Origin of the sequence: Larkinella soli (assembly GCF_003703975.1) — a bacterium.
Lineage (GTDB): Bacteria > Bacteroidota > Bacteroidia > Cytophagales > Spirosomataceae > Larkinella > Larkinella soli.
On sequence record NZ_QTJY01000001.1, the window covers coordinates 403700 to 461370 of the forward strand.

At 56.2% G+C, this 57671-nt stretch carries 54 protein-coding genes (2 of these 54 running past the window's edge); 31 read left to right on the forward strand and 23 right to left on the reverse strand.

Annotation, left to right across the window (positions count from 1 at the left end; all coding sequences use genetic code 11):
• The 3 genes from DX909_RS03575 to DX909_RS03585 all read left to right on the forward strand — a co-directional run.
• A protein-coding gene (locus tag DX909_RS03575) for an NYN domain-containing protein (protein WP_128543672.1) crosses the window boundary here: on the forward strand, positions 1-826 show its 3' portion. It extends 137 nt beyond the left edge of the window; only the last 826 of its 963 coding nucleotides appear in the window; its start codon lies off the left edge, out of view; the stop codon is at positions 824-826.
• Between the two features lie 4 nt (positions 827-830).
• Positions 831-2150 (forward strand): anthranilate synthase component I family protein, encoded by a 1320-nt coding sequence (locus tag DX909_RS03580; RefSeq protein WP_128543673.1) that lies wholly within the window; start codon positions 831-833, stop codon positions 2148-2150.
• A gap of 409 nt (positions 2151-2559) precedes the next feature.
• On the forward strand, positions 2560-4419 hold the full coding sequence (locus DX909_RS03585) for a DEAD/DEAH box helicase (protein WP_128543674.1): 1860 nt from the start codon (positions 2560-2562) through the stop codon (positions 4417-4419).
• 62 nt (positions 4420-4481) lie between these two features.
• On the opposite strand, the gene DX909_RS03590 is transcribed toward DX909_RS03585, so the two are convergent.
• The 3 genes from DX909_RS03590 to apaG form a co-directional block, all read right to left on the reverse strand.
• Positions 4482-5867 (reverse strand): monooxygenase, encoded by a 1386-nt coding sequence (locus DX909_RS03590; RefSeq protein WP_229310933.1) that lies wholly within the window; start codon positions 5865-5867, stop codon positions 4482-4484.
• Positions 5868-5962: 95 nt separating this feature from the next.
• Positions 5963-6736 (reverse strand): O-methyltransferase, encoded by a 774-nt coding sequence (locus tag DX909_RS03595; RefSeq protein ID WP_128543675.1) that lies wholly within the window; start codon positions 6734-6736, stop codon positions 5963-5965.
• A 24-nt stretch (positions 6737-6760) separates the two neighbouring features.
• Positions 6761-7147: a Co2+/Mg2+ efflux facilitator ApaG/CorD gene (gene apaG / locus DX909_RS03600; protein WP_128543676.1), complete on the reverse strand. Its 387-nt coding sequence runs from the start codon at positions 7145-7147 to the stop codon at positions 6761-6763.
• A 130-nt stretch (positions 7148-7277) separates the two neighbouring features.
• Between apaG and ung the strand changes: the two genes are divergently transcribed.
• Complete coding sequence (gene ung, locus DX909_RS03605; protein ID WP_128543677.1) at positions 7278-7943, forward strand: uracil-DNA glycosylase; 666 nt, start codon at positions 7278-7280, stop codon at positions 7941-7943.
• 59 nt (positions 7944-8002) lie between these two features.
• Here ung and lepB read toward each other — a convergent pair whose 3' ends face one another.
• From lepB to DX909_RS03635, 6 genes are all read right to left on the reverse strand, one after another.
• Positions 8003-9136: a signal peptidase I gene (gene lepB, locus DX909_RS03610; RefSeq protein WP_128543678.1), complete on the reverse strand. Its 1134-nt coding sequence runs from the start codon at positions 9134-9136 to the stop codon at positions 8003-8005.
• Positions 9137-9154: 18 nt separating this feature from the next.
• Positions 9155-9916: a 4-hydroxy-tetrahydrodipicolinate reductase gene (gene dapB, locus DX909_RS03615; protein WP_128543679.1), complete on the reverse strand. Its 762-nt coding sequence runs from the start codon at positions 9914-9916 to the stop codon at positions 9155-9157.
• Positions 9917-9938: 22 nt separating this feature from the next.
• Entirely contained in the window at positions 9939-10592 is a 654-nt protein-coding gene (locus DX909_RS03620; protein WP_128543680.1) for a DUF5683 domain-containing protein, read from the reverse strand.
• A 60-nt stretch (positions 10593-10652) separates the two neighbouring features.
• On the reverse strand, positions 10653-11573 hold the full coding sequence (locus tag DX909_RS03625; RefSeq protein WP_128543681.1) for a ParB/RepB/Spo0J family partition protein: 921 nt from the start codon (positions 11571-11573) through the stop codon (positions 10653-10655).
• 23 nt (positions 11574-11596) lie between these two features.
• Entirely contained in the window at positions 11597-12385 is a 789-nt protein-coding gene (locus DX909_RS03630; protein WP_128543682.1) for a ParA family protein, read from the reverse strand.
• A gap of 237 nt (positions 12386-12622) precedes the next feature.
• Positions 12623-13645 (reverse strand): SPASM domain-containing protein, encoded by a 1023-nt coding sequence (locus tag DX909_RS03635; protein WP_128543683.1) that lies wholly within the window; start codon positions 13643-13645, stop codon positions 12623-12625.
• Between the two features lie 167 nt (positions 13646-13812).
• Here DX909_RS03635 and DX909_RS03640 point away from each other — a divergent pair, with 167 nt between their 5' ends.
• From DX909_RS03640 to DX909_RS03650, 3 genes are all read left to right on the forward strand, one after another.
• Positions 13813-14166 (forward strand): hypothetical protein, encoded by a 354-nt coding sequence (locus DX909_RS03640; protein ID WP_229310934.1) that lies wholly within the window; start codon positions 13813-13815, stop codon positions 14164-14166.
• 204 nt (positions 14167-14370) lie between these two features.
• Positions 14371-14904 (forward strand): ferritin, encoded by a 534-nt coding sequence (locus tag DX909_RS03645; protein ID WP_128543684.1) that lies wholly within the window; start codon positions 14371-14373, stop codon positions 14902-14904.
• Positions 14905-14997: 93 nt separating this feature from the next.
• A complete protein-coding gene (locus DX909_RS03650; RefSeq protein ID WP_128543685.1) occupies positions 14998-16161 on the forward strand; it encodes an NAD(P)/FAD-dependent oxidoreductase in 1164 nt (387 codons plus the stop codon).
• Positions 16162-16165: 4 nt separating this feature from the next.
• On the opposite strand, the gene DX909_RS03655 is transcribed toward DX909_RS03650, so the two are convergent.
• Positions 16166-16627, reverse strand: a complete 462-nt coding sequence (locus tag DX909_RS03655; protein ID WP_128543686.1) for an Lrp/AsnC family transcriptional regulator — start codon at positions 16625-16627, stop codon at positions 16166-16168.
• 178 nt (positions 16628-16805) lie between these two features.
• Here DX909_RS03655 and ald point away from each other — a divergent pair, with 178 nt between their 5' ends.
• Positions 16806-17942: an alanine dehydrogenase gene (gene ald / locus DX909_RS03660; protein WP_128543687.1), complete on the forward strand. Its 1137-nt coding sequence runs from the start codon at positions 16806-16808 to the stop codon at positions 17940-17942.
• 144 nt (positions 17943-18086) lie between these two features.
• On the opposite strand, the gene DX909_RS03665 is transcribed toward ald, so the two are convergent.
• Positions 18087-18836, reverse strand: coding sequence for a LytR/AlgR family response regulator transcription factor (locus DX909_RS03665; RefSeq protein WP_128543688.1), 750 nt, complete (start codon positions 18834-18836; stop codon positions 18087-18089).
• 154 nt (positions 18837-18990) lie between these two features.
• On the opposite strand from DX909_RS03665, the gene DX909_RS03670 reads away from it, so the two are divergent.
• Positions 18991-19677, forward strand: coding sequence for a hypothetical protein (locus DX909_RS03670; protein ID WP_128543689.1), 687 nt, complete (start codon positions 18991-18993; stop codon positions 19675-19677).
• On the opposite strand, the gene DX909_RS03675 is transcribed toward DX909_RS03670, so the two are convergent.
• From DX909_RS03675 to DX909_RS03685, 3 genes are read right to left on the reverse strand one after another with little or no spacing between them, the layout of a single operon-like run.
• Positions 19587-19880, reverse strand: coding sequence for a hypothetical protein (locus tag DX909_RS03675; protein WP_128543690.1), 294 nt, complete (start codon positions 19878-19880; stop codon positions 19587-19589). The two genes, DX909_RS03670 and DX909_RS03675, sit on opposite strands and share 91 nt — an antisense overlap.
• A 21-nt stretch (positions 19881-19901) precedes the next feature.
• Positions 19902-21323, reverse strand: coding sequence for an ATP-dependent DNA helicase (locus tag DX909_RS03680; RefSeq protein ID WP_128543691.1), 1422 nt, complete (start codon positions 21321-21323; stop codon positions 19902-19904).
• A gap of 44 nt (positions 21324-21367) precedes the next feature.
• Positions 21368-21778: a hypothetical protein gene (locus DX909_RS03685; RefSeq protein ID WP_128543692.1), complete on the reverse strand. Its 411-nt coding sequence runs from the start codon at positions 21776-21778 to the stop codon at positions 21368-21370.
• Positions 21779-21982: 204 nt separating this feature from the next.
• Between DX909_RS03685 and DX909_RS03690 the strand changes: the two genes are divergently transcribed.
• From DX909_RS03690 to coaD, 4 genes are all read left to right on the forward strand, one after another.
• Positions 21983-22420 carry a CBS domain-containing protein gene (locus DX909_RS03690; protein WP_128543693.1) on the forward strand — a complete coding sequence of 146 codons (438 nt, stop codon included), beginning with the start codon at positions 21983-21985 and terminating at the stop codon, positions 22418-22420.
• A 134-nt stretch (positions 22421-22554) separates the two neighbouring features.
• Positions 22555-23043, forward strand: a complete 489-nt coding sequence (locus tag DX909_RS03695) for an NUDIX domain-containing protein (RefSeq protein WP_128543694.1) — start codon at positions 22555-22557, stop codon at positions 23041-23043.
• Between the two features lie 123 nt (positions 23044-23166).
• On the forward strand, positions 23167-24042 hold the full coding sequence (locus tag DX909_RS03700; RefSeq protein WP_229310935.1) for a DUF3822 family protein: 876 nt from the start codon (positions 23167-23169) through the stop codon (positions 24040-24042).
• Between the two features lie 142 nt (positions 24043-24184).
• Entirely contained in the window at positions 24185-24649 is a 465-nt protein-coding gene (coaD, locus tag DX909_RS03705) for a pantetheine-phosphate adenylyltransferase (RefSeq protein ID WP_128543695.1), read from the forward strand.
• 67 nt (positions 24650-24716) lie between these two features.
• Here coaD and DX909_RS03710 read toward each other — a convergent pair whose 3' ends face one another.
• Positions 24717-25418 (reverse strand): NUDIX hydrolase, encoded by a 702-nt coding sequence (locus DX909_RS03710; protein WP_128543696.1) that lies wholly within the window; start codon positions 25416-25418, stop codon positions 24717-24719.
• Between the two features lie 155 nt (positions 25419-25573).
• Here DX909_RS03710 and DX909_RS03715 point away from each other — a divergent pair, with 155 nt between their 5' ends.
• From DX909_RS03715 to DX909_RS03725, 3 genes are all read left to right on the forward strand, one after another.
• Positions 25574-26857: a hemolysin family protein gene (locus tag DX909_RS03715; protein WP_128543697.1), complete on the forward strand. Its 1284-nt coding sequence runs from the start codon at positions 25574-25576 to the stop codon at positions 26855-26857.
• Positions 26858-26880: 23 nt separating this feature from the next.
• Positions 26881-27507 carry an orotate phosphoribosyltransferase gene (pyrE, locus tag DX909_RS03720; protein ID WP_128543698.1) on the forward strand — a complete coding sequence of 209 codons (627 nt, stop codon included), beginning with the start codon at positions 26881-26883 and terminating at the stop codon, positions 27505-27507.
• Positions 27508-27598: 91 nt separating this feature from the next.
• Positions 27599-29164, forward strand: a complete 1566-nt coding sequence (locus DX909_RS03725; RefSeq protein WP_128543699.1) for a DUF4394 domain-containing protein — start codon at positions 27599-27601, stop codon at positions 29162-29164.
• Positions 29165-29222: 58 nt separating this feature from the next.
• On the opposite strand, the gene dprA is transcribed toward DX909_RS03725, so the two are convergent.
• Positions 29223-30329, reverse strand: coding sequence for a DNA-processing protein DprA (dprA, locus tag DX909_RS03730; RefSeq protein ID WP_229310936.1), 1107 nt, complete (start codon positions 30327-30329; stop codon positions 29223-29225).
• Between the two features lie 113 nt (positions 30330-30442).
• On the opposite strand from dprA, the gene DX909_RS03735 reads away from it, so the two are divergent.
• Positions 30443-31930, forward strand: coding sequence for a PhoX family protein (locus tag DX909_RS03735; RefSeq protein WP_128543700.1), 1488 nt, complete (start codon positions 30443-30445; stop codon positions 31928-31930).
• Positions 31931-31932: 2 nt separating this feature from the next.
• Positions 31933-33732, forward strand: coding sequence for a cytochrome-c peroxidase (locus DX909_RS03740; RefSeq protein ID WP_128543701.1), 1800 nt, complete (start codon positions 31933-31935; stop codon positions 33730-33732).
• A 225-nt stretch (positions 33733-33957) separates the two neighbouring features.
• Here DX909_RS03740 and DX909_RS03745 read toward each other — a convergent pair whose 3' ends face one another.
• Positions 33958-34293 carry a MerR family transcriptional regulator gene (locus tag DX909_RS03745; RefSeq protein ID WP_128543702.1) on the reverse strand — a complete coding sequence of 112 codons (336 nt, stop codon included), beginning with the start codon at positions 34291-34293 and terminating at the stop codon, positions 33958-33960.
• Between the two features lie 78 nt (positions 34294-34371).
• Between DX909_RS03745 and alaS the strand changes: the two genes are divergently transcribed.
• A complete protein-coding gene (gene alaS / locus DX909_RS03750; RefSeq protein WP_128543703.1) occupies positions 34372-37026 on the forward strand; it encodes an alanine--tRNA ligase in 2655 nt (884 codons plus the stop codon).
• Between the two features lie 207 nt (positions 37027-37233).
• Positions 37234-38103, forward strand: a complete 870-nt coding sequence (locus tag DX909_RS03755) for a DUF4595 domain-containing protein (RefSeq protein ID WP_128543704.1) — start codon at positions 37234-37236, stop codon at positions 38101-38103.
• Between the two features lie 63 nt (positions 38104-38166).
• Here the strand turns inward: DX909_RS03755 and DX909_RS03760 are convergent, their stop codons facing one another.
• Entirely contained in the window at positions 38167-38427 is a 261-nt protein-coding gene (locus tag DX909_RS03760; protein ID WP_128543705.1) for a hypothetical protein, read from the reverse strand.
• A gap of 154 nt (positions 38428-38581) precedes the next feature.
• Here DX909_RS03760 and DX909_RS03765 point away from each other — a divergent pair, with 154 nt between their 5' ends.
• A complete protein-coding gene (locus DX909_RS03765) occupies positions 38582-40270 on the forward strand; it encodes a tetratricopeptide repeat protein (RefSeq protein WP_128543706.1) in 1689 nt (562 codons plus the stop codon).
• 28 nt (positions 40271-40298) lie between these two features.
• On the opposite strand, the gene DX909_RS03770 is transcribed toward DX909_RS03765, so the two are convergent.
• The gene (locus tag DX909_RS03770) at positions 40299-41753 is read right to left on the reverse strand and encodes a sulfatase family protein (RefSeq protein WP_128544269.1); all 1455 of its coding nucleotides are present in this window, start codon (positions 41751-41753) and stop codon (positions 40299-40301) included.
• 255 nt (positions 41754-42008) lie between these two features.
• Here DX909_RS03770 and DX909_RS03775 point away from each other — a divergent pair, with 255 nt between their 5' ends.
• From DX909_RS03775 to DX909_RS03805, 7 genes are all read left to right on the forward strand, one after another.
• Positions 42009-42476 (forward strand): nuclear transport factor 2 family protein, encoded by a 468-nt coding sequence (locus DX909_RS03775; RefSeq protein WP_128543707.1) that lies wholly within the window; start codon positions 42009-42011, stop codon positions 42474-42476.
• 555 nt (positions 42477-43031) lie between these two features.
• The gene (locus DX909_RS03780; RefSeq protein WP_310589823.1) at positions 43032-46238 is read left to right on the forward strand and encodes a SusC/RagA family TonB-linked outer membrane protein; all 3207 of its coding nucleotides are present in this window, start codon (positions 43032-43034) and stop codon (positions 46236-46238) included.
• Between the two features lie 13 nt (positions 46239-46251).
• The gene (locus tag DX909_RS03785; protein ID WP_128543710.1) at positions 46252-47898 is read left to right on the forward strand and encodes a RagB/SusD family nutrient uptake outer membrane protein; all 1647 of its coding nucleotides are present in this window, start codon (positions 46252-46254) and stop codon (positions 47896-47898) included.
• Positions 47899-48315: 417 nt separating this feature from the next.
• Positions 48316-49155: a hypothetical protein gene (locus tag DX909_RS03790; RefSeq protein ID WP_128543712.1), complete on the forward strand. Its 840-nt coding sequence runs from the start codon at positions 48316-48318 to the stop codon at positions 49153-49155.
• 21 nt (positions 49156-49176) lie between these two features.
• Entirely contained in the window at positions 49177-49566 is a 390-nt protein-coding gene (locus tag DX909_RS03795; protein ID WP_128543714.1) for an iron chaperone, read from the forward strand.
• A 112-nt stretch (positions 49567-49678) separates the two neighbouring features.
• Positions 49679-50344, forward strand: coding sequence for a glycoside hydrolase family 19 protein (locus DX909_RS03800; RefSeq protein ID WP_128543716.1), 666 nt, complete (start codon positions 49679-49681; stop codon positions 50342-50344).
• A gap of 50 nt (positions 50345-50394) precedes the next feature.
• Positions 50395-51903: an ATP-binding cassette domain-containing protein gene (locus DX909_RS03805; RefSeq protein ID WP_128543718.1), complete on the forward strand. Its 1509-nt coding sequence runs from the start codon at positions 50395-50397 to the stop codon at positions 51901-51903.
• Here the strand turns inward: DX909_RS03805 and DX909_RS03810 are convergent.
• A complete protein-coding gene (locus tag DX909_RS03810) occupies positions 51890-52624 on the reverse strand; it encodes an SDR family oxidoreductase (RefSeq protein WP_128543720.1) in 735 nt (244 codons plus the stop codon). The genes DX909_RS03805 and DX909_RS03810 overlap by 14 nt on opposite strands.
• Positions 52625-52899: 275 nt before the next feature.
• On the opposite strand from DX909_RS03810, the gene DX909_RS03815 reads away from it, so the two are divergent.
• Entirely contained in the window at positions 52900-53610 is a 711-nt protein-coding gene (locus DX909_RS03815; RefSeq protein ID WP_128543722.1) for a head GIN domain-containing protein, read from the forward strand.
• A 91-nt stretch (positions 53611-53701) separates the two neighbouring features.
• On the opposite strand, the gene DX909_RS03820 is transcribed toward DX909_RS03815, so the two are convergent.
• Positions 53702-54136, reverse strand: coding sequence for a DoxX family protein (locus DX909_RS03820; RefSeq protein ID WP_128543724.1), 435 nt, complete (start codon positions 54134-54136; stop codon positions 53702-53704).
• Between the two features lie 117 nt (positions 54137-54253).
• On the opposite strand from DX909_RS03820, the gene DX909_RS03825 reads away from it, so the two are divergent.
• Both DX909_RS03825 and DX909_RS03830 read left to right on the forward strand, forming a co-directional pair.
• The gene (locus tag DX909_RS03825) at positions 54254-54619 is read left to right on the forward strand and encodes a winged helix-turn-helix transcriptional regulator (RefSeq protein WP_128543726.1); all 366 of its coding nucleotides are present in this window, start codon (positions 54254-54256) and stop codon (positions 54617-54619) included.
• 113 nt (positions 54620-54732) lie between these two features.
• Positions 54733-56364: an ABC-F family ATP-binding cassette domain-containing protein gene (locus DX909_RS03830; RefSeq protein ID WP_128543728.1), complete on the forward strand. Its 1632-nt coding sequence runs from the start codon at positions 54733-54735 to the stop codon at positions 56362-56364.
• Positions 56365-56426: 62 nt separating this feature from the next.
• Here DX909_RS03830 and DX909_RS03835 read toward each other — a convergent pair whose 3' ends face one another.
• Both DX909_RS03835 and DX909_RS03840 read right to left on the reverse strand, forming a co-directional pair.
• On the reverse strand, positions 56427-57251 hold the full coding sequence (locus DX909_RS03835; protein ID WP_128543730.1) for a sterol desaturase family protein: 825 nt from the start codon (positions 57249-57251) through the stop codon (positions 56427-56429).
• Positions 57252-57554: 303 nt separating this feature from the next.
• A protein-coding gene (locus DX909_RS03840) for a zinc-dependent alcohol dehydrogenase (RefSeq protein WP_128543732.1) crosses the window boundary here: on the reverse strand, positions 57555-57671 show its 3' end. 1053 nt of this gene lie beyond the right edge of the window; the window shows 117 of its 1170 coding nt (coding positions 1054-1170); the start codon falls outside the window, past its right edge; the stop codon is at positions 57555-57557.

A 57671-nucleotide genomic window follows, 5' to 3' on the forward strand; every position in this document is an offset into this window, starting at 1 on the left:
CATACGGTCTCAGGTCGCCGAGGAGGAAGAAACCGACTTCCGTCTGTGCCAGATCGTGGATGCTCATTATTTCAGGGGGCGGCTGAACGCCCATGAAGCCAGCCAGCGCGGTAATCAATTGTTTTACGATCGTTTGTTCGACGACATCCTGATGTCGGAAGGCGTAGTGACCCATTATCTGCCGGTCAAGAATTTTCAGGGTTCGCGACAGGAAAAGGGAATCGACGTCTGGCTGGCCCTGGAAACGTTTGAACTCTGCATTCTGAAACAGTTCGACGTGGTAGTACTCATTACGGCCGACGGCGACTATGTGCCGCTGATTCGCAAACTCAACACCCTCGGCACCCGGGTGATGGTTTTGAGCTGGGATTTCGAATACTACAACGACGAAGGCGAGAAAATGGTAACCCGCACCTCTCAGGATCTGCTGGCCGAGGTTTCCTATCCGGTTGCCATGCACGAAATGATCGATACCAAGCTCAAGAAAAATGAGACGCTGGTCCTTAACCTTTTCGTGAAACAATCGGCCCGGGTTCTGAACGGCAACGGCGCCTTCGCTACCACCACCGGAGCCAACTTCAACCGGTTTCCGGCGGGGGAGGAAGAAGAAATCGATTCGGATGATTACAAGATCAGCACGATCCGCAGCCTGAAAAACGGATACGGCTTCATCAATTATCCGCCGAACAACTTATTCTTTCATTATACAAGCCTCAACGACGTCGATTTCAACGAGTTACAGGTCGATGACGAGGTCAAGTTCCGCATCGGAAAAAACGCCGAGGGAAAGGATATCGCCGTCGACGTGCATTTGCTGAGCAATTGATCCAATGATTTTGGACAGGGTTCGTCAGGAGGAAATATTTTCCGTCGAAATTTCCGGTTTCACTGGAGAGGAACTGCGCCGAAAGGCGCTGGAATGGGCGGAAAACCGGTTTGGATTCCTCACCTTTTTTAACGGAAACCACGCCCGTCTGGCGAACCCTTTCTATCCTTATGGTCCCTTCCCTACCCGCCTTGCCGCCGGCAAAATGCGGGAAGTGCCGGATGGGCCGGACGATCCGTTCGATACCCTGTTCCGGTACCATCAGGCTCATCCGGACTTTTGGATCGGCTTCTTCGGCTATGATCTGAAAAACCGGATCGAGTCCCTGAGCAGTCGCCACCCGAACCGCACCGGCTTTCCCGATTTATTCTTTTACCAGCCGGTCCATCTCATCGATTTTGATGACGAATCGGTAACGGTTCGATCCTGGGAAAATCCCGAACAGGTCTGGGAGGAAATCCTGAAGACCCGCCTGCCCGAACCGGTAACGGAAGGCGCAGCCGGCGGTTTTACCTGCCGCGTCAGCCGGGACGACTACCTGAAGACCGTTGAAAAAATCCGGCAGCACATCCTCGACGGGGACGTTTATGAACTAAATTACTGCATTGAATTTTTCCGGGAAAATGCCCGGATTCGGCCGGCGGACGTTTACCGGCATCTAAACGAACGGTCTCCCATGCCCTTCTCGGTTTACCAGAAAACCGGCAACCGGTACCTGATCGGGGCCTCACCGGAACGGTTTCTCCGGAAGGAACGTGACCGGCTTATTTCGCAGCCCATCAAGGGGACCATCCGGCGCGGCCGCAACCCGGAGGAAGACCAGGCCCTGAAAGAACAGCTCCGGAACAGCCGGAAAGAACAGGCAGAAAACCTGATGATCGTCGATCTGGTGCGGAATGATCTGGCCCGCAGTTCGGAAACCGGCACGGTCCAGGTCGGGGAGCTGTTTGGTATCTACGGCTTTCCCCAGGTATATCAGATGGTTTCCACCGTAACCGGTTCCCTGAAAAAAGCACTTCCGTTTACCGAGGCCGTTCGAAATGCCTTTCCGATGGGCAGTATGACCGGGGCACCCAAAGTTCGGGCGATGGAACTCATTGACCTGTATGAAGCAAGCCGGCGGGGATTGTATTCCGGGGCCGCAGGCTTTATCACGCCGGACGGAGATTTCGATTTCAACGTCGTCATCCGGAGTATTCTTTACAATGCCGGCAGCGGCTATCTGTCATTTTCCGTCGGGAGTGCCATCACCTACGATGCTGAGCCTCAGCAGGAATATGAGGAGTGTCTTCTGAAGGCGCAGGCCATCCTTTCGGTTCTCTAATGGCCGTATTCCAGAAAAAATACAATTAATAATCTAATAATCTTGGATCATTCAGAAAATATCCTTACTTTTGTAACAGTTTTTCAAGCGGACATCCGTCCGACCTCTGTAGTGGATACTCTTCCATTGGGTTTTCTTCAATTTTAACAGAGCTGCACGGATGTCGACCGGTAAAAGGGTGATCATTCGTTGGGCAACCGCAGCATCGGGCCAAAAATACTGGTTCGATTCCTTGGCGTAATCGCAAAAGTGGGCTAAAAATTCGTTGGGCTTGGCTGGGCAAATTTGGGTTCCTTCACGACTGTATCTCGATTTATTCATACTTTTTCTTTCGCAGATTCGCTTTCAGTAGCGACCCTCCTGCCGATCGACGCTTGTATACGTTTCATTCCAAAACTTACTACAAGTCATGACTCCTGAAGTACAAGAACAGGAAATTAACAAACCGGCAAGTCCGCAGCTGACTTTCGCCGATCTGAATGTTTCAGAAGAAATTTTGCAGGCCGTTACCGAAATGGGCTTCGAGCATCCCTCACCCATTCAGGCCGAGGCTATTCCTCCGATCATGGACGGCCGCGACGTGATCGGGCAGGCCCAGACCGGAACCGGTAAAACCGCAGCTTTCGGTATTCCGGCCATCGAAATGATCGACGTAGCCGACCGCCACCCTCAGGTGCTGGTCCTCTGCCCGACCCGTGAGCTGGCCCTCCAGGTAGCTGATGAGATCCGGAAACTGTCGAAATTCAAGCGGGGGGTCCGGGTGGAAGCCATCTATGGCGGAGACTCCATCGAACGGCAGATCAAATCCCTGAAAAGCGGTGTTCACATCGTCATCGGAACGCCCGGCCGTGTCATGGACCACATGGAACGGCGGACGCTCAAACTCGATAACATCCGGATGATGACCCTGGATGAAGCCGACGAAATGCTCGACATGGGTTTCCGTGAAGACATCGAAAGCATCCTGGAAGATATGCCGGAAGAGCGCCAGACGATCCTGTTTTCGGCCACCATGTCGAAACCGATCATGGCCATTACCCAGCGGTTCCAGAAAGATCCCGTGCTGGTGAAGGTCGTGAAGAACGAGCTGACCAACCAGAACATCGAACAGGTGTATTTCGAGGTAAAACCGAAAGCCAAAGTAGAGGTGATGTGTCGTCTGATCGATATGTATAGCCTCAAACTGCTGCTGGTTTTCTGTAACCAGAAAAAACGGGTGGATGAAATCGTCGAAGACCTTCAGGTCCGGGGCTATCAGGCCGAGGGGCTGCACGGCGACCTGCGCCAGGCCCAGCGGAACAACGTCATGTCGAAGTTCCGGTCCGGGGTTACCAACATTCTGGTGGCTACCGACGTGGCCGCCCGCGGAATCGACGTCGATAATGTGGATGCCGTCATCAACTACGACATTCCGCTCGACGAAGAATATTACGTCCACCGCATCGGTCGGACGGGCCGCGCCGGGAAGTCCGGCAAAGCGTTCTCGCTGGTCGGCAAGGATGAAAAATACCGGTTCCGGGAAATCCAGAACTACACCAAGGTGAAAGTGGAAAAAGGCGTGATTCCTACGTTTGAGGACATCGTCGGCATCCGGAAGGCCCGTTTCATCGATCAGGTCAGACAGACCATCGAAAGCAGCGAGGACCTCAACCTGTATAATGATCTGCTCACCGCCCTCCAGCATTCCGGCTTTTCCACCGAACAGGTGGTGTCGGCTCTGGTAAAACGGGGAATGGGTCTTGAGAAAAACGAATTCTCCGACCAGAACCTCGGCCATGACGAAGACCGTCGGGAGCGTCGGGGCGGTGAACGTGACTCGCGCTTCGGTCGGGATCGCTTCGACCGTGGCGGCCGCTTCGACGACCGCCGGGGAGGCCGGGCCGGAGACCGGGAAGAACGCCCGCGTCGGGATGGCCGCTTCGGGGATCGCGACGATCGTCGTGGGGATGAACGTCGCAGTGACGACCGCCGGGGCGATAGCCGCCGGGGGTCCTTCGATCGCGACGAAAACCGCGCACCCCGCGAACGGGAAGCGAATATGACCCGGCTTTTCGTAAGCATCGGCCGCCGGGATTTCGTTCGGCCGGGTGACATCGTCGGTGCCATCGCCGGGGAAGCCAACATCCCGGGCAGCAGCATCGGTCACATCGACATTTTCGATAAGCATACGCTGGTCGACGTGCCCCGTGACATGGTCAACCGCGTACTGGATGCCATGGAAGGGAATACGATCAAGGGGAAACGGGTACAGATTGAAGTCTCCCGATAACCTATGCCCTACAAAGCCAAAAAGCCCGTCACAGGACGGGCTTTTTTTATGCGGTATTCCTTCTAATTCTCCTCGTAAAAATAACCGAAGATGATATCCATTTCGTCGTCGCTTTTCAGTCCGAACGTGACGGTTTTATCGGTCGTATTATTGTAGGTAACTTCCGAAGTAAGACCCTCACCGGGATTCAGCAGCAGGGGCGTTTTCAGGGTCAGAATCTCCGGGTGTTCCCAGTCGGTACCCGTATAGACCACCTCCCCGTCCCGGGCGCCCCCGGCAATCCTTATCACGAACTTTTCGCCGAGTTTATGCGTGTGGGAGGTGAGAATCAACACCTTAACCCGCTTTTTCATCGCAAAAGTTTTGGTAACTACGGTCCGGGTTTTGGGCGGAAGTGTAAGCTTGTCGTTGATGAGATACAGCGGCTTTACCTCGTATTTCACCTGGGCAGGATCGATCGTGAACAGGTTGAAATAGACCTCCCCTTTGATCGGCTTATCGGTCTTGTTGACGTAATGAGAATTCAGGTCGAGGGTGGTGTTGGCCGGAAACTTCATCGCCGTGCCTTCGGGGAACGAATAATCGTTGGTCGAAGTCTGGCTGGCCGCCATGAAAATGTGGTTCTGCATCTGGAGGTAGGTGGCGATATTGTCCGTTCCGTCCGGATTGCGCAGATCCCGGACCTTTTCCATCTCGGGCAGGTTATTGTTATTCACAAAACCATAGGCCACGAAATGGTGACTTTTTTCGCGCATCTTCACCTGAAACCGCTTTACATACACATCGGTCTTGTTGCCGACCGCCTTCCGGATGAACAGTTCCCGCTCAAAATTCGGGACCACGTCGAAGGCCGGAATGGTCATCTGGAAACCCGCTCCGGCAGCCGGAGCGGCTAAAGCCTCAAACTGGTCGGGCCGGGAACTCGGCGTTTTGTCGTCAAGCAGGGTGGCATCGACGACACTCCCCTTTTCGGGAGCGCCGGCCTCGATCCAACGGCGGACAAACTCGATTTGCCCGACAGTCAGAAGGTCTTTACCCAGCGGCATGGGGTTACCGTAGTCCGCCCCGCTGTGATGGCTGGCCGCGGTATTCAGCTTATGATACAGGAGGCTTTCCAGGGCGTTGAAGGCTTTGACTCGCTGCAGACCGTTATTTTTCGCGGCCGTATTGGTGGGCGAGACGCCCACCAGATTTTTATGGGCCTTCCCGGCGGCCAGAACCAGTTTATGCTGGTTGAAGGTGGGGTCGTTTTCGGAGGAATGGCAGCCGGAAAGGGCGCAGCTGGTGGTCAGGATGCGGTCCTGAAGCAGATCAAACGTCGCTTTTTCAACGGGCTGCGGTTCTTCTTTGGGCTCCTCCGAGGAGGTCTTGCAGGAATAGGAAAGGACTGAAAGACCCAGGGCTACGGCCATACCCAATCGCGCGGAGCGGTACATTTGCTTGTTCATAAATCTTACAGGTTGGCAAGACAGTCGTGAAATACGATGAGTGGGATTTGAAGTCGCAACATACCGATTTATTTCTTTTTCAGACAAGACATCGTTTAAAATCTGAGAACAAAATCCTGTTTGGGTTGCTGTTTCCGAAAAAAGACTAACCCGATGTAAAACAGATCAATTGTAACAGTTACATCCGGATGCGCTTTGATCGCGGCCCAGGCCGCTTCCATTTCTCCGGACCAGTGGATATCGTCGAAAACAAAACAGCTTTCGTTGTGCGCTTTCCCGAGGCAGGTCTCAAAATACCGGACAGTCGGTTCCAGCCGATGATTGGCGTCGAAAAAGGCGAAATCGATCCGATCCGTCCGGCCGATTTCCCTCACCAGGGTTTCATCCAGATTTCCAACGATGATCCGGATATTTTCGCACCTTAAGTTACGAAAATTCTTCCCGGCTTCGGCGGCCGTTTGCGGGCAGCCTTCAAAGGTGATGATCCGGCTTTTCGGGGCCGCTACGGCTTCATATAATGTGGTGACTCCCAGGGACGTACCCAGATCGAAAATTATTTCGGACCCGAAATGCCGGATCAGCCGCGCCATCAGCCTCCCGAAACGGGCCGGCTTCTCGGAGTTCCGGGCGATGTCGCGAATGCTTCGATCCCGGGCGGTGTTGACGCGGGAACCCGCTCCAAAATCCGTGATCCGGATCCGTCGGGTTTCTTTCAACAGTTCTTTCCGTAATGTTCGGATGGGTTCAAAAGCCGGTTCTCCGGGATTGTCCCGGCGGATGACCTGGGTATACAGGTCAAAAACGAAAGGCGAATGCAGGGAATGCTCGTTTCGGGCTTTAAGCAGGTACTGTAAATAGGCGCGGATCAATAAACTATAGACTTGAGACTACTCTTAATTTAAACGGTAGGGAACGACCATCGTAAATTCCGGGATATTGACCCGAAACTGACGCCCGTCGAAAACACGCTCCATCAGATACGTACCGGTCATCTTCCCCATGCTCGACCGCAGATTGCACCCGGAAACATATTCATGCACTTCGCCGGGCTCCAGAACGGGCTGCTGTCCGACGACGCCTTCCCCTTCCACTTCGCGGGCGGTGCCGTTGGCATCGTAAATGATCCAGTGCCGTCGCAGCAGCTGAACCGTCGAACTGCTGCCGTTCTCGATGGTAATCCGATACGTAAACACGAAATGCGCCTGCAACGGGCTGGAATATTCAGGCTGGTATTCAGTCATTACACTGACCTTCACGCCATCGGTTACGGCCGATATCATATTCATATCTGTTGTTGAACAACCTTAGAACGAAAATTAGATTCCAGAGTTTATAAATCCAATACGGGTCCGAATATTTTCGGTAAAAATATTTTCCGTTTTTTGTCGCCAAATCGCAAACCCATTTCCAATGAAGGTTGTCATCGAACCCTCCTGGCAGCAGCGGCTGCAGGATGAATTTGAAAAGCCCTACTTCCCTAATTTAGTCGAATTTGTCCGCCAGGAGTATTCTACCCAACGCTGCTACCCGCCCGGCAAACTCATTTTCAACGCCTTCGACAAATGCCCGTTCGACCAGACCAAGGTCGTAATTCTCGGACAAGACCCGTACCATGGCGAAGGACAGGCCAACGGACTGGCCTTTTCGGTCAACGATGGTGTCACCAAACCGCCTTCGCTGGTAAACATTTTTAAGGAAATACTGGATGACCTCGGCAAGCCGATTCCGAAATCCGGGAACCTCGAACGGTGGGCGGTTCAGGGCGTTCTCCTCCTCAATGCCACCCTCACCGTCCGGGCCGGTCAGGCCGGTTCGCACCAGGGTAAGGGATGGGAAACCTTCACGGATGCCGCCATCAGACACCTTTCTGATGAAAAGGAAAATCTGGTGTTCCTTCTCTGGGGTGCCTATGCCCAGAAAAAAGGCTCGATCATCGACACGAAACGCCACCACGTCCTGAAAGCCAAACACCCCTCCCCCATGGCGGCCCAGTGGGGCGGCTGGTTCGGCAACAAACATTTCAGTCAGGCCAACGACTTCCTCCGGGGGAAGGGTCTGCCGGAAATCGACTGGTAATACTCAAAAGCCCCTTCCGAACCGCATTCGGAAGGGGCTTTTGGGGTCCGGAGATCGCTTTACTCGATGATGCGGAACAGGCGGTTCCAGCGAATCTTTTTCAGGACGCTTTCCGGGTTGGGGTCGATGGACATCCAGATGAAAACCGCCTTCCCTACGATGTGATCTTCCGGAACGAAGCCCCAGAACCGGGAATCGGCCGAGTTGTGCCGGTTGTCGCCCATCATGAAATAATAATTCTGTTGAAAGGTATACGAAGTCACCGGCTTACCGTCGATCTTGACGGAGTTTTCGGTCAGTTCCACCTTGTCGTTCCCTTCGTATTTCTGGATGACGGTGCCGTAGAGGGCGATGTTTTTTTGATCCAGCGGAATGGTAACCCCTTCCTTCGGGACGGTAATCGGCCCGTAATTGTCTTTGTTCCAGTTGAATAAGGAAGAAGACGGGTAAATCATCGGGTCATGGTAGCCTTTCGGGTCGGTAATCGTTTCGAGGCCCTGCACAAAATCCTGCTGTTTCAGCAGTTCGGCGGTTTCCGGCGTGGTATGGATGTAATAGCCGGATGCGTCGTTGGCCGGAATGGTGTCGCCGTAGGTTTCGGTGGCCTGCTCATAATCCGTAATGTCATATCGCTTGAACACCTTCGCGCTGATCACTGAACCGGTTTTCAGAAAATACTGCGTCTCGGATCGGGGCGGGTTCGCAAACACCTGGTTGTTGACGTACACCTGCCGGTCGCGCACCTCTACCACGTCGCCCGGAATCCCGATGCAGCGTTTGATGTAGTTGGTCCGGAGGTCGGTCGGGTACTGGTCTTCCGGCGGGTAGTTGAATACCACCACGTCGCCCTGCTTCACGGAGGAAAACCCGGGAAGGCGGTATTGCGGCAGCTGAATCCAGTCGAGGTAGGAAGGAATTTCGGTTCCCCAGATTTTCTGGTGCGTCAGCGGCACCTGGAGGGGCGTTTTCGGGGTGCGTGTTCCGTAATGGAGTTTGCTCACAAAGAGAAAATCCCCCACCAGGAGGCTTTTTTCCATGGAAGGTGTCGGAATGGTGAAGGCTTCCATAAACAGCCAGCGAATGAGCGTTGCCGCTACAACCGCAAACACGATGGAATCAACCCACTCCCGGAAGGGTGACTTCTCTTTCCGGGCCGGTTTGGATGCAGTTTCCCTATTTTTTACTAATGACATGCTTTTTGGACAATTGAACTATGATACGTTTACGGTTTCTCCCAACAGGTCTTCCATTCCGAACACGCCGGAAACGCCTTCGGAATCGCGATTGCTGAGCCATTCGGCCGCGATCACCGCCCCGAGCGCAAAACCTTCCCGGCTGCGGGCGACATGCTGGATTTCAATCGAATCGACATCCGAATCATACCGGATGACGTGGGTTCCCGGAACGGTTCCCTCCCGCACCGACTCGATCAGGACGGCATCGGGCGCCGGTTCGGCTTTCTGGTCCGATGTCTCATTTACCCAACGGGTTACGGAAGGCAGGTGTTCCATAATTCCTTCCGCCAGGGTAATGGCCGTTCCGCTGGGGGCATCTTTTTTCTCGGTGTGGTGCACTTCCGTCATCGACACGTGATAGGACGGATAGTTCCGCATGAACTGCGCCAGAATCCGGTTCAGCCGGAAGAACAGGTTGACGCCGATACTGTAATTGGAGGCATAAAAAAAGGAACCCTGCGTCTGTCGGCAGAGTTCTTCGATTTCAGCCCGGTGGGTCAGCCACCCCGTCGTGCCGCAGACGACGGGCCAGCCCCGGCGGAGGCAATACCGCAGGTTGTCGACGGCCGCTTCCGGTGAACTGAACTCGATCACCACATCCACCTCCGAATCACCGAGGGCATCGAGGTCGGCCCGGTTGTTCAGGTCGATCCGGCCCACGATATCATGGCCCCGGCTCAGGGCAATCCGCTCGATGGTTTTACCCATCTTGCCGTAACCAAGCAAAACAATTTTCATTGAACAACAGGAATAAACAACATTACTTAAAATGAAAAGCAAGCCGGACGCCCAGAACCGGAAAGGCCGTTCCCGCTACGGGAAGGACGGTCGGCTCGATTTTCATCGACAGATCTTCCGAAATATCAAACGTTTTCAGGTGGGCCGTCACGTTGGCTTCGATTACATTGACTCCCCACAGCAGCGCCATGCCCAGGTAATTGAAATCCCGGTACCGGGCGGCACTTTTGGCCGCCCGTTCCAGATTCCCGACCGGAATGTCGCCCGTGTAACCCGGAACTTTGGTAGTCTTGTCAGGGCTGTAATTGGCCTGAATGGCATATTTCCGGAAGAACTGGTACTGTTCCCGATTATAGTTGGCCAGGTAAACCATTACCCCGAAACCGCCATAAATAATCGGCACCTTCCACCACTGGCCGTTATAAACCTGCCCGAGCCCGGGCAGGATCGCCGACCGGATGGCGGCCTTTCTCGGTACGATCTTCCGGATTCGGGCCTCCTGTCCGGCCGATAGCCGGGAGGTATCGAGGGCGGCCGGCGTCCCGAGCGAGTCCCGGACCTGCACGAGCGTCGACGATCCGACCGGAAGCGTATCCCTCACGGCTGCCGCCGGATTCTGCGCGAGAACTTTCCCGGCCAGCAGCACCATCCACAACCCGATTTTTACGTTTCTCATGGTTGCCAAGAAAGCAGGTCTTGCCATAGAAGCAACCGAAACCACCTTTATTAACGTTTTTTAAGCTTTGGAATTCAGGACTTCCAGAATCCGGTTCAATTCGTCCTGGGTAGTGAACGGTATCTTGATCTCTCCCTTGTGCTTCTCATCCGCCTTGATGGAAACCTTCGTTCCGAACAGGGAGGAGAGTTTGAATTGCAGGCCCCGGATTTCCTGTTTGTAAGGCGTCGACCGGCGCTCGGGCCGTTGTTCTTCCTGCGAAATGGAAAGGTTCCGGACGGCTTCCTCCACCTTCCGTACCGACCAGTCCTCATCGATGAGCCGGTTGAGCAGGCGAATCTGAATGTCGGGGTTATCGATATTGATGATGGCCCGGGCGTGGCCCATGGAGATCTTGTTGTCGCGGAGGGCGGCCTGAATAACCGGCGGCAGTTTCAGCAACCGGATGTAGTTGTTCACGGTGGTCCGGTTTTTACCAACCCGCTCCCCGAGTTCTTCCTGTTTCAGGTTGCATTCCGTAATCAGCCGCTGGTAGCTGAGGGCAATTTCAATGGAATTCAGGTTTTCACGCTGAATGTTCTCGATCAGCGCCATTTCCAGCATCTGCTGGTCGTTGGCCTGACGGACATAGGCCGGGATGGTAGTCAGACCGATCATCCGGGAGGCCTGCAGACGCCGTTCGCCGGCAATCAGCTGGTACTGGTCCCGGCCAAGCTGCCGGACCGTGATCGGCTGGATGATTCCCTGCGATTTTATGGATTCGGCCAGTTCGACGAGCGCTTCTTCGTCGAACCGGGTCCGGGGCTGGTACGGATTGGTTTCAACGTGATTGACACTGATCTCGGTCATGGTCGAGATGGACTCGTACGGCGAGGGTTTGCTCGGCCGGTTCACCTGCTCACTATCCTGCAGAAGGGCCCCTAAACCCCGCCCCAGACCTATCATTTTCTTCGGATTACTCTTCGTGTTCGTATTATCCATTTGGGTAGATCGTTAAGGGGGTATTACACGGTCTGGTCCTGCGGCAGCATCCCGTTTTTCGTCAGAATTTCCCGGGCAAGATTCAGGTAGCTGATGGCACCTTTGCTGTCGGCATCCTGGGCCAGCACCGGCAGCCCGAAGCTGGGGGATTCACTCAGACGGATATTGCGGGGGATGATCGTACTGAACACCATCTGCTGAAAGTGGGAGGTGACCTCCCCCACCACCTGATTCGACAACCGGACCCGCAGATCATACATAGTGAGCAGGATGCCTTCGATGGCGAGGTGGGTATTCAGCCGCGACTGGATAATCTTGATGGTATTCAGGAGTTTCCCCAGACCCTCCAGCGCGAAGTATTCGCACTGAACCGGAATGATGACCGAGTCGGCGGCCGTCAGGCTGTTGATCGTGATCAGACCCAGCGACGGCGAACAATCGATGATGATGAAGTCGTAGTCGTCGCGGACGTCGTACAGGGCTTCCTTCATCTTTTCCTCCCGGCTTTTGAGGTTGATCATCTCGATTTCGGCCCCGACCAGGTCGATATGCGACGGCAGCAGGTCGAGGTTGGGAAAATCGGTCTGGATGATCGCGTCCCGGGTCCGGATATTTTCGATCATGCACTCGTAAATACTATTCTCAATCTCTTTCGGATTATAACCGAGGCCGGAGGTGGAGTTGGCCTGCGGATCGGCATCGACGATAAGCGTCCGGAACTCAAGAGCCGCCAGACTGGCCGCAAGATTGATAGTTGTGGTGGTTTTACCGACGCCCCCCTTCTGGTTGGCGATTGCAATAACTTTACCCATGGGTCTGTTCGTTACAGACCCAAATATCTACAGATGGTTTTTCTAAAACAAGGAATGTTCCACGCTTTTTTAAAAAATGTTCCACAATGAAATTTCCCGGTTCCCATCCATTGAAATTCCGCAAAAAAGCTATTTTTTAGGCTGGTTCAGGCTCCGGAAACTCGCCCGCCGGACCATTAATAACCCGCTGATAATCTGGCCGAAACCTTCATTCAGGCAAAAGGAAGCACCGGTCATTCAGGCCCAGACCTGGGTGCCTTCGGTGCAGTTCCGGCACATCTCGATCTCCGTCCTTGACCGGATGAGCGACTCCCTAAACTGCCGGTAGGATTCTCCCTGCCAAAGCTCCCGAAAGCCCTGGGTTTTAAGGTCTCCGAGCCGGTGATGCGCATCCTTGTCGAAGCAGCACGGCACCACCAGACCGTCCCAGGTGATAACGCAGGAATGCCACATTTTCCAGCAGTGTCCGTCGAGGGCATTCTTGATTTCGTACCGGCCGTCGGGGCGCCGGGCGTAGCGGGCGTATTGGTCGATGGTCGGGATCAGGTCGGAGCCTTCCTCGTAATCGTAGATCTGGGCGGTCTTCAGGCCGACTTCGTCCACGCCCAGTTCCTCCGCGAGCCGCCGGACGTCTCCGATCTGATGCTCGTTGGGCCGTACCACCAGAAACTGGAAAATCACGTGGGGCGTTCTGGATTTCAGCTCCTTCTTCCACTTCAGGATGTTCTTCGTTCCCTCGATGACCTTATGAAGCTTCCCTCCCACCCGGTATTGCTGATAGACTTCCTGGGTAGTGCCGTCGATGGAAATAATCAGGCGGTCGAGCCCTGATTCGACGGTTTTGCGGGCGTTGGCGTCGGTGAGGTAGTGGGCGTTGGTCGAGGTGGCCGTGTAGATGCCCTTTTTGGAGGCATAACCGACGAGGTCCAGAAAATTGGGATGCAGGTAAGGTTCGCCCTGAAAGTAGAAGATCAGATACAGCAAGGTGTCGGCCAGTTCGTCGATGGTTTGCCGGAACAAGTCATCCTGCAGCATTCCCGTCGGGCGGGTAAAGGACCGCAGCCCGCTGGGGCATTCGGGGCAGCGAAGGTTACAGGAAGTGGTCGGCTCGAACGAAAGGGCGATGGGCAACCCCCGGTGGACGGCCTTTCCGGTCCACTTCGATTCATAATAACTGGAAAGAACCTTCAGCGCGTTCCAGGCCCGTTTCGGGGTGGTTTTCGAGAAAAAATTCAGTCCGTCGACGAGGTTGCGGTTCATAGGTGGTGGCGTTGTCCCTGCAAAAGTAAACCGCTTCGGTTAGAAACGTTCACACAATAATTTAGAATAATTTCAAATTACCCTTGACTGACCTTGCTCTGAATTGTACTTTTACGGAGTAAAACTCAGATCACGCCGTTTTCAGGAAAAATTTAATTGGATCACCCGTGTTGAATAGCGAATACCTTACCGAATTATATTCGAATACTAAAGGTTCTTCCTACCAATGTGATGCCACCAACCGGATCATCATCCGGTTCGGCGACATTACGGTTTCGCTGCGGATCACCGATTTCCTGACCTTCAAGCGCCGGGTCGATTCGGTCGATATTCACACGATGATCTTCAATACGGACGATGCCTACGACGTTGAAATCATCGACGCTCCGCGCACCGACCAGCTTTTTGTCCTGAATCTGTGCGACCTGATTCTGCTCCGCGACCTTCTGGCCGGCACCCGGTTCGCCCTCGATCTGAACACCCTGCTGCACGAACGCATCTATAACGCCGTCGTTTACTGAGCCGCCGTTAACCCCAGGTGCAAATCGCTCGTTTTGCTCTAAAAATGCCCTCCGGATGGCCGGAGACACAATTAGACTGTTTCCAAATTTCGATCCGGCAACCGCTCCCGTAAACTTTTTCTTCTTTCGTATAGTATACTTGTAAAAAACGTTGGGCCTGCCCTCCTTTTTAACGAAGAATATCGTCCCAAAAACGACACAACCATGAAAGATTTGGTAAGAATGAGAACCTCCCTGAAGGAAGAAACGGAGCGGATTCTCAACGAGCAGATAAAAATGGAAGCCCATTCTTCCGCCATATACCTGTCGATGGCGGCCTGGTGCGACCGGAACGGTTTCGATTACAGCGCCGGGTACTTCTACAAACAGGCAGAAGAGGAACGCAGCCATATGCTGAAAATCTTCAAATACGTCTCCGATCTCGGAGGCACGGCGGTTTCACCGGAAGTAACCAACGTTCCGCAGGAATTTGAAGGCTTCCGGGATGTGTTCGAACTGGCCCTCCAGCAGGAAATCGCCGTGACGAACTCAATCAACCGCATCGTGGCCACCGCCCGTCAGCTGAATGACTTCGCCACCGACCAGTTCATGCAGTGGTTCGTTCAGGAGCAGATCGAAGAAGAATATGTCGCCCGCCGGGCCGTTGAACTCTTCGACGTCATCGGCGAGGAAGGCGTCGGCCGGTATATGATCGACAAGGCAATTCCGAAAATCACGTACGGCGAAGCCGCCGAATAAGGCTTTTCTTTCAGATACAGCAAGTTATCCTGTCCCGGCCGAAACATCGGCCGGGATTTTTTGCTTGTAAGGAAAGGTATTCGGAAAACCCACATGGACGTAACAATCATCGGTGGCGGACTGGCCGGACTGATCGCCGGGCTGGAACTGACCCGGGCCGGACTGACCGTGACGCTGATCGAACGGAAAACCTATCCGTTTCACAAGGTCTGCGGGGAATATGTTTCCAACGAGGTTCGCCCCTACCTCGAATCGCTGGGCCTCCCGCTGACGGGGATGGGGGCCACCCGCATCGACCGTTTTCAGTTTACGGCGCCCTCGGGCCGGTCGCTGGAAACCGCTCTGGACCTCGGCGGGTTCGGCATCAGTCGGTTCCGGCTCGACCATGCTCTTTATGAACTCGGCAAACGGGAAGGCATCACCTTCCTGCTGAACCGGCAGGCCGAACGCTGCACATTTTCCGGCGATTCGTTTTCGGTAACCCTGAATACCGGGGAGGTTATCCGGAGCCGCCTGGTCATCGGGGCCTTCGGCAAACGCTCGAAACTGGACAAACAGCTCGACCGCCGGTTCATGCGCCGGCCCTCGCCCTACATCGGCGTTAAATACCACATTCGCCCGGCCGAAAATCGGCCGGAATTTCGGGCCGATACCGTGGCCCTGCACAACTTTCAGGACGGCTACTGCGGACTTTCTTCCATCGAAGACGGAAACTACTGCCTGTGCTACCTGACGACGCGGGCCCAACTCCGCCGGTTCGGCAGCGTACCGGAACTGGAAAAAGCCGTTCTGCAGCGGAACCCCTACCTGAAGGCCATTTACGGCCATTCGGAATTATTGTATGAGAAACCGGAAGTGATTAACGAAGTGTCGTTTGCGCCCAAACAGGCGGTGGAGGATCACATCCTGATGGCGGGGGATTCGGCGGGGCTGATCACTCCCCTGTGCGGCAACGGAATGGCGATGGCGATCCGGGGCGGCTGGCTGGCGGCCGACCTGGCCTCCGGTTTCCTGAAGGGCCGCCTGACCCGGGCCGAACTGGAACGCCGTTACCGCAGCGCCTGGTCCGACCAGTTCGACGGTCGGCTGCGCGTGGGTCGGATTACGCAGCGGCTATTCGGAGACGAATGGCTGTCAGGGGCGGCCGTCTCGCTGTTCGGCGCCGTTCCGCCCTTGCTGCGCGGAGTGATCCGGCGAACGCACGGTGAGCCATTTAACGATTGGCGAACACCGGCCAAAGACCTGATTTCCGGCTGATTCGCTACTCTTCGACTGGAATGACGGTCGTATTCTTCACTTCGGCCATGACAAAAAAACTGCTGATGTGGAGAATACCGGGCAGTACGGAAAGCCGTTCCTGATAAAAAGCGTTATAGTTTTCCATATCCCGCACGACCACCTTCAGCAGGTAATCGAAGGTCCCGGAAACCCGGTTGCACTCCATTACTTCGGGCAACTGGGCAATGGCCCGGTCAAACTCGAAAAAGGAGTCGCGGGTTTGTTTGGCGAGGGTGACCTGGCAAAACACCACCAGGAGGTTGCCGAGTTTTTTCTTATTGAGGAGCGTAACGTGTTTCTCGATGATTCCGTCCCGTTCCATGCGTTTGATTCGCTCATGGACGGGTGTCTTGGAGAGGTTGATGCGCTTCCCGATTTCCTGAATGGTCAACTGGGCATCTTCCTGCAAAAGGGCCAGGATTTGTCTGTCTATTCTATCGACCATGACCTGAGGGAAATTTTTCGGTTCGGCCTCCCGGTTCAGGCCGGCAATCAGGATTTTTTTCCCTGTTTTATCGAAAGATAAACACTTTTTCCTGAAATCCGTTCTTTACGTAGAATTCCATTTGGCCCTTTCTACCTTTGCACTTCCACATTCAACAGACCATAATTCAGAGAATCCCATGGTGATCGGTGTTCCCAAGGAGATAAAAAATAACGAAAACCGCGTCGCGCTGACACCGGCTGGTGTGTCTGAACTGCGCAAGTTCGGGCATACGGTTTACGTTCAGGTGAACGCCGGTTCAGGAAGCGGATTTGAAGACGGAGAATACATCGAGGCCGGGGCCGTCATGCTGCCGACCATCGAGGAGGTTTACGGCATTGCCGAGATGATCATCAAGGTCAAGGAGCCGATCGAATCGGAATATGAACTGATCAAGGAAGGTCAGCTGCTGTTCACTTATTTCCATTTTGCTTCTTCTCAGGACCTGACGGAGGCCATGATTCGCCGGAAGGCGGTATGTCTGGCCTACGAAACCGTTGAAAAAACCGACCGGAGCCTGCCGCTGCTGATTCCGATGTCGGAAGTAGCAGGCCGGATGGCCGTTCAGGAAGGAGCCAAATACCTTGAAAAACCGCAGAAAGGACGGGGTATCCTGCTGGGCGGGGTTCCGGGCGTCAAACCGGCCCACGTCCTGATCCTCGGCGGAGGCATCGTCGGAACGCAGGCCGCCAAAATGGCCGCCGGTCTGGGCGCGCACGTCACGATCATGGATATCAGCCTGCCGCGTCTGCGCTACCTTTCCGACATCATGCCGGAAAACGTCGATACGCTGATGTCGAACGAATACAACATTCGGGAAGCCGTCAAGCATTCCGACCTGATCATCGGGGCCGTCCTGATTCCGGGCACTAAAGCCCCCCATTTGGTCACACGGGAAATGCTGAAACTGATGCGTCCCGGGACCGTGCTGGTGGATGTAGCCGTCGATCAGGGGGGCTGTATCGAAACCTGCACCCCGACGACCCACGAAAATCCGACCTACGTGATCGACGATGTGGTTCACTACTGCGTCGCCAATATGCCGGGGGCCGTTCCCTATACCTCGACCGTGGCCCTGACTAACGCTACCCTGGCCTATGCCCTTCAGCTGGCCAACAAAGGCTGGCAGCGGGCCTGCCGCGAAAACGAGGAACTGAAACGCGGCCTGAACGTAGTAGACGGCCGGGTCGTTTATCAGGGAGTGGCCGAAGCGTTCGGTCTGGAACTGACGAATGTCGGCGACATCCTCCGGAAGGAAGAAGAAATCAACGCTTAACACCAGTTTGTGGTGTTTTTAAAATTTTTAAGGAACCGTATACTTCAATCTTCAAACTAAAAATGTAGCTTCATCAACAATTTTAATAAGGGTTTAGGAATAAAGTAACCGGAAAGGCGCTGAGCAACTGTTTGGCGCCTTTTTTTAATGGAAGCGGTTCAGGTATTCCGAAACGTACCGTTTATAGACCCGCCCTACCCTGAATGCCCGGCCGCCGATCTCCACCACATTCGGGTCCGAACGCCGGATCAGATCCGCCTGAACGATGTGCGACCGACTGATCCGAACGAAGCGATCCCTCGGGAGCCGCTCCTCGGCTTCTTTCATCGTCATCCGGGTGACGTGGGTCCGCGAACGGGTCACCACTTTCAGATAATTCTCCAGACTTTCCAGATAAAGAATGTCCGCGTACGGAATTTCCAGCCGGCTTCCGTCGACCTGACAACCGAAAACTGCCGGGCCCGACTTTTCCGAACCGGTATTTGCCGCCGGCGGTGCGGGTGGCGGGCTGGTCAGAAACCGGAACGTCATATATACCCCGAGGCCCGTCACGGTATATACGTAAAAACTGATCAGGAAAGGCAGCACGTGAGACACCCCAAACTGGTAGCGGAGAATGAGGTACATATTCAGCGACTGGAGCCCTACCAGACCGGCCAGCCAGCCGAAATACCGCCCCGTCCGGCCCTTCAGAAACATACCCTCAAAAAGTACCCGGTTGTGCAGAATCAGCCAGCCGTACATCAGCACCAGATAGAAATACGGCGCATACCGCTCGAATCCGTCCCTTCCGGAAAGCAGGTACTGATCGGGCAGGTAGTGCGCCAGCAGCAGGGCCAGCAGCCCAAGCAGGTTGCGGGCCACGAACGATTCGGAAAGTCGCTTCAGCATCATCGGCCCAAAGTACGCAAATTGCCGTTTCACCCCTCCGTGACCAGAGCACTTCGTCACCGGCGAAGGCCCCCGGTCACGAAAAACCGTCCGGATTCACGGCTTTCGGCCATTTTTGGTCTCTCTCCGGTTTCCAGTTCAACGCCGGAACCTGACCATGCAAACCATCCATTCTATCAATCTCTGGATTCACATTGCGTTCGGAACAGCGGGCTTACTGCTCGGTCTGGTGGTCCTGAACGCGCCGAAACGAAAAGGGCTTCATACCCGGTTCGGGCGGTATTTTCTCAGCACACTGGCGGTGGTCGTGCTGACGGGCCTTCTGGGGGCGCTGTTCTTTCGAAGCACGCCGTTCCTGATGCTGCTGACGCTGCTGTCGGGCTATGAAGGGTATTCGGGCTTTCGGGCCGTGCGGCTGCGCCGTCAAAAAGCCGGCCGGCAGGACGTGATCATCGCCGTCATCGTCCTGATTACGGGATTGGTTTATACCGCCCGGCTGAACCTGGGGGCGGGAAACTGGTCGCCCTCGGTGATCTACCCGACCGTCGGTTCGCTCGTTTTCCTGACCGGTTACGATCTGGTGAAACGGTTCCTCTGGTTCGAACGGCTGAGAGGCTTCTGGCTCTACGAGCACATTTACAAACTGATTTCCGCTTTCGGCGCTCTGCTCTCGGCTTTCTGCGGGAACGTTTTTCCGGCCTGGCAGCCCTACAGCCAGATGGTGCCGGGGTTATTCTGCCTGCTGATGATCGCTTATTTCTTCAGGAAGGTTTCCGCCAGGACGTTCCATTCCTCGTCGAGCGTTCCGGCAAATACCGTCGTTCCGGCAAGTCGGTACCAGTAACCGGCGTTCCACTGGTCGCCCTCCTTCCGGTGGAGGTAGGCGTGCAGATGGTCGTAATCGCGGGTTCCTTCCCGGCTCTGGGCAATTTCGTGGGCCTGGTTCCAGTCGCCTTTCGCGTCGTACCAGAGGGCGGTGGCAAGGGGGTGCAGTCCGGCCGGGGGTCTGGCTTCGGACAGGCTGTCGGTAAAGTCCTGAAGTGTCATCTTTCCGAAATTCGGGTTCGGTCATTCGAAAAACTGAGGCATAAAATTCATCAGAAACGCTTCGTCGGTGGCCCGGGTCAGGGCCGTATAAAGCCAGCGGATAAATTCCTGGTTGGTCTGGCCTTCGGGCAGAAATCCCTGATCGACGAACACGGCCGGCCACTGCCCCCCCTGGGCCTTGTGGCAGGTCAGGGCATAGGCGAATTTGACCTGAAGGGCGTTCAGGTACGGGTCCCGTCGCACGGCCTCGGCCCGCTCGCGTTTGGATTTTATGTAAAAATAATCCTTCTGAACGCTCTCGTACAACTGCCGGTTTTCATCCCGCCCCAGCGAGGGCTGCGGAGAATACAGCGTGTTCAGGATGATTTTGGATTCAAATTCCGGCTGTTCGTCGTAGTCGACCAGCCGGAGGGTGACGGTGGCGAATTTCAGGCCGTGCTGCTCCTCGTGTTTCCGGATTTTCATGACCTCCACGAAATCCCCGTTCGCCAGAAAACCCGCCGGGGAGTCGTCGTCCAGCACCGTGTAGTTGTTCTTCACGATCATCAGCATGTCGCCGGCATCGAGTTCTTCCTCGCACTGGTTGATCGCCCGCCGGATGAACTGATTGTACTGCACGGCCATTTTATTGGAGCGGGTGATGATGATCGTGTTCTCCCGGCCGTATTTATCGTAAGCGTACCGGATCCCGTCTTCCAGCCGGTCGCCGGTCATCCGGAAGATGTCGCGGAACTTGCGGACGTTCAGTTGAATCTTCGGCTGCGGATCGCTCAGGACGTCGCGCAGGGTGGTGGCATTCAGCAAAATTCCCGAATGTTCGTCCTGCCGCATGACCTCGGTCAGTTCCTGTTCGGTGACCACCATATCGAAATTCCGCTCCAGGTGGATCTTATCCAGGGCCGGGCTCAGTTCCCGGCCGACCGGCGGCAGTTGGGCCACGTCACCCACGAGCATCAGACGGTTGCCGGGGCTTTCAAACACGAAATCGACCAGGTCGGCCAGCAGCCCGTTCATGCCTATTTCGGCGTCGTCGCTGATCATGGAAGCCTCGTCGACGATGAAGACCGTGTCTTCGTGGTAATTCTTCTGCCGCTGGAAAACCAGGTTGCCCGAACTGGGGTCGGCCACCTGCCGGTAAATTTTCCGGTGGATGGTCTGGGCCATCCGTTTGGAGTAGTTGGCCATGACCTTGGCGGCCCGGCCCGTCGGGGCCAGCAATACGGATTTATACCCGAATTTGGGCAAGGACTTGATAAGCGTGCTGATCAGCGTGGTCTTTCCGGTACCGGCATACCCTTTCAGCAGGAAGCAATCCCGGTAATGTTCGTGTTCTTCACGATTCAGAAACTGGGCAAGGCGTTCGAAGAACTCCTGCTGACCGGCAGTCGGTTTGAAAGGGAATCGTTTCGCCAGCAACTGGGCGGGCGTGAGGGTCTCATTCATACGCTCTAAGTTACGGCAAACGGCGGGTTTTCTCAAGCGGGGCGCTACATTCTCCGGTAGGCGGTCCGGCAGCCTTGCGCATCCTGGAAGGTCACCGTATCCTCCTTCAGACTGAACCGGTACGACTGCCCGACGTCCTTCGAATTGGAAATCCGGACGGTGTTTTTTTCGGCTTTGAATGTCCCGACGTCCCAGACCGGCTGGACGGCCGTCACCTCCGACTGGGTTTCGTAAAAGCCGTTGCGTTCAAACGTGATCTCGTCCGGATAACGGCCGCTGCACTCCTCCCGGCTGACTTTCCGCCACGTTCCTTCCAGGCCGGAACCGCCCTCCTCCGCATCCGTTACCGGCGGTTTGCGGCAACCCGCAAGAACCATCACCAGCAGAACCAATGCGATTCCTGCCGAATACATTTCTTTCACCGGCCTGAAGCCGGCCCCTGATCCATACGTCATCCCACCCGGTGTTCAATTCTGTTTTAAAGAAACGGAATATCCGCCATTCTTCCCTCAATCTCTTCCCTGTACCGGCCGCTGTCCGAATAGTTTAATGAAAGACCATGTTTCAATGCTTAAGAAAATTACAACTTAAAATTGCTTTTATCATAGCTGACCGTTATTTTCAACCTCTACCATTCTCAAAATCACTCCTGAACAGCCATGAAGATCCGTCAGATTTTACAGGGAAAAGCCATCAACACCATCTACTCCGTCACGTCCGATTCCACCGTTTACGATGCCCTCGTGACGATGGCCGAAAAAAACATCGGCGCGATTCTGGTGATCGATAACGGCGAACTGACCGGCATTTTCTCGGAGCGGGATTATGCCCGCAAAGGGATTCTCCAGGGCCGGCACTCCCGGGAAACTTCCATCCGCGACGTGATGACGTCCAATCTGATCACCATTACCTCCGACCAGCCCATGGAGGACGCCATGATTCTGATGTCCGAAAAGCACATCCGTCACCTCCCGGTTGTCGACCAGAACGAGCTGATCGGCATCATTTCGATCAACGACGTCGTAAACAGCATCATCCGGGATCAGAAAGCCCGGATCGACTCGCTGGAAAGCTATATCTCCGGTAGTCTCTACTAACCCGCCCCGCTCATTGACCCTGAACCCGCCCCGGCGAACCGGCGCTCCGGCGCTCCGGCGGGTTCATTTTCCGGCTCCTATCCGGCTTTCGGGAGAATCCGCTATCTTTGCGCTGCCAAAAACTAATCGAAACGTTGGATAATGCACGCGAAGAGGTAGTCCGTTTATACGGGAACCGCCTGCGGGTCAGGGTATGCGGCCTGTGTCTGATCGATCATAAACTGCTGATGGTTCGCCACCGGGGCATCGGCCCGACCGATACGTTCTGGTGTCCGCCCGGCGGAGGCCCCCAGTTCAGCGAAAACGCCTACGAAGCCCTTGTTCGTGAATTTCGGGAGGAAACCGGTCTGGAGGTGGAAGTGGGCGAGTTGCTGTTCGTCAACGAGTTCATGGAATCACCCCTGCACGCGATGGAACTGTTCTTTGCCGTGCGGATCGTCGGCGGGAAGCTGGGCCAGGGCCACGACCCCGAAATGAGCGAGGAGTCCCAGATCATCACCGAAGTCCGGCTGATGACCTTCGAAGAAATAAAAAGTTATCCCGAAAACGAAGTACACCGCCTGTTTCGGATGTGTCGGTCGATGGACGACGTATTCCGCTTGAAAGGTTATTTAAAACAATAAGAATATATTGTCCGATATCCTTGTATATTTATATCCGTTCGTTTTTCAGGCTGATCCGGCTTCGTTTATTGTCCCACTGCTAATAGTAGATTACCGACCGTGCGTTCCGATACCTTTGCTGCCGTGACCCCCACTATCGCCATCCGGGAGGATTCTTTCGAGGCCTCGACGGCCAGTTCCGCTCAGCACCTCTGCCTGGAAATGGGCCGGGATCGATTTCGGTTCTGCGTGGTCGATCCGTCGACCAGAACCTGTTTCTGGCTGGAAGACTATACCTTTCCTTCCCTGCTGACGGAAAACCTCCTGCTGCCCTCCCTGCAATCCATCTATCAGGATCACCCGGTGCTGCAGAACGGTTTCTGGAAAAGTGTAACGGTTTCGGTCAACTCGCCGGCGTTTACCCTGGTCCCTTCCAGACTGTACCGGAAGGAATATGCCTCCCATTACCTGCAGCTGATGCGGGGCAGCGCCCTGCCGTCTTCCGAACACGCCCTGGCTTTCGTTCACGCCCGAGAAGGCTTTCATTCGGTGTTCACCATCGAAAACGCCCTGACCGACTGGCTGGCGGCTACCTATCCGCTCCAGCAGATCCGGCTGATTCACCAGTCGAGTGCCCTCCTTCAGGCTTCGGCGGCCCTGGACGCTTCGTTACCGGAGCAACAGAACCTCTATCTGTACTTCGAAGAAGAAAACGTCACCATCATTTACCGCAGAAACCGGGCGCTTCGGTTCTGCAACCGGTTTGCCTTCAAGAATACCAACGACCTGGTCTATTACATCCTGTACGTCATCCATGAGCTGAAAACCGACCCCAAACAAATTCAGGCCGTGCTGCTGGGTGAGATAACGCCGTTTGCCGAGACGTATGGCGCTCTCGAACGGTTCCTGCCCCGAATGTCGTTCGGGGCCACCCTGCCGGGCCTCCAGCTCACCCCCGCCTTCGAGGACGTGCCCGAACACCGCTACCTCAGCCTGATGGGAAATACCATTGTGGAATAATAGAATGGTTGAATTGTTGATTGATTGAATTGTTGATTGATTGAATTAGCTTCGCAAGGCCATCTTTGCGGAGCTCATTCAACCGCAACGGCGAACCGTCATTCAATCATTCAACAATTCAATCATTCAACCATTCCCCTTCATGTCTCGTATTGCTCTCTTTCCCGGCTCCTTCGATCCGTTTACCCGCGGTCATGAGGATATCGTGCTTCGTGGACTGAAACTCTTTGATGAGGTGATTATCGGCATCGGCCGGAACGCCATGAAACAGCGGTATTTTCCGATCGAGGACATGATTCGCCTGATTGAACTGACCTTTGCCCCCTATCCCAATGTGAGGGTGGTCAGTTACGACGATCTGACGGCCAACATCGCCCGCCAGCTGGGAGCCCGGTTCCTGCTGAGAGGGCTTCGCAATACGACCGACTTTGAATATGAGAACAGCATTTCGCAGGTGAACCGGTTCGTTTATGAAGATGTGGAAACCGTCTTTCTGATCACCTCGCCCCACCTGGCGCCCATCAGCGCCACCATCATCCGGGAACTGCACCGCTACGGCAAAAACATCGATGATTTTCTGCCGATAAGCCTGGAGAGGATCAGGTAACAGAAAAGGCGGTGCCGCGCCGGATTTCATCGCATGCGCGGCACCGCCTTTCGGCCTTTCCCGGCCTTTACTCTTTCGGTTCCTTCTGGTCCACCGAATCGATCACGAACCGGATGGAACTGAACGAGTTGGTCAGGGCGCGGAGAACTTTTTTCTGGTCCATCCACTCGATTTTTTCAATGTCTTCCGAAGTCTGGGGAGCCATCCGCGAATCGTCGAGGCAGGTCATGTGATACCACTTGGTCCGTTTCAGGATGCGGCTTCCGTTGAGCGGGTAGGTATGCCAGGTCGTGCAGATGCGGTCTTCGATAGCGACCTTCACCCCGGTTTCCTCGATCACCTCGCGCACCGCGGCCACCCGCGAGGATTCACCCTCGTCGAGCTTACCTTTGGGGAGGTCCCACTTGCCCCGCCGGAACATCAGGAGCATCTTGTCCCCTTTGAAAACCACCCCGCCGGCGGCTTTCACCACCTTGAACAGGCTTTTGAACTTTTCCTCTGCCGCTTTTTTATCGAGAGTCACCACCGTGACGGAATTCAGTTCCGGAGCATGATTGGTGTTGAGCAGGTGGACGAGTTTCTCGACCGTTACGGGAGTGGCATTCAGAATCAGGACGTGGCCACGAAGGGAAGAAACTTTCAGAACCCCCAGGCGAGCGTCGATAATCTGGTCAAAGTCAACTCGTTGAGCCGATAGGTGTTCCTGCAGCTTTGCAGCCGCCTTAGGGCCGACCAGCCGGATGGGGCGATCGTCGATGAAAATTACCATGTGGTCAGATTAATCAGTAAAATGGGCCCGCCATGCCGTTGAAAATCGCGAAAAACTTCAAAATCACCCCTATTCACCTTCAAATTTAGACAAACCTTCGCGTTTTGAAGAGTACCTAAAACTACTATTTTTGCGACACGACAACTTTTTCCTTAGTGGAACTTGCGATAATTCTTTTCCTGATTATCCTCAACGGCGTTTTTTCAATGTCGGAAATTGCGCTGGTCTCTTCCCGAAAAGCCCGGCTTGAAACCGACGCCCGAAACGGCGACCGCCGGGCCGAAGAAGCCCTCAAACTCGCTGAATCTCCGAATCGTTTTCTCTCTACCGTTCAGATCGGCATCACCCTGATCGGCATCCTGAACGGTATTTTCAGTGGCGACCGGCTCACCGACCAGGTGGCCGGGATGATTGCCCGAATCGAAGGGCTCCAGCCCTACGCCAACTCGATCGGCGTCGCCGTCGTTCTGCTGCTGCTGACGTACCTTTCCCTGGTGCTGGGCGAGCTTGTCCCGAAACGGATCGGTCTTTCCAACCCGGAAGGCATCGCCAAGGTGATGGCCGGCCCAATGAACGTCCTTTCCCGGATCACCTCTCCCTTCATCAGCCTTCTGAGCTTTTCCAGCGACCTGCTGATCAAGATTCTCAATATCAAACCGAATGCCAGCGCCGTCACGGAGGAAGAGATTAAAAGCCTGATTCAGGAAGGGACCACCGGTGGGGTGATCGAGGAGATCGAACAGGAAATCGTTCAGAACGTTTTTCAGCTCGGCGACCGCAGGATTACCTCCCTGATGACCAACCGGCAGGAGATGGTTTACCTTGACCTGGAAGCCGCCCCGGAGGAAAACCGGGAACAGATCGTCCGGCACCGGCACTCCCACTACCCGCTCTGCCGCGGCAGCGTCGACGATATAGTCGGGCTGATCCACAGCAAGGATTTCCTGGGAACCGACCTCGACGACCAGCTGAAACGACTGGAGGACCTGAAACGCGACATTCTGTATATCCCCGAAAACAACATGGCCTACCAGGTGCTGGAGCGGTTTCGGGAGAAACGCCAGTATGTCGGCATCATCGTGGATGAATACGGCGGTGTGCTGGGCATGGTGACGCTCAACGACATCGTCGATGCGCTCGTGGGCGATATCTCCGAAACCAACGAGTTCGAATTTGAAATTGTGGAACGCGAGGACGGCAGTTACCTGATCGACGCCCAGATCCCGTTCGACGACTTTCTGGATTATTTCGACATCGTGATTCAGAACCGCAAGGAACTGACCGGCTTCGATACGCTGGGCGGTTTTGCCCTCCATATTATTAAAGACATTCCCAAAACTGGCGAAACGTTCACCTGGCAGGAGTACCAGTTCGAAATCGTGGACATGGATAAAAGCCGGATCGACAAGATTCTGGTAACGCGCCGGAATGAGGAATAACCGACCTATCAAATAAGGTATACATGATTGCATCACAAGTTGCCCGGATGCTGCTGGAAGTACAAGCGGTCCGGTTGCGCCCCGACGAACCGTTCACCTGGAGTTCCGGCTGGAAATCACCGATTTACTGCGACAACCGCATCACCCTTTCCTATCCCTCAGTCCGGACGTTTATCCGGAAGAATCTGGCCGAAACCATCCGGCAGACATTTCCCGGGGTGGAGGCCGTCGCCGGGGTGGCGACGGCCGGAATCGCCCAGGGCGTGCTGGTGGCCGAGGAGCTAGCCCTCCCCTTTCTCTACGTTCGGCCGGAACCCAAAAAGCACGGCATGGGCAACCAGATCGAAGGACGCCTGGAAGCGGGCCGGAAGGTGGTGGTCATCGAGGACCTGATCTCGACCGGAGGCAGCTCGCTCAAAGTGGTCGACGTGTTGCGGCAGAACGGAGCCGAGGTGCTGGGCATGGCCGCCATCTTCACCTACGGCTTCCCGTTAGCCGACCAAAACTTCTCGGAAAAAGAAGTAAAACTGGTCTGCCTGAGCAATTATGAAACTCTCGTGGAAGAGGCCCGGCAGCTCGACTACATTCCGGACGAAGCCCTTGCCTCCCTGGCCGCCTGGCGCCGGAATCCCGCAGAATGGAATACCTGAAAAAATGACTTCCGCTTAACATCCAAAAACGCGCCTGCCTCGTAGAACTATCGTATTCCTATCATTTTCACCATTACCAACTCTTTGAAAAATGAATACGATTCGACTCAACGGGCTGCGCGGCCGCGCAGCGGTTGGCCTGCTGGCCCTTGCGGCCCTGTTTAATGCCTGTACGTCCCCCAACGAGGCCGTCCGCCCCGACACCCCGGCCGGCCGGAACAGCCGGATTCCGGCGGAGGAACTGATGTTTTTTGTTCTGACCGACGGTAATTCCCTGAACAAAAAGAGTCTGGCCAACCCGGCCACCGATGTGGACGTGAACATGGTGACGGGGCTTCAGGACGGGGAAAAGCTGCTGGGCATCGACTTCCGCCCGGCCACCGGACAACTGTACGGGCTGGGCAGTACCAGCCGCATTTATGTCATCAACCCGGAAGACGGCAAAGCCCGGGCCATTGGAACCGGCCCGTTCTCTCCCTCGCTGAACAGTGAGGCCGTCGGGTTCGACTTCAATCCGGCCGCCGATCTGATCCGGGTCGTGACGGCCGCCGGCCAGAACCTCCGCATCAATCCCAATACCGGGATGGTGGTCGGAAACACGGCCGATCCGGACATCAACGGCGGCTCTTCTCCGGCGGTTTCGGCCGTCGCCTATACCAACAGCCGTGCCGGGGTGACCACCACCACGCTGTACGACGTAGACCCGGCCTCCGACCGGCTGTTCATCCAGAACCCGCCCAATAACGGCACGCTGGTGCAGGTCGGCCCGCTGGGAAAAGACATTGCCGCCACGGCCGGTTTCGACATCTCACCCGATAACGCCCACGCTCTCCTGGCCTTCACGGCGGACGGTAAAGCCGAACTGGGTCACCTGGACCTGAACACGGGTAAACTCCATTCCATCGGAAGCCTGGGAACCGGCGCCGTCATCGGTCTGGCCATCCCTACCGAACCCGTCGCTTTTGCCGTCAGTGGTAACACCCTGCTGGTCTTTAACCCCATGAACATCTCCCCGGTTGCCAAAACCATCACCGGCCTTCAGGACGGGGAAACGATTCGGGGCATCGACCTCCGGCCCGCCACAGGTCAGCTGTACGGGCTGGGAACCAGCAGCCGGATTTATACGATCAATACCGCCACCGGCGCAGCCACGGCCGTCGGCGGTCCGTTTACGCCTGCTTTGAGCGGCAGCGACTTCGGCTTCGATTTCAACCCCATGGCCGACCTCATTCGGATCATCAGCAATACGGGTCAGAATCTGGCCGTCAGCCCGGTGACGGGGGCCGTTACGGCCGCGCAGACCCCGATCAACTTCGGTCGGCCGGGCGACGGGCCGGTGGTTCGGGCAGCCGCCTATTCCAACAACTTTGCCGGAACGACTTCGACGGTGCTGTATGATCTGGACGACCTGTCGGACAAGCTGTATCGCCAGATTCCGCCGGCCTCCGGCACGCTGGTCGGCGGCAGTCCGCTGGGCATTAACTTCGAAGCCACCAACGGATTCGACATCGGCGGAATGAGCAACAAGGCTTACGCCCTGCTCACCTCGGCCGGATCGACGAAATTGTATGAAGTGGACCTGAACAACGGGATGCTCACCCCGGTGGGCAACTTCCCGACCACCGTCCGCGGCTTTGCTCTGGGCCTCGGTTTCTGATCATAGACCCTGAAAGAATACCGGCCTGCCTGAATTTTTCGGGCAGGCCGGTGCTTTTTCAGGACAGCTGAAATTTCTTGCCGGGCAGCGACCGGACCACCCCCTGAAATTCAAGGTTCAGCAGCAGGGAGGCCAGCCGGCTGACCGGCATTCCGCTTCGCCAGCTGAGCTCATCGATGTGCCAGTGGGGCTGTTTCCGCAGCAGGGCCAGAATCTGACTTTCCTCCTCCGTAAATTCATGGGTTAATGCCGGTTTTTCCAGGAGGTGCACCGGTTTTTCAGGCTGGTCCCACCGCAGGGATTCGATCAGGTCTTCCGGCCGGGTGTAAATGTCGGCCCGTTTTTCCCGAATCAGTTTGTGGCAGCCCTGCGAGAAAGGATGAGTCAGGAATCCCGGAACGGCCAGAACCTCCCGGTGGTAATTGTTGGCGTATTCGGCCGTGATCAGGGCACCTCCTTTCGCGGCCGCTTCCACCACCACGACCGCATCGCTCATCCCGGCAATGATGCGGTTTCGGGCCGGAAACAGGCGGGCATCCGGTTTGACCCCCGGCCGGCTTTCCGTGAGAAGACCGCCGGTGGGCAGCATCTCCTGAGCGGTTTTTCGGTGAACGTGGGGATAGATGATGTCCACCCCGCTCGCCAGCACCCCGATGGTGGGCAGCCCGGCCGACAGGCAGGCCCGGTGAGCGGCAATATCGATCCCATAGGCCAGTCCGCTGATCACCAGCGGCCGGTAGGGCAGAACCGCGTGAATGAGGTCTTCGGTCATTTTTCTTCCGTAATCCGTGGCCTGCCGCGTGCCGACGATGCCGATGGTCCGGGTCGGGTTCAGGTCGGCGGCGCCAGTCGAAAACAGCAGGGCCGGGGCATCATACAGCCCCCGAAGTCGTTCGGGATAACCGGGTTCGGTGTAAAACAACAGCCGGACGCCGAGCTTCTCACATTTCTGGTAAATCCGGTCGGTTTCCGACAGCACCCCGGGGTTCAGCACGGCCTTTCCAATAACCTCGCCTACGCCGGGAATTTTGAGCAGGCGATGCCTCGGGGAACGGAAAACCTCGGAAGCCGACCCGCAATAACTGATAAGCTGCCGGATCAGGACGTCTCCGACTCCGGTTACGGTGGTGAGGGCCAGCTGGTAAAATGGTTCGGGATGATCCACGGTGATTGGAAGAGGTTTTCTTCAGGACGAAGAAGATGGGCCCGAGTAACGCTGCGCCTTAAAAAATCGCAAAGTTTTTTATAAATTTCAGCTGAATCCGACTGTTCTGAACCATGACCCTCGCCCGCCGTTTATTGAAAATCAGCCATTTCGCACTGGCTGCCCCCCTGCTGTTGGGCTGCTCCGGAGAGCCGGCCGGAAATCCGACCAAATCCACCCCGCCGGACCCTCAGGTCAAGCTCCAGGCCTTTTCCAAAACGCCTGCTCTGGTGAAAGCCCTGCCGGGTTTTGAGAATCTGGAAATTTTCCCGCTTCTGAGCAGCGACGACCAGCTCGACCAATCGACCGGTTTCCTGTTCGGTGCCCAGCCGGATGGGAACGCCCTCCTTCGAAATCCCGGCGGAGACGGGTTTGTCCTGCTGACCAACCATGAAATTCTGCGGTCGGTGTCCCGGGTTTACCTCGATAAGACGTTCAGGCCGGTAAAGGGTGAATACGTGCTGGATGCGGACGGCGGCCTCTGGCGGATGTGTTCGGCCACCCTGGCCACCCCGGAAGTCCATGGTTTCGGCCCGGTTTACCTCACCGCCGGAGAAGGGGACGCGGACGGGATGATCCACGCTCTCGACCCTTTCGCGCCGGCCGACAAAAAGAACCGGAACCGGGTCCTCCCGGCGTTGGGCAAAGCCTCCTTCGAAAATGCCGTTCCGCTGCCGAAAGGCAGTTTTCCCGGCAAAACCGTGGTGGTTCTGAGCGAGGATGAAGGCAGTGGACAGCTTATGGTTTATGTCTCAGAGTCGGTCGGCGACCTCCAGAACGGTAAGCTGTATTTCCTGCGCCGGACCAACCGGAATCCGGTCGAAACCGACATGAAGGCCGGGCAATCCTACGAGGTAGAGTTCGTGGAATTTACCGATACCCGGACTGCGACGGGCAACCAGCTGGCAGCCCAGACGAAGGAAAAGTTTGCCCTCGAATTCGCCCGGGTCGAAGATGTCGACTTCCGGAAGGGCAGCGATGCCGCCGGGCGCGAGATTTTCTTCTGCGTTTCGGGCACCCATGCCTCGGACCGGGTCGAATGGGGCCGCGTGTACCGTCTGGCCCTCGATTCCGACAACCCCCTCAAAGGAAAATTAACCATCCTGGCCGACGGTTCGGTCGACCCGGGCCGGAATCTCGTCAACCCCGATAACCTCTGCGTCACTGAAAATTACGTGTACATTCAGGAGGACGGGGACGCTCCCCCGGCCCCGCCGGCCCATGACGGGCGAATCTGGCAGTATGCCCTGTCCACCAACCAGTTAAAGCCGATCCTGGAAATGAATCACCGGCGGGATGACCCCGATTTTCAGCGGAAGTACAACGCGACCGGCCATCCGGGCAGGAGCACCTGGGAATACGGGGCCATGACCGATATTTCGACGGTCATCGGGGTGCCCAATACGTTCCTGATCAATATCCATCCCCACACCTGGCGGGACATGAAGTTCAGCAACGCCGACGGCAGCTCATTGACCAAAACCGGGAGCATCAACGACCCCAATAACGGCAATTACTCCGAGGGCGGACAGGTGGTGGTCGTTCGGGGCATCCCTAAATAACCATGCCGCCCGCCCGCTTCCTGACCGTGTTCGGAGCCGCCACCCTGCTGTGCCTTGGCGTGCTGGTCGTGTTTTCGAAGGAGGAAAAACCGGCCGTTCCGCCGGCCGTTCGGGTGCATCGGCAATTTGGACAGGACGTGAACAATCTGGAAGCGCTGGTCCGCAACCGGTTGCTCCCTGCCGCCGAAAGGAGTTCAAATCCCGACACGATCCGCACCGCTTTTCTGGAATGCCGGCTCGCCTATAAGAAGCTGGAAGTCTTTACCGAGTATTACTTTAAAACCGCCACCCGGCTGGTCAACGGGCCTCCGCTGCCTGAGGTGGAAGCCGATGAGGCCCAATCGTTTGAACCGGGCGGCTTTCAGGTCATTGAGGAATTGCTGTATCCGTTCGAGCCGGAAAACCGGGAGAAACTGGTCCGGGAAATCCGGAAACTAACGCGGGAACTGTCCCGCCTTTCCTCCCTTTGGGAAGCCACCGAACTAACCGACCGACACGTTTTCGACGCCATGCGGCTCCAGGTTTTTCGCCTGATGACCCTCGGAATAACCGGTTTCGATACGCCGATCTGCAAAAATGCGCTCCCCGAAACCGCCGTGTCGCTCGGAAGCCTTCAGGTTTACCTGCGGTATTATCCGGACACCCCCCAATCCGACCGGCTCGAACAGACCCTCCGGTATGCAGTGAAGGACCTGCACCGCCATCCGAACATCGACCGTTTCGACCGGGTCCAGTTTATCCGTCACCGGCTCAACCCCCTGACCGCCGGTCTGCTGGCTCATCAGAAACACCTTGACATTCAGCCGTTCTCCGAACTTCGGCCCTTGCGGGCGGATGCGGCTACCCTGTTCGATGCCGGCGCCTTCGACCCGGACTTTTATGCACCGAACGCCCGGATGCGATCCAGTCCGGAGAAGGTGTCGCTTGGAAAACGGTTGTTTTCGGACCCGGTATTATCGGAAGGCAAGGTTCGGTCCTGCGCCGGCTGCCACCAACCGGACCGGGCCTTTACCGACGGCCTGCCCCGAAATTCTACCCTGACCGGCCGGGGTGCGGTGCTGCGGAATACGCCTACCCTCCTGAATACCGCTTTGCAGGCGGCCCTTTTTTACGACCTGCGATCGGATAATCTGGAGAATCAGTCGCTTCAGGTTGTCGGAAACCGGGACGAGATGCACGGGTCGTTCGAAGAGGCCGCCCGGAAGCTGGCCGCCGACTCCCGATATCGGAGCGAATTCCGCAGAGCGTTCCCGGAGATCCTTGGGAACCGGATCGAACCGGTTCACCTCCGGAATGCGCTGGCGGCCTACGAACGCTCGCTGGTTCGGCTCGACAGCCCGTTCGACCGCTTTATGCGCGGCCAGGATCAGGCGCTGACGGCGACCGAGGTCCGGGGGTTGAATCTGTTCATGGGCAAGGCCCGCTGTGCGACCTGCCATTTCGTACCCCTGCTCAACGGAACCGTCCCGCCGGAATTCCGGCAAACAGAGTCGGAAGTGATCGGGGTGCCGGTGCGTCCCGGCCGGCCGGTGCTGGACCCGGACCCCGGACGGTATGCCGTCATCCCGTTGAATTTGCTCCGGCACAGTTTCAAAACCCCGACCCTCCGCGGCCTTGCCCGAACCGGCCCGTATATGCACAACGGCGCTTTCCGGACGCTGGACGAGGTCGTCGACTTTTATGACCGGGGTGGCGGAAAGGGTCTGGGCATCGACCTTCCCAACCAGACCCTCCCGGCCGATCCCCTGCGGCTTTCGAAGGCGGAAAAAGCCGCCCTGCTCGCCTTCCTGAACGTACTTTAGTAATTCTGGCAGAGGATTGGATTTTCGGCCGATGCGACCCGCCGGACAACAGGCCGGTATAGGTCAGGGAAGAATACGGGGAATTATAGGGCCACCAGGCGTGCCGTCAGGCGGTGGGCCATGGCGAAATCGCTTTTTCTGAGGGCGAGCCGAAATATCGGAAAAATATCCAGCACCGCCCCGGCGGAGTTGATCCAGGTCAAAAATGCCGGAAAGGAGGGCAGATCAGCCTTCTTTGTCCAGACTGTCCCGAAAATCGGCAAAAAAGTTGCGGATTTCCTTCAGCCGTCCGATGACCTGTTTCATTTCGTTCTGGCGGGAGGTCCGTTCCTTCAGCTGCTGCCGTGCCCCGTCGATCGTAAAGCCTTTCCCCTCCCTTAATTTCAGGATATCCTGTAACTGCGCAATGTCTTCTTTGGTGTAGATCCGGTCGCCCGCGCGGTTCTTCTTGGGTTTCAGGGTCGGAAACTCTTTCTCATAAAACCGGAGCTTCGAGATGTTCACGCCGAGCATATCGGCCACTTCCCGAATGCCGTAGTATCGTTTGGTCAGCTCTTCCATGGGTATAATAATTTTCGGGCGACCGCTAAGAACGGTGAAATTACCGTAAATTTGCGCAAAATTTTTTGTTACCAGTCGATGACTTCTTCCGAAATTCGCCAGCATTTTTTGGACTTCTTCCGCAGCAAAGGCCACCTGATCGTGCCCTCGGCCCCGCTTGTTGCCAAGAACGATCCCACGCTCATGTTCAACAATTCGGGCATGGCGCAGTTCAAGGATTTTTTCCTCGGCAACGGGACGCCCCCGGCGAAGCGCGTCGCGGATACCCAGAAATGCCTCCGGGTTTCGGGGAAGCACAATGACCTCGAAGATGTAGGATTCGACACCTACCACCACACCATGTTCGAGATGCTCGGCAACTGGTCGTTCGGGGATTATTTCAAGAAGGAGGCCATCGCCTGGGCGTGGGAACTGCTGACCGAAGTGTATCGCCTGCCGAAAGACCGGCTGTACGTTTCGGTCTTCCAGGGAGACGAGAAAGACAACGTACCCTTCGATCAGGAAGCCTGGGACCTCTGGAAACCCATCGTGGGCGAAGATCGGATCATCCGGGGAAACAAGAAGGACAACTTCTGGGAAATGGGCGAAACCGGCCCCTGCGGCCCCTGTTCGGAAATCCATGTCGACCTGCGCCCGCAGTCGGAAGTGGACCGCCGACCGGGTAAGGAACTGGTCAATGCCGACCACCCGCAGGTGGTGGAAATCTGGAATCTCGTATTCATGCAGTTCAACCGGAAGGCCGACGGATCGCTGGAACCGCTGCCGTCCCGGCATGTCGATACCGGCATGGGCTTCGAACGGCTCTGCATGGCCATCCAGGGGAAACTTTCTAACTACGACACCGACGTCTTTACCGAAACCATCCGGGTCATCGAACAGCTGTCCGGAAAAACCTATACGGCCACCCAGCGGGAGTACCCCGATGTCGCCATGCGGGTCATCGCCGACCATATCCGGGCGGTCTCCTTCGCCATCGCCGACGGGCTGGTGCCGTCCAACGCCAAAGCCGGGTACGTCATTCGCCGGATTCTGCGCCGGGCGGTTCGTTACGGGTATTCTTACCTCGGATTTACCGAACCCTTCATGACCCGGCTTGTCCCGACGCTGGCCGACCAGTTCAAAGACGTGTTTCCGGAACTGAAAGCCCAGCAGGACTTTGTGGCGACCGTCATCCGGGAAGAAGAAGCGGCCTTCCTCCGGACCCTCGAAAACGGCCTGAAACTGCTCGATAAGATCACGGCGGAACTGTCACAGAAAACCGCGTCGGTCATCGACGGGGAAACGGTTTTCGAACTGAACGACACCTTCGGCTTCCCGGTCGACCTGACCGCCCTGATCGCCCGGGAAAAGGGTTTCACCATCGACGAGGCCGGTTATCAGAAAGCGCTTCAGCAGCAGAAGGAACGGTCGCGGAAAGATGCGGCTTCGGCCACCGGCGACTGGATCGAGGTGACCGACATCGACCGGGTCGAGTTTCTGGGTTACGACCAGCTGGAAGCCGAGGGCCGGATTTCCAAATACCGCAAGGTGCAGAACAAACAGGGTACGCAGTACCAGATCGTGCTGGACCGGACGCCTTTCTACGCCGAATCCGGCGGTCAGATCGGCGATACGGGCGTGCTGCTGGTGCACCTGGGCGACGAGGAAGTGCTCGTCCGGATTGCCGATACGCGCAAGGAAAACGACCTGATCATCCATATCTCCAATGACCGCGAGCTGGAGAATGTGTTCGATAACCATACGTCCGTGACGGCCCGCGTCGATGCCGACCGCCGGGAGGCCATCGAAGACAATCACTCCGCCACGCATCTTCTCCACGCGGCCCTGCGGCAGGTGCTGGGGACGCACGTAGCCCAGAAAGGCTCTTACGTAGGCCCGGATGCCCTTCGGTTCGACTTCTCGCACTTTTCCAAAGTGACCGACGCCGAACTGGCCGAGGTGGAGCGGATCGTCAACGACAAAATCCGGGAGAACATCCCGCTGGATGAGCGACGCAACGTGCCCATCGACCAGGCCAAAGGCATGGGCGCGATGGCCCTGTTCGGAGAGAAATACGGCGATTTTGTCCGGGTGATCGTGTTCGATCCGGCCTTCTCGGTCGAACTCTGCGGAGGAACGCACGTATCGGCCACCGGCCAGATCGGTCTGTTCAAACTGATCTCCGAAGGGTCGGTGTCGACAGGGGTGCGCCGGGTGGAAGCCGTTACCGCCGAAAAAGCCCTTGAACTCCTGAATGAACAGCAATCTACCCTCGACCAGTTGAAAGAACTCCTGAAGGCGCCTAAAGACGTAGTCAAAGCCGTCCAGAGCCTGCTCGACGAACGCACGCAGCTTCAGAAAAAGATCGAGGCACTGGAGAACGAGAAAGTGCAGCAGATCAGGGAGCAGTTACTCGGCAAAATCGAGCAGACCAACGGGCACGCGGTCCTGGTCGAAAGGGTCAATGTGCCGTCCGCCGACTCGCTGAAACAACTGGCCTACGATCTGAAAGCGAAGGTAGACCACCTGGCCCTGGTGCTGGGTGCCGACATCAACGGCAAACCGCAGCTGGCGGTCATGCTGGCCGAGGATCTGATCCAATCCCGAAATCTGCACGCCGGCAACCTCGTCCGCGAACTGGCGAAGGAGATCCGGGGCGGGGGCGGTGGACAACCGTTCTTCGCGACGGCCGGCGGTTCGGATGCCTCCGGGCTTGACCGGGCGCTGGCCAAAGGCCGCGAACTGCTCCGGTAAGCCGGCCTGCCGAATGACAGGAACCCCGAGGTGCTTTGGTAATCGAAGCACCTCGGGGTTTTCTTTTGCCCTTCTTCCCGCTGCTTCCGATTCTCCGTCAGTTATGGAGTCAACCCGGCCAGATACCGACTCCCGGTAGACGCCGGGAGGGCTCGTTGCCTACCTTTATGACACCCAAACGGGAATCCACACCTAACAACAAAAACGATGAATCGCTTTCTGAAAACCATTTCCCTTTCATGCTGTGCCCTTCTGGTTGGTCTTAGCGCCTGCCGGAACCACGAACTCACTTCCGTGTCCCCGCTCGGTCCGGGTGCTCCTTCCGGGACCCTTCAGCCCGCCGGTGACGACCTGATCGTTGGGGTCTCCAAAAAGCATACGCTGGTCAAACACGGCAACACGTCCCTAATCTACAACCCGGACGGTACGCTCCAGAAAGTGACGACGGGAAACCGGGTCACCACCTACTCCTACGGCCCGGGGAAAATTTCGTTTCTGACCACCGAAAACGGCAAGAAAACCGACGACGGGAATTTTTATCTCGACGCAAACGGGCGCTGCCTCCAGTCCGACGCCAATACCTACTACGTGCAGGACGGGATCAATTTTATCCAAATCAACCCGCTTAAATACGAATACGACGGTTCGGGCCGGCTGAGCAAACGATACAGCACCATTTACCAGCAGCAACGCATCGAGTTTTTTTACGACGCCAACGGCGACCTGGCCGAAACGAAAGAATACGGGTTCTCCAACACCCTGATCCAGCGAAACACCTATTTCTATGCCACCGAAAGAGGGGCGGCCCTGATTTCGGACCGGCACTCGTTGAACCCGGTCGGAATCCGTGACATGGACCCCTACCTGAGGGTGTTCGGTAAACGAAGCAAACACCTCGTTCACCGACTGAAAATCGAGCAGCCCGTGTACGACGGCGTCAACACCGACCACCGCTACAAGTATACCCTCGACGGCGACGGCTTCGTGATTCAACGAAATAAGACGGTGACTGCCAACGGCCTCCTGCTGGAATCCGTCCCTTATGAGTACCTGATCACCGATATTCCCATCAACTGACCGGCCGACACGAAAAAAGCCGGGGTTTCCTTCCCGGCTTTTTATTGATACCGAAGCTTTGGTTCAGGCATCTTCCCGATCCGGCTGGTGTTCCGAACCGAAGACGGTTCCCAGGTAAGAATGCTGCCAGTTTTCGACTTCGGCAGGAGTTTTCAGTTCTTCGATTTCCGTCACCCGGTGTTTCAGGTGCGGATACTGGGCGTCCAGTTGGGCAATGATTTCCGTGACGATGGGTTCGCCCTCCGCTTTCATCGGCAGCACGGAGTGAATCTGTTTTCCGAGTTCGTCCGTAGCTTCTACCCGGACAATGAATGTTCTTTCCATACCAGACTACGTTTTCCTACTTAAACCGCATCCGTCCGGAAAAGTTGGTGGTGTCCCGGCCGGGGTCGCTTTCCTTCCGGACCGTTTAGAAAAACTTTATTGATAATCAGGACGTAAACTCTTAATTTGGAAAAGCCACCAAGCCCTGGCGATCATGAAACGGCTCTACGTCCACTCGATGCTTCCCCTTCTGCTGATTGCCTTACTGATCGGCGCCCCGTTCCGGAAGGAAAATCAGACTACCAACCGGCCGGCAGACGCGACCGGCCTCCCCTATGCGCCGATCTGCGGCCTGTCTCACGTCGGCGGGATTCCTGCCTCTCTGCTGGAGCAGCCCGTCGCCCTCCGGCCGAATCTGGGCCAGTATCCGACGCCGACCTCCACCAAAAACCAGAAAGCGCAGGCCTATTTCGAACAGGGAATGGCTTATCTCCACGCCTACTCGCTGGTCGAGGCCGCCCGCTCGTTCCATGAGGCCCTGCGGCAGGATTCGACCCTCGCCATGGCGCAGGCCGGATTGAGCCGGGTTTATGTTCAGATGGAAGATTTTCCGGCCGCCCGAAAGGCCGCCGAAAAAGCGAAACGGCTGGAGAAATACGCCGACGAACGGGAAAAGGCTCACATCGAACTACGGTTTGCTCAGCTGAAAGCCCTCGACTCGCTGAATAACCAGAAACTCCTGAATGAATACCGGCGGGTGATTTTCCAGGCTGTCCGGCGGTTTCCCGAGGACGCGGAACTGTGGCTCATGGCCGGCCATGCCTACGAACGGTTTGCCAGCGGCCGCGGACAGGGATCGTCGCCGGGCAGCATCGCCATCTATGAAAAGATTCTCCAGAAGGCTCCCGACCACCCGGCCGCCCACCATTTTCTGGTTCATGCCTACGAGGGCATGACCGATTATGCCAAAGCCCGGGAACACGGAGCCGCCTATGCGAAACTTTCCCCCAATCAGGCCCATGCCCTCCATATGTACGCCCACGATCTGATGAAAACCGGGGATGTCGACGAGGCCATCGCCCAGATGAAACGGACCGATGCCATCGAACGCGGGCTGTACCAGAGCGAGAAATACCCGTCGATGTACGACTGGCATCACATCCACAACATTTCGCTGCTGGCGCTGTGTTATCAGTATCAGGGGCGTATCCGGGAAGCCGAAGCCCTCCATAAGGAGAAATTTGAAACGCAGCGACCCGTGAATCCCGAACGGACCTTCTACAACAAGATGGGCTACCCGGCCCTGCTGATTTCCCAGAACCGGGAAACCGAAGCCGTTTCCATTGCCCGGGACTTAACCAAAGGCAGCACCCCCGGCGAACGGGTAATCGGCCATTATCTGCTCGGCATGGTAAATCTGAAGAAAAACCGCCTGGAAGCTGCCCGTGAAGACCTGAAAGCCTCCGAAGCCGAACTGGCCGTTGCCCGGAAAGGAGAGCAGACCGACTGGCTGGCCGCGTGGCTGGACCCTCACCCCCGTTTTCTGGCGGCTCTGCTTGCTTTGTCGGACCCCGGCCGGCGGGCCGAGGGGATGAAAAATATCCGGAAGTTCCAGGCCGGCGCCCGGGAGCAGTTCGGCCCGGACCCCTGGGCTGAGGCCCTGTTTCAGCTGGAAATGATCGCCCAGGTAGCCTGGCAGCTGAAACTGTATGACTTCGCCGAAGAATCGGCCAAACTGCTGGCCGAACACGACCCGGCCTATCCGGGAACGCACCTCGCCCTGGCCCGGATCGCCGAATGGAAAGGCGACAAAGCCGCGGCCGACCGCGAACGGAAGCTGGCGCGGCAGGGCTGGTCGAAAGCCGACCCGGTATTTCTGGCCCAAAGCCTGCCCGGCCAATAGAGAAAAAGCCCCGAACGGGGCTTTTTTCTTACTGTCCTCCTTCCCGACCGACCGGCCGGGCATTTTTTCCGATGCGGTTCTGGAGTTCGTCGCCGAGGTCTTCGCGGGCGGCTTCGGCCAGTTTTTCAAGTTCGGCCACGATTTCGGGATGCTGCCCGCGCACGTCGTAACGTTCGCCCGGGTCGCGCTGAAGGTCGTAGAGGCCGCCCTGAATGGCATGCGTTTCGGTGCTGGGTCCGGGTTTGCCGCCCTGGCCGGGCAGGTACCCCTCATACGTACGGCCGGGATGCGGAAACACCAGCTTCCAGTCGCCTTTCCGCACGGCTTCCAGGCTATTTTTCCGGTAATAATACAGGAATTGCTCCCGGGGAGTGGCCGAGTCGTCGCCTTTGAGCAGGGTAACGATGTCGACGCCGTCAATGCGGTTTTTTGGCTGGCGGGCTCCGCAGAGCTTTGCCACGGTGGGCAGAATGTCGAGGGTGCTGAGCAGTTTGTTCGAAACGCGGCCCGCCGGTACGACGCCGGGCCATCGCATCAGACACGGCACACGCTGGCCGCCTTCGAAAGACGTTCCCTTTCCTTCCCGGAAACCGCCTGACGAGCCGGCATGGTCTCCGTAGTTCAGCCAGGGGCCGTTGTCGCTTGTAAAGATGACGAGGGTGTTTTTATCGAGGCCCTGTTTTTTGAGTTCCGCCAGAATTTCTCCGACCGACCAATCGATTTCCATCATGACGTCGCCGTAAAGGCCCCGGCGGCTCTTTCCCGCAAACCGGGCCGAAGCCGCCAGCGGAACGTGGGGCAGCGGGTGCGGCACATACAGGAAGAAGGGTTCCTTACGGTGGTTGCGGATAAAGCCGACCGCCCGTTCGGTGAGGGCCGATGTGATGGCGCTCGCATCTTCCAGCGTGTTGACGGCTTTAAAGGGCGTATTTCCTTCGATCAGATTCAGAATCGGATAATGGGCGTTGGCCTGGTTCGGATGCAGCGGCCACATATCGTGCGAATACGGTACGCCGAAATATTCGTCGAAGCCGTTTTGCAGGGGCAGAAACTGGTGGCGGTCGCCGAGGTGCCATTTCCCGAAGATCCCGGTCCTGTACCCTTTTTCCTTCAGGAGTTCGGCCAGGGTTTCCTCGTTCGGGTTGATTCCGATGGGCGAACCTGGTCCCAGAGCGCCGTAGAGGCCGAGCCGGTTCGGGTAACAGCCGGTCAGCAGGGCGGCCCGGGAAGCGGTACAGACGGCCTGTGCCGCCAGAAAGTTGGTAAACCGGGTTCCTTCCGACGCCAGCCGGTCGAGGTTCGGCGTCGAGTACCCCAGGGCGCCCGTCACGCCGAGGTCACCGTAGCCCATGTCGTCCATAAAAAAAAGAACCACGTTGGGGGTCTGCGCCTTCGGGCGTTCGACCCAGGCGCCGATCAGCAGGGTAATACTCAGGGAAAGCGTCAGGCCGATAGCGAGCCGGAAAAAGGGGTTTCGGATCATCATGCAGAGGAATTGAATGATAAAGTATATTTATTCGCTATAGTTAATCTATTTAAAGATCGGCCGTAAAGATAATCGGGCGGACCATTCGCGGAGGCTGCCTGGACCTCTATCTTGAAAATTTACCGGAGTTTGATGGAAAAATATAAATGAAAATCCCGTCCAACGAACATTTCAGAATTTCTTTTTGGGGCGGGGACGAAATCCGGCCGGGTCAGCGTTGTAGGAAGCGGGTTCGGAACGAATCCTGATTCTATGCGGAAACTTTTTCTGATCCTCCTGCTGGGCTGCTTCGGCCCATTTACCGGCCAGGCCCAGACCATCAGCCGGAAGCCGATTACCCGAACGGAATTCGTTCGTCTGATGCAGACTCTGGCGGCCGGTCTGAACGAGAACAACGCCTATAAGGCCGCGGACTGTTTTGCCCTGGACGCCCTGTATACGGAGCCGCCCAACCGGAAAAACTTCCGGGGTCGCCATAAGATCTTCGACTATTTCGGCGGGATAAAAGGGCGACCGACCCTCATGAAAATGACCTGGCACCACCTGGCCTTCGATGAGCAGACTCAGATCGGCTCCGGCGAGTTCACGCTGTCGAGCGGCAACACCATTCACGGCATGGTCAGCGTCCGGATTCGGGATGGACTGATCGGCAACTGGCGGGAATATTTCTACGAATCTCCGCTCGACTGGAACGCTTTTATATTACAGAATCCGTTCTGAACGGCGGAAATCCGCTTTATTTTCATGGGACGGGAGGATCACCCATTTCTAATGTCCTCCTCCCCCATCCTTCCGAATGAACTCAGTTTCATTGCCCTTGAAATGAGAAGGTTATAAAATCCTTCCCATCCGGCTTCCTTTTAGGTATAGCCGGTATCCCTCTTGTCTCCCCCGAATTGAACTAAGTAATAATACCAAAAAATCACCCGATTTGGGTTAGTTATTTCTTTCTGATACTTATCTTTCCGGTATCTACTTAGCAATCTGATAATCAGCGAATTCGGGAGGCAGGTATTTCCTGCAGTTTAAAAAAGAAAGAAATCCGGATCGACCCCTTCTTTAACTCCAATTAAAGCATACCTCAAATTAGGTTAATCGGCAGAATATTATTCTGATTTTAAAACTCTTCATCAAACATTATATTTCATACGTTTCATTTTTTGCCAATTTTTATTGTTTATTGCGTTTGGTTTAAAATTATAAAAATGCAAACCATTAGTAACATTCATCAAAAACTTCAAGTTTATGATCAAACGTGTACTTATGAGTATACTTATGGTATACTCATCCTGGGTAGTCGCTTTCGCTCAGGACAGGAAAGTTACGGGCCGTGTAACTTCCACAGAAGACGGGGTGGCGCTGCCGGGCGTATCGGTGGCGGTAAAAGGAACCACCCGCGGAACCAACACCGATTCGAACGGTGAATATTCGATCCAGGTCGGAAACGAGGCCACGCTGGTATTCAGCTTTGTAGGCATGACCCCCCTGGAAATTTCCGTCGGCAATCAGTCGGTGATAAATGCCCGGCTGGCCTCCGACACGCGCCAGCTTGCCGAAATCGTGGTGACCGGGGTCGGGGTAGCTACCGATAAACGGAAACTGGGTATTTCCGTCGAATCCATTTCGGCCGCCAAATTACCGGCGGCTCCCTCGGCCTCCGTGGATCAGGCCCTGGTCGGGAAAATCGCCGGTGCCCAGATCTCCAGCACGAGCGGTACGCCCGGCGCGGACATCAACATCCTGCTTCGCGGAATCAACACGATCAACCGGGGCACGCAGCCGATGATCCTGATCGACGGGGTGCAGATGGCCGCTACCAACCTCAACACCATCGACCTCAACACCATCGAGCGCGTCGAAGTGGTGCAGGGGGCCGCGGCCGCCACCATCTACGGTGCGCAGGGCGCCAATGGGGTCATCCAGCTTTTCACCAAAAAAGGGAAATCCGGCCAGTTGAACATCGACATTTCGTCCAGTGTGGCTCAGAATACCTACCTGAACATCGGGGACGTGCATAAGGCCCGCTTCCACGGCTTTGCCACCGACGCCAGTAACAATGTGGTCGGTTCGTCGGGCAAACCCATCGTTTTCGATGAAGCGACGAGCACCTACAGCGAAAATGTCATCTGGAACAGCACGGACCCGACGGTGAAAAACGATAAACCGTATAACGCCAACCTCAAGTATTACGACCACTACGATTATTTTTTCCAGCCGGCCTATACGACCAACAACAGCATCGCGGTATCGGGCGGCAAGGATAAACTCGACTTTCTGGTATCGGCTTCCAACAACCACCAGACGAGCAACATCATCAACAACGGAGCATTCAACCGTACGAACCTGACGACCAACATCGGGTTCGAGGTGTTCAAGGGCCTCACTTTCCGGACGACCACGCAGCTGGCCTATACCAAAAATACCATCCGCAGCCTCGACCGGCTTATCATGTACAGCGTCAATAATGCCCGCCCGTTCGCCGATTTCTCGTACCGCGACCCGGACGGCAACGCACCGATCTATTTTGGCGACGCTATTGGCGTGAACCACTTCAATCCGGATTACTACAGCCAGTACTGGAACACGAACGACGACAAGATCGACGTGATCCAGAGCCTCAACCTCAATTATAAATTCGCGAAATTCGTTGAACTCGACGCCAAATACGGCATCAACTACCAGCGGCAGGAGCTGATTTACACGTTTGCCAACCAGTCGAAAAACCGCAACGCCGTTTACACGAACAACTCGCTGAACAACATCGGCCCCAGCGGTGACCTGACGGGTGAAATCGACAACTACAGTTATAACAAAACCTTCCAGAACTTCCTGGCGACGGCCACCTTCCAGACCGACTGGCAGCAGGACTTCAATTCCAAAATCCCCATCCGGACCGCCACCCAGGTGTCGTTCGACTGGCGGAAACGCAACGACCGGCAGTACATCACCTACGCCACCGGCCTGCCGACCTACACGCCTTTCAACGCCAGCCAGGCCAGCGCTTTCAAGGTACCTTCCGAGGACCAACTGCTGAACTCGACCATCAACTCGATCAACATCATCGAGGGCGGTGGTGATTACGCCTTCCCGTTCGTGACCTATGGCTTCCTGGTGAACCAGCGGATTGAGTTCGGCGACATCGCCGGGATTTCGGGCGGTTTTCGTTCCGACTATTCCTCGGCTTTCGGCCAGGGTTCGAAACCGTTCACGTTCCCGCGCGGAGATGCCTACTTCCGGTTGTCGGCCTTTAAATTCTGGGAAAACTCGTCCATCAGCGGCATTTTTCCCGAGCTGAAACTGCGGGCCGCCTACGGCCAGGCCGGGATTCAGCCGAGACCGTTCGACCGTTACGTGACCCTCGGCACGAAGACCCTCGGAAACAGCAACGCCTTCTATTATCCCTCGAACCAGAAAAACCCGGACCTGAACGTGGAGGTTTCCGAAGAACTGGAAGTCGGGGCAGACATGGTGTTCACCCCGCTCCGCGGCACCGACTGGCTGAGCAGCCTCCAGTTGTCGGCCACCTACTGGGACCGGAAAACGAAAAACGCCATCTATAAGGTGGACGTTGCTCCCTCCTCCGGCTCGGGGACTCTGCTCGACAACGCCTTCTCGCTGGGTTCCAACGGCTTCCAGGCTTCTCTGAACGCCACGGTGTTCCGCAGCAAGGGCCTGACCTGGAACCTGACGACCAACTTTGGTAAACAGACTTCCAAAATTCTGAGTGTGAAGGATAACCAGGAGATCGTCATCATTTCCAATGCCGGGAGTACCAATTACGTCCTGAAAGCCGGTGAAAAGATCGGGCAGCTGTATGGGAACGTCGCCATCCATGATGTAAACGCCAAGGGCCCGGACGGACAGCCGTACATTTCCCCGGACCAGCAGGCGAACTACGAAGTGGCCGGCAACGGCTGGGTCGTCAACAAAACGACCAAAGCCCCCTACTTCACCCCGAGACTGTACAGCTTCGGCGACCCGAACCCGAAATTCCTGATGTCGTTCATCAACGATCTGTCATACAGAAACTTCCTGACGCTTTCTTTCCAGTTCGACTGGGTAAACGGAAGCCACCTGTACAACCAGACCAAAGAGTGGATGTATCGCGACGGTATTCACGGCGATTACGACAAAGCGTTCAGTATCAACGGCGAAACGGCGGCCTGGACGGCTTTCTACCGCGGGGTATATGCCGAACGGCAGCGGAACGGTACCAAGAATTACTTCTACGAAGATGCCTCGTTCGTGCGCCTGCGTAACATCGCCATCGGCTTCGACCTGGGCAAAGTGATCCGGATTCCGGCCACCAAACGGGTGCAGCTGGTGCTTTCCGGCCGGAACCTGCTGACCTGGACCAAGTATACCGGCTTCGACCCCGAAATCAGCTCCGGCACCAACGGTTCGGCCTTCGACCGGGGGACCGACCACAACACCATGCCGAACTACCGCTCGTACCAGGCGACCGTCAACATTGGCTTCTAACCGAATCATCAACATGAAACGAACCCTATTTTTTCTTACTACTGCCCTTTCGATCGGCGTATTTTCCGCCTGCAAGGAGCAGCTGGACGTAAAGAACCCCAACCAGCCGACCACCGCGAGCGCCAATTCGGAAAGCGGGGTCATTGCCCTGGCCCAGGGGGGCGTGTACGTCAACGGGTTTCAGCAGTACAAGTATCCCTATGACGGGGTTTCCGGGTATTTCTGGACCGGCGCCATCGGTTTCCATGAGATCATGGCCGACGTGATCGGCGTCGAAGCGGCCAACCAGTTTCTGAACCAGATCGGCTGCCCGGACTACGTGATCCTGGACGACGGCACGAAGGTGCTGAACCCGAACTCGCCGAAGGAGCAGGTGGCCATGATCCGGGAGATCAACCAGAACGCCAACGCGGGTCAAAATACGCTCTATTACGAATGGGCGTATATGTATGCGCTCAACAGCTCGATGAACAGCGTGCTGGAGCTGGCCGACAAGGCGGCTTTCACCGGCGATGCCGCCACGAAAAAGGCCACCCTTCAGGCCTGGGCTCACTGGTGGAAAGGATACGCCTACGCCCGCATCGGCTCGATCTATTACGCCGGGCTGATCAACAACGCCGGTACCGGAACCAACAATACCTACGTCACGAAGGAAAAGATCATCGAGGAGTCGAATGCCAGCTTCGACAAGGCGACCCAGGCGCTGTCGGCCATCAGCAATACCGCCGACTACACCACCGTCATGAACCAGCTGATCCCGACCTTCAACCAGGTCGGAAAAGGCCGGGTACCGACGCCGGATATGTGGAAGCGCGGCATCAGCACCATGAAAGCCCGCAACCTCCTGGCCAACACCCCGGTGAAAAACATGACGGCGGCCCAGTGGCAGCAGGTTCTGACGCTGACCAACGCCGGCCTGACGGCTTCCGATAATGTGTTTACCGGTCGCTCAAATGATAATGGGGATTTTCTGGCGGCCGCCAACGGTGCCGTCGCCCCGAAAGCGACGGGTGATGCGGGCGGTGGGATTACCTACAAGGTCAGCGAACGTCTGATTCAGGATTTCAAACCGGCCGACAAACGGCTGGTCAACAACTTCCGCAAACGGGCTACGCCCTGGATCGGGAACAGCGACCGCGGCAACGCCTTCAATACGCGCTACGACCTGCTCGACGGGGGTTCCGGTCAGGCCGGTGTGATCGTCATGAGCAGCAAGTCCGTCGGGCAGTATGAACTGTATCTGGCGTCCACCTACGAGGAAAATGAACTGATGAAAGCCGAGGCTAAACTCTACACCGGCGACGTCGAAGGCGGTTTGAAAATCATCGACGCCATCCGAACGATGCAGGGCGCCGGTCTGCCGGCCGTGGCCGGAACCGGCCTCGCGCTGGAAGCCGCCAAAGAAGAACTCCGCAGCGAGCGCCGGATCGTGCTGGCCTTCCGGGGCCTCTCGTTCTACGACGCCCGTCGCTGGGGGGTGATCGAGGACGTCGCTAAAGGGGGCGGCCGCAAGAACGCCGTGGTAGTCGACAAGACCGGGAAAGTGAACACGAAGGCGACGATAAATTATAACTTCCTGGATTACTGGGACGTTCCCGATAACGAGCTGGCTTACAACAAACCGGGTGACGGCAGTGCGCCGGTGAAGAACCCGAGATAAGCCCAATCTCATCTTAAAAAAGGAGCCTGTTTCACCGCAGGCTCCTTTTTTATTGGCGGAGTTCAGAAAAGAATATATTTGTACGTACAATATTTACTTTGAACTTCTTGATAGAAGCTTGGCTATGTTGGATGTGCTTCTTCAAAATTTGTTTGGGGAGGCCCTCTTTGATCACAACCGATTTTTCATCCAGCCGGTTTTGTCATCCCGAGGAACGAGGGATCCTGTGCTTCGGTACTCGTTCAGATAGGTCATTCAGCCACAAGATCCCTCCTGCGTCGGGATAACAAACCGGGCGGACTGGCAAAAACGTTTCCTCCAAACCTCCTGAAGGGAGCCTTTTCGTGCAGTCAAAAGCCCCCATTCCCCCGAAGGGGGGTGTTCCGGGTAAAACCAATATCTAACTCATAACCCGTAGTGGACAAGGAAGAAATCGCCTGGCATATCGCCAGAATCCGCCATGAATACCAGGCTTTGAGACTGAACAACCGGCAGGCAGAACTTCTTCTGGCCTTTCAACAAATTGAAATCGATGAAGAAGCCGATAGCGGCACTTTCTGGGAATCAATCAGTGCCGAAGTAAATTTTTTAACCACTATTCTGAAGAAAGACCAATTGAACCGGTTAAAGAAGTTTCATTTTGAATCTCAACTTAATCAGATTGAGCAACTTAAAAACGAAGATCAACAATTTTTAGCTCTATTAAAATTTGAGACAGATAACCTGGCCTACGTTACTGAAACCATCCTCCCCACGCTAAAAAACAACCCATTGCTGTACCGGAACCATTCCGAGCCGGTTCAGACCAAACTCGGCAGCGTCCGATTGGAGTATGAACAACAACTTAAAATCGTGGAAAAGGATCTTATCCGATTCCACTCCCGCCATTCACTCACGTACCAACCCAATAAACTGAAGGCAGACCTGACCCGGCATAAAGTTAACTTTATCCTTCCCAACAGCCGGTTTCTTTCCAGAAAGGACCAAGTCCTTCAGGAGGCAATAGAAGCTTTAAAAATTGACCTTTCCGGCTATATTGAGGAAGTGTATTCTTCCATAAAATTTGTGCTTTCCGAATGGGAAGCCGTCCAATCCGGTCTTCTGGCGACCTACTATTCCAAGGCCGAACCGCCCTCCTCCATCTATATCAGTCAGGCTACAGAATCCGAAATCCGGCATGAAAAAGAGGTGATGATGCTGTTGTTGTTACCCGAAGGTTATTTATCTTCCCCCTTCAATAACTCCCCCATTTCCTAAACCCCAAACCCCGATCCGGCCATGCAGAACCAGGAAACCGTCCCTACGACCATCGACGAATACATCCGTCAATTTCCCGAGGACATCCGGACCCGGCTGGAAGCCATCCGGACCACCGTCCGCGAAGCTGCCCCCGACGCGGAGGAGGTCATCAGCTACAAGATGCCCACCTTCCGGCAGGACGGCGTTCTGGTCCATTTTGCGGCTTACCAGAACCACATCGGACTCTACCCGGCTCCTTCCGGCATCGAGGCATTCAAAGAGGAACTGGCTCCTTACTTCGGCGGAAAAGGCTCGGCCCGCTTTCCTGCCGACCAGCCCCTGCCGCTCGATCTGATCCGGAAAATGGTAGAATACCGGCTTCGGGAAAATCAGCTGAAAGCGAGCCAAAAGGCCGGGAAAAAGAAGTAACGGAAGGAGGTTTGCCGTTCAGTAAATGGTCCATCGGTCATTCCCGTAAATCCGTAACTTAGGGTAGCCAAGCTGAGACACAGCTATTTACTAACCAACTTCCTCCACTGCCATGCTTACCTTCAATCGTAAGAAATTTTTCGATACCTACCGCGCCCGCTTCGGTCCGCTGACCCAGCCGCTGGTAGATGCCCTCGAATTCCTGCTCGCCCAGATCGAGCAGGACGACCGCTTTACCGATTCCGAAAAAGACCGTCGGCAACTGGCTTATTGTCTGGCAACCTTCAAGTGGGAAACCGCCCACACGATGCGCCCCATCGACGAAATTGGAACCACCGACCATTTCAACAAACGGTACGGCCCCGAAACCAAAGTGGGAAAGATGCTCGGCAACACCCTTCCCGGCGACGGCGCCCGCTTTCATGGCCGGGGATATGTGCAGCTGACCGGCCGTGCCAATTATGAACGGGCCGGAAAATTCCTGCACGTCGATCTGCTGGAAAATCCGGAACTGGCCGAAAAACCCGACCTGGCCTACCGCATTGCCGTCCAGGGCATGAAAGGCGGCTGGTTTACCGGCAAAAAGCTCGACAATTTCATCCGGGACGGTTTTCCGCCGGAATACGAAAGGGCCCGGTTCATCATCAATGGACAGGATAAGGCGCAGACCATTGCCGACCTGGCCCGCCGTTTCGATGAAGTATTACTGGCAGCCAAAGAAAAACCCGCTCCCCGCGTTATCCCGATCCGAAAATTGGAGCCGGCCCCTGCGAAATAAAAAATTCGGTACCATCTTTGGCACCGAATTGACCTTTCGCGTTCCCGGAAATGCATTCAATCCCCTTCCTTCAACTGGAAGATACCGCCCTGCGACGGCCTTCCGGTTTTGTGCTGAATCACCTGAACTGGTCGCTCCTGCCCGGCGAAAACTGGGCCGTCCTGGGGGCGACCGGTTCAGGGAAAAGCACCTTCCTCGATGCTCTGGCGGGCCGCCTGCCGGTTCTGACGGGCCGGTTTTCTCACCCGGTGGGGGTTCTTCGTGAAACGGTGGAGCGGGTCGCCAACGACTACGGTTTCGACCGCAACGTGGCCTCGTCCGCCCGGTTTTACCAGCAGCGTTTCAATGCCGACGCGGCCGACGAAGCGCCTACCGTTTGGGAAGTTCTTCAGAATCAGGTTCGCCCGCCCGGCACCGTCGATGAGCATTCCGTCTCCCTGGCCCCGCCGGCTTACCCGGAAGAATGGCTGGCCGATGTGGCGGAATGGGTTCAGATTACTCACCTGCTGGGCCGGAAGCTGACTTCCCTGTCCAATGGGGAAACCCGCCGGACGCTGCTGGCGCGGTCGCTGCTGCGTCGGCCCAGGGTTCTGTTGCTCGACCATCCTTTCGGCGGGCTGGATACCCAAAGCCGTGACCGTCTGCACCAGACGCTGAATCGCATTGCCCGGGAAGGAACGGCCCTCGTTCTGGTGACCTCCCCGCAGGAAATACCCGATTGCATCACTCACGTCGCGGAACTGGAAAACGGCGAAATGGTCTGGCAGGGTCCGAAAGCCGACCGGCCGGCGCCGGCGGAGGCCGCCCCGGAAATGCTGACCGATCCGGATCTGCTGCCCCGGTGGCTCCACCTGCCCCCGGCCCCTTTCGACCAGGCGGTGGAGATGCGCAGCGTTTCGGTCCGCTACGGCGAAAAGGAGGTGCTCAAAGCCCTGAACTGGGCGGTACGACGTGGTGAAAAATGGGCCGTGCTGGGTCCGAACGGATCGGGTAAATCGACCCTGCTCAGCCTGATTACGGCCGATAACCCGCAGGGCTACCGCAACGACTATTCCCTGTTCGACCGCCGGCGGGGCAGCGGGGAGAGCATCTGGGACATCAAACAGAACATCGGCTTCGTCTCCCCCGAGCTTCACCTTTATTTCCCGAGAGAGCAGCCGGTCTGGAAGGTGGTGGCGTCCGGTCTGTTCGATACGAGCGGCCTTTTCCGGAAACTTTCCCCGGACCAGGCCGAACAGACGGATTTTATGCTGGCCCTGCTGCGGCTCCAGCCTCTGCGTAACAAACGACTGGATCAGCTTTCGACTGGGGAGCAGCGCTGGGTGCTGCTGGCCCGGGCTCTGGTGAAAAACCCTCCCCTGCTGGTCCTGGACGAGCCCTGCCAGAATCTGGACCCGGCCCATATGAACCGGTTTCGGGACCTGATCGACGAACTTTGCCGCACCTCCGACCGCACGCTGCTCTACGTCTCCCATTATCCGGACGAAATTCCGCGTTGCGTAACGAACGTCCTGCGGCTGAACGAGGGGGTGGGAACGGTAGAAGTTACCGGTTCATGATCGGAAACATTTCCTCCCGTTTCGCGCGGAGGTTGACCGATGGCCCGACGGGCGCTTCCAGCATGTCGTTTTCAAGGGCGGTCATCGCGTCCCGCAGGAAGTCCTTGATGGGCATCCCGCCGTGGGATTGGCTTTTGTCTTCCCGCATGTCATGGCCCAGTTCGGTATCGACGGAAGGCGGAATGATTTCAAACACCTGCACGGGCGTATGCCGGAACTGATACCGCATCGACAACGTCAGGGAATGCAGGGCGGCCTTGGTGGCACAGTAAACCGGCATATGGGCTAAGGGCGCAAAGGCCAGACCGGAAGTTATATTGATGATGGCCGCCTGGGGCTGGGAGGCCAGCTGATGGGACAGCATCGAGGACAGGTGCACAGGTGCGATGAAATTGATTTCGACTTCCGACCGGACCCGATCCAGCGGCACGGGATCCGTCAGCCGGGTAGCCAGCTGAATCCCGGCATTGTTGATCAGTACGTTGGTCCGGGGATATTCCAGCATAATCCAGCGGCACAGGTTCTCCCGCTGAGAGGCATCGGCTACGTCGCACACCCGGGTAACGATTTCCGGGTTCTCTTTTCGGATGGCTTCCAGCCGGTCTTCCCGGCGGCCGCAAATGATGACCGTGTTGCCTCTTTTTAAAAATTCGAGGGCGAACCCAAGGCCGATTCCGGAGGTCCCACCCGTAATTAACATCGTATTTCCACTGGTCTGCATACTATCTGGTTGTTTTAAGTATTAATTCCCCAACCCTCTTTAGGGTGGCTTTGCTACGCATGTTTTGCTTTACCGGATAAACTCCCTTTCAGGGGTTGGGGTAAAAGCGGCATGCCGGAAAAAGACTGGATGGAGGGATACCGAAAAATCCCATTAGTCGGCAAATAGCACCGTTCAGGTTCAGAAAAGGCGATTTCAGTACGATTCTTTTTGATAGGCACACCGAAAGAGTCCAACTTTGCGGTCGAATCAATGCTCCATAAACAACAAATACGATGAAACGCTTTTTGTTTTTTGTTACCTTTCTTTTTGCCTCCGCAGCGGTCCTGACCAGCTGCAACCGTGAAGACGTCGGCCCCCAGCAGGATGGGCAGCGGACGTTTAACCTGGCCAACTTCGACCGCCTTGAAATGGGCAGCGGAATGAACATCACCGTCCGCCAGGGCAACGATTTCAGTATCGACGCCAAAGGAGACCAGCGCAATCTTGAAGATCTGGACGTTTATGTTACCAACCACACGCTGGTGGCCCGCTACCGTAACCAGCGCAACCGCAAATACGGCACTTCCTTTACCATCACGATGCCGACGCTGCGGGGCGCCAACTTCTCGGGCGGCTCGGATTCGGACGTTTCCGGCTTTCAAAATCTTCAGGAACTGGACATCGAGCTCTCCGGCGGCTCCGACGGCGACTGGCAGGTTCAGGCCGCCCGCACCAACATCCGGGTTTCGGGCGGGTCGGATCTGAATCTGAATGGGTCCGGCACGCAGCTGATCGCGGAGATTTCCGGCGGTTCGAACCTGCGGGCGTTCCCTTTTACGGCCGAATCGGCGGATATCAATGCCTCCGGGGCCAGCGACGCCGAAATCACGGCATCCCGGTCACTGACGGCCGAAGCCAGCGGTGCCAGCCATATCCGGTACCAGGGCGACCCGAAAAACGTAAACCAGAAATCTTCCGGGGCCAGCAAAATCGAACGGAAATAAGCGAAAAAGTAGGTTTGGAACGACGTAATCAACAAAAAACCGCAGCCGGGTTCGGCTGCGGTTTTTTGTTGGTTTGACGTCTGGTCGGAAATTATACCACCGAACGGGCCAACTTTTCCGGTTCGCCCTCGAAGCGGGCCTTTTTACGGGCATCGAGGCTGACCGGCCCGGCACCGAAATAGGCGATCAGGAGGGCCGCGCCGGTGATGGTGATATTTTTCATGAACATGACCTGATGAATCTGGTGCTGCATCGGATCCGTGAACGCCCAGAACGGGTGCATCATGAACGTAACCGGGAGCATGAATGCTACGATGGCCCAGGCCCCCCAGCGCGCCTTATAGCCCAGCAGTATGCTGAAACCGCCGATCAGGGCCAGCACGCCGGAGACCGGTACGAGGAGGTCGGCCATCGGCACCCCCGACGCGGCCGCGTGCTGAATCGGTTCTTTGGCAAAGTGGGCGAAACCCGCCCCGAGAAACAGGGGGGTGAACAACACCCGGCCTGCGACTGGCAAATACTTCATATCCTTTTTCCTTTAGGTAAAAAACTCAGTTGACGAAACAAACCTATCACAAATTGGTATACATTTGTAACCGGTTTCCTAAAGTATACCAGTATCCAATTCTATACCGACCTTCCCATGACCTTAAACCACACGATGAGCAATCCGGAATGCCGGAGACATCTGCTTCCCATCCGGGACGCCCTGGACATTCTGAGCGGAAAATGGAAACTCCAGATCCTGGTGTCGCTCCTGCTGGGCAATAAACGCTTCCGCGAAATGCAGCGGGAAGTGGACGGCATTACCGCCCGGATGCTGTCCAAGGAATTAAAGGAACTGGAGATGAACCGGCTGGTGAAACGCACCGTTCACGACACGACCCCCGTGACGGTGGAGTATTCGCTGACCGACTACGGCCGCTCCCTCCAGCCCGTGCTGACGGCCCTGGAAAACTGGGGGCTGGAACACCGCCGTCGCATCCTGACGGAAGCGCTGCCGGTCTGAACAGAAAGGCCCTGAACTCCCTAAATTCCAGCAAAAACCGCCCTTTCTCTCCGATTTTTCGTACCTTTGCCCCCAAGCCGGAAAGCCGGCCGATTCGACAAAAGAGAAACTGAATGATTACGGTACAAAACGTCTCGCTCCGCTACGGCAAACGGACCCTTTTCGAAGACGTCAATATAAAATTCACCCCGGGCAACTGCTACGGCGTCATCGGCGCGAACGGCGCGGGGAAGTCCACTTTTCTGAAAATTCTATCCGGGGAAATCGACGCCCAGACCGGTACGGTCAGCATCAGCCCGGGCGAACGCCTTTCGGTTCTGAAACAGAACCAGTTTGCCTTCGACGAGTTTCCGGTGCTGCAAACGGTGATCATGGGCAACGAGCGCCTGTATGCCATCATGCAGGAAAAGGATGCGCTGTATGCCAAAACCGATTTCACCGACGCCGACGGGGAACGGGCCGCCGAGCTGGAAGCCGAATTTGCCGAAATGAACGGCTGGGATGCCGAATCCGATGCGGCCTCGCTCCTGAGCGGCCTGGGCATCCAGGAAGACATGCACTACAGCCTCATGGCTGACCTGAACGGTTCGGAAAAAGTACGGGTCCTCCTGGCTCAGGCCCTTTTCGGGAATCCGGACATTCTGCTGCTGGATGAACCGACGAACAACCTCGACGTGGAATCCAGCATCTGGCTGGAAAACTTCCTGGCCAATTTCAGGAATACGGTAATCGTCGTCTCCCACGACCGCCACTTTCTCGATCAGGTCTGTACTCACATCGTCGACATCGATTTCGGCAAGGTCCGGTTTTATACCGGTAACTATTCCTTCTGGTATGAATCCAGCCAGCTGGCCCTGAAACAGCGTCAGGATCAGAACAAACGGGTAGAGGACAAACGGAAGGAACTCGAGGAATTCATCCGGCGCTTCTCGGCCAACGCTTCCAAATCGAAGCAGGCTACCTCCCGCCAGAAACTGCTCGAAAAGCTGACCATCGACGACATTCAGCCGTCGTCGCGGAAATACCCGTACGTCAACTTCAAGCCGGAACGGGATCCGGGCGACCAGATCCTGATGGTCGAAAACCTGAGCTATACGGGTGAAGACGGCGTCAAACTGTTCGACAACCTCTCCTTCTCGATGCAGAAGGGGGATAAGATTTTCTTTTTCAGCCGCGACGGACTGGCCGTGACCGCTCTTTTCGACATTCTGATGGGCGACCGGAAAGCCGACTCCGGAACCTTCAAATGGGGAGTGACCATCACGCCTTCCTATTTCCCGAACGACACCGGCCGCGACAAATTCTTCCAGACCGACCTCAACCTCGTCGACTGGCTGCGGCAGTATTCCGCCGAAAAGGATGAAAGTTTCATCCGTGGTTTCCTGGGCCGTATGCTGTTCTCCGGCGAAGAGTCGCTGAAGAAGGCAACGGTATTGTCCGGGGGCGAGAAAGTCCGCTGCATGCTGTCTAAAGTGATGCTCTCGGGAGCCAACCTGCTAGTGATGGACGAACCGACCAACCACCTCGACCTGGAATCCATCACCTCGCTCAACAACGGGATGATCGACTTTAAAGGGCCGATCCTGTTTACCTCCCACGACCACCAGTTCGTGCAGACGGTGGCCAACCGGATCATCGAGATCAGCCCGGCGGGTCACCTCGACAAACTGATGAGCTACGACGATTACCTGACCGACGAACGGGTCAAGGCCCAGCGCGAAGCCCTCTACCAGGCCGTCGCCTGATTCAATATTTAAAAAACAAAAAAGCCGCCTGAATCAGGCGGCTTTTTTGTTTTCGCCCTGGGTCAGGGAGGGCCGAACAGCGTCTCCCGGACCTGCCGGAACGACCGGGCTTTGCGAAGATCCCGGCCGATTTCGACCCAGACATGAAAATTCAGATACACGGGATTGTAGGATTCGACGGGCTTGGTCAGGCCGTAGACCGGCACCTCGTCCTCTTCCTGAAACGTACCCAGCAACCGGTCCCAAATGATCAGCGAGGAGCCGAAATTCTTGTCGATGAAACGCGGGTTGCTGCCATGATGTACGCGATGGTGCGAAGGCGTCACGAATATAAACTCGAACCAGGCCGGCATTTTGCGGATCACTTCGGTGTGGATCCAGAACTGATACAGCAGGTCGATCTGGTAACAGGTAAAGAGGATAACCGGATTGATGCCCGAGGCCCAGGCCGGGATGAAGAACAGCAGTTTCAGGTGCTGCGTCCAGGAATTCCGGAAGGCAGTGGTAAAGTTCAGGTGCTCCGACGAATGGTGGGTGACGTGGGTGGCCCACCAGACCCGCTGCTTATGGGCGACGCGGTGGGCCATATAATTGCAGAAATCGATGAGGAGATAGGCGATCGGCCAGGTCCACCAGACTTTGGGAAACCGCCAGGGCACAAGTTCGTAAAAAAACAGGGCGAAGGCAAAGACCCCCGTTTTCAGCAGGCCGTTGATGACCAGACTTCCGGCCCCGATGCCGACGGAAGACCAGAAATCCCGGCCCCGGTACCGGAGCTTGTCATCGTGGCGGGTCAACAAAAACTCAATCAGGACGGACCCCAGAATGACCGGTGTGGCATAGTTCATCAGAGGGAGCAATTCCTGCTCCAGTTGTTGGATATTCATTAGAATGTTGTTTACTGTTCATCCTAATGACAGCCGCAAGCGCACTTCCCCCTACGGAACGTATGAAAATTTTTACCACCCCCCGGCCCCTCCTTGTCAAGGAGAGGGTTAACTCTCTGAAACAGCATTGATTCTGAGAGGGTTTTAAAATAGAAGAGGGAGAAGCAAGGCTTCTCCCTCTTCTTAAAAATAACAAGGGACCACCCCCCGGCCCCCTCCTTATCAAGGAAGGGGTGGCTTCGCAGTGACTGAAAAGTGGCAGCGCGCACCCCCTCCTTATCAAGGAGGGGGCCGGGGGGTGGTTCAAGCCGCCGGCTCGAACACAACCCGCATCGTCTGCTTCTTGTTGAACATATCGTACCCGAGCATACCCTGATCGAGCGTCATCCGGTGCGTCAGCAGAAACGAGGGATCGAGTTT

Coding starts and splice junctions, on each gene's coding strand:
- DX909_RS03580 (WP_128543673.1), top strand. CDS start 831: ATGATTTTGGACAGGGTTCGTCAGGAGGAAATATTTTCCGTCGAAATT.
- DX909_RS03585 (WP_128543674.1), top strand. CDS start 2,560: ATGACTCCTGAAGTACAAGAACAGGAAATTAACAAACCGGCAAGTCCG.
- DX909_RS03590 (WP_229310933.1), bottom strand. CDS start 5,867: ATGAACAAGCAAATGTACCGCTCCGCGCGATTGGGTATGGCCGTAGCC.
- apaG (WP_128543676.1), bottom strand. CDS start 7,147: ATGATATCGGCCGTAACCGATGGCGTGAAGGTCAGTGTAATGACTGAA.
- ung (WP_128543677.1), top strand. CDS start 7,278: ATGAAGGTTGTCATCGAACCCTCCTGGCAGCAGCGGCTGCAGGATGAA.
- lepB (WP_128543678.1), bottom strand. CDS start 9,136: ATGTCATTAGTAAAAAATAGGGAAACTGCATCCAAACCGGCCCGGAAA.
- dapB (WP_128543679.1), bottom strand. CDS start 9,916: ATGAAAATTGTTTTGCTTGGTTACGGCAAGATGGGTAAAACCATCGAG.
- DX909_RS03620 (WP_128543680.1), bottom strand. CDS start 10,592: ATGAGAAACGTAAAAATCGGGTTGTGGATGGTGCTGCTGGCCGGGAAA.
- DX909_RS03625 (WP_128543681.1), bottom strand. CDS start 11,573: ATGGATAATACGAACACGAAGAGTAATCCGAAGAAAATGATAGGTCTG.
- DX909_RS03630 (WP_128543682.1), bottom strand. CDS start 12,385: ATGGGTAAAGTTATTGCAATCGCCAACCAGAAGGGGGGCGTCGGTAAA.
- DX909_RS03635 (WP_128543683.1), bottom strand. CDS start 13,645: ATGAACCGCAACCTCGTCGACGGACTGAATTTTTTCTCGAAAACCACC.
- DX909_RS03645 (WP_128543684.1), top strand. CDS start 14,371: ATGAAAGATTTGGTAAGAATGAGAACCTCCCTGAAGGAAGAAACGGAG.
- DX909_RS03650 (WP_128543685.1), top strand. CDS start 14,998: ATGGACGTAACAATCATCGGTGGCGGACTGGCCGGACTGATCGCCGGG.
- DX909_RS03655 (WP_128543686.1), bottom strand. CDS start 16,627: ATGGTCGATAGAATAGACAGACAAATCCTGGCCCTTTTGCAGGAAGAT.
- ald (WP_128543687.1), top strand. CDS start 16,806: ATGGTGATCGGTGTTCCCAAGGAGATAAAAAATAACGAAAACCGCGTC.
- DX909_RS03665 (WP_128543688.1), bottom strand. CDS start 18,836: ATGATGCTGAAGCGACTTTCCGAATCGTTCGTGGCCCGCAACCTGCTT.
- DX909_RS03670 (WP_128543689.1), top strand. CDS start 18,991: ATGCAAACCATCCATTCTATCAATCTCTGGATTCACATTGCGTTCGGA.
- DX909_RS03675 (WP_128543690.1), bottom strand. CDS start 19,880: ATGACACTTCAGGACTTTACCGACAGCCTGTCCGAAGCCAGACCCCCG.
- DX909_RS03680 (WP_128543691.1), bottom strand. CDS start 21,323: ATGAATGAGACCCTCACGCCCGCCCAGTTGCTGGCGAAACGATTCCCT.
- DX909_RS03685 (WP_128543692.1), bottom strand. CDS start 21,778: ATGACGTATGGATCAGGGGCCGGCTTCAGGCCGGTGAAAGAAATGTAT.
- DX909_RS03690 (WP_128543693.1), top strand. CDS start 21,983: ATGAAGATCCGTCAGATTTTACAGGGAAAAGCCATCAACACCATCTAC.
- coaD (WP_128543695.1), top strand. CDS start 24,185: ATGTCTCGTATTGCTCTCTTTCCCGGCTCCTTCGATCCGTTTACCCGC.
- DX909_RS03710 (WP_128543696.1), bottom strand. CDS start 25,418: ATGGTAATTTTCATCGACGATCGCCCCATCCGGCTGGTCGGCCCTAAG.
- pyrE (WP_128543698.1), top strand. CDS start 26,881: ATGATTGCATCACAAGTTGCCCGGATGCTGCTGGAAGTACAAGCGGTC.
- DX909_RS03725 (WP_128543699.1), top strand. CDS start 27,599: ATGAATACGATTCGACTCAACGGGCTGCGCGGCCGCGCAGCGGTTGGC.
- DX909_RS03735 (WP_128543700.1), top strand. CDS start 30,443: ATGACCCTCGCCCGCCGTTTATTGAAAATCAGCCATTTCGCACTGGCT.
- DX909_RS03740 (WP_128543701.1), top strand. CDS start 31,933: ATGCCGCCCGCCCGCTTCCTGACCGTGTTCGGAGCCGCCACCCTGCTG.
- DX909_RS03745 (WP_128543702.1), bottom strand. CDS start 34,293: ATGGAAGAGCTGACCAAACGATACTACGGCATTCGGGAAGTGGCCGAT.
- alaS (WP_128543703.1), top strand. CDS start 34,372: ATGACTTCTTCCGAAATTCGCCAGCATTTTTTGGACTTCTTCCGCAGC.
- DX909_RS03755 (WP_128543704.1), top strand. CDS start 37,234: ATGAATCGCTTTCTGAAAACCATTTCCCTTTCATGCTGTGCCCTTCTG.
- DX909_RS03760 (WP_128543705.1), bottom strand. CDS start 38,427: ATGGAAAGAACATTCATTGTCCGGGTAGAAGCTACGGACGAACTCGGA.
- DX909_RS03765 (WP_128543706.1), top strand. CDS start 38,582: ATGAAACGGCTCTACGTCCACTCGATGCTTCCCCTTCTGCTGATTGCC.
- DX909_RS03770 (WP_128544269.1), bottom strand. CDS start 41,753: ATGATCCGAAACCCCTTTTTCCGGCTCGCTATCGGCCTGACGCTTTCC.
- DX909_RS03775 (WP_128543707.1), top strand. CDS start 42,009: ATGCGGAAACTTTTTCTGATCCTCCTGCTGGGCTGCTTCGGCCCATTT.
- DX909_RS03780 (WP_310589823.1), top strand. CDS start 43,032: ATGGTATACTCATCCTGGGTAGTCGCTTTCGCTCAGGACAGGAAAGTT.
- DX909_RS03785 (WP_128543710.1), top strand. CDS start 46,252: ATGAAACGAACCCTATTTTTTCTTACTACTGCCCTTTCGATCGGCGTA.
- DX909_RS03795 (WP_128543714.1), top strand. CDS start 49,177: ATGCAGAACCAGGAAACCGTCCCTACGACCATCGACGAATACATCCGT.
- DX909_RS03800 (WP_128543716.1), top strand. CDS start 49,679: ATGCTTACCTTCAATCGTAAGAAATTTTTCGATACCTACCGCGCCCGC.
- DX909_RS03805 (WP_128543718.1), top strand. CDS start 50,395: ATGCATTCAATCCCCTTCCTTCAACTGGAAGATACCGCCCTGCGACGG.
- DX909_RS03810 (WP_128543720.1), bottom strand. CDS start 52,624: ATGCAGACCAGTGGAAATACGATGTTAATTACGGGTGGGACCTCCGGA.
- DX909_RS03815 (WP_128543722.1), top strand. CDS start 52,900: ATGAAACGCTTTTTGTTTTTTGTTACCTTTCTTTTTGCCTCCGCAGCG.
- DX909_RS03820 (WP_128543724.1), bottom strand. CDS start 54,136: ATGAAGTATTTGCCAGTCGCAGGCCGGGTGTTGTTCACCCCCCTGTTT.
- DX909_RS03825 (WP_128543726.1), top strand. CDS start 54,254: ATGACCTTAAACCACACGATGAGCAATCCGGAATGCCGGAGACATCTG.
- DX909_RS03830 (WP_128543728.1), top strand. CDS start 54,733: ATGATTACGGTACAAAACGTCTCGCTCCGCTACGGCAAACGGACCCTT.
- DX909_RS03835 (WP_128543730.1), bottom strand. CDS start 57,251: ATGAATATCCAACAACTGGAGCAGGAATTGCTCCCTCTGATGAACTAT.